The organism is Clostridium sediminicola (genome assembly GCF_050402865.1).
In the GTDB taxonomy this organism is placed as follows: domain Bacteria; phylum Bacillota; class Clostridia; order Clostridiales; family Clostridiaceae; genus Clostridium_AF; species Clostridium_AF sediminicola.
Window position 1 is genome coordinate 1 of sequence record NZ_BAABMF010000007.1, and the last position, 57,671, is coordinate 57,671.

Genomic DNA, 57,671 nt, shown 5'->3' on the forward strand with positions numbered 1-57,671 from the left:
TCAATTTTCTTTGTCATAAATTTTCCTCCTTAAATTTTTCATAGTATATTATTCCAAAACTACCAACTAATCATACAAAAAAAGATAGTAGGTAGATTTGTTTTTACACAAATCTACCTACTGTCCCGCATACTCCATAAAACATTATAGTTACTTAGTTAAGCGGACTATACTTTCCAAGTGAGGCGTCATGGGAAATAAATCCATTCCCTTTACACACTCTATCTTATAATCACCTTCCAATAGCACCTTCAAATCATTAACCAAAGTCTTTGGATTACAAGAAACATAAATTATTTCTTTAGCATCAAACTTCAACACATAATCCAAGGCTACTGGGTGAACTCCCGGTCTAGGTGGATCTAGAATAATAATATCAGGATTCTCTTTAAGATTTTGAATTACATTTTTCACGTCACCAGCAATAAATTCACAGTTATTTAACCCATTTAACTTAGCATTTTCTTTAGCCGCTTCTACTGCTTCTTCTATTAATTCAACACCAACAACCTTTTTAGCATTTTGCGCTACTATTTGACCAATAGTTCCAGTTCCACAATATAGATCAAAAACAGTTTTATTATCAGCATCTCCCATAAAATCACGCACAATACTATATAGTTTTTCCGCTCCTAATGAATTTGTTTGGAAGAACGAGAAAGGCGATATTTTGAATTTAAGACCTAATATTTCCTCGGTAATATAATCTTCACCATACAATACTCTCACTTCATCTGCTTGAACAGTATCTGATAGAGAATCATTTACTATATGTAAAAGACTCTTTAATTCACCTTTATAATCTAGTGATTTTAATATTTCAGTTATTTCACTCATATCAAAATCTACTTGGGAAGTAGTAACAATACCTATCATTAAGTCACCAGTATTCTTACCTTTTCTTATTAATAAATTTCTCAGATATCCTTCACGAGCCATAATTCTATAGTGTTTTAAATCTTTGCTTCTAAAATAATCTAATACAGTTTTTAATACTAATCTAAAGTCTCCATCAACTATTTTACATTGATCAGCTGTTACTATAGAAAAACTTCTTCCTTTCATATGCATTCCAAGGCAAAGTTCTCCACCCTTTTCCATATCTCCAAAAGAGAATTCCATTTTATTTCTATATTCAAAAACTTCAGGACTTCCATCTACACCTAAGAATTCAAATCCACTTATTTCAGCTTTCTCAAACAACTTCAAAAGTTGATCTTCCTTAAATTCTAATTGTTTTTCATAAGAAATAAATTGATGAGAACACCCGCCACATATTTCAAAAACAGGACATTCCGGTTCTATTTTATAATCTACGTCCTCTAAAATATCATTTAAATTTGCCATTGCATTTCCACTCTTGAATTTTCTAACAAAAGCAGTAACCTTTTGTCCAGGCAACGCACCTTTGATCAATACTTTTTTATTTTCTTTATATGCAACACCAAACCCTGGAAATTCAGTACTTTCTATATCAAGTTCATATACTTTTCGCTTTTTCAATTTTCTCACTCCCGCTTTTCTTAAGATTCACAATGTACTATGGATAGTACACAATTAAGGTAGATATTCGACTTTTCTCAGAAATATCTAAAACATTACAAAAAGAAATTGCATAATTTAGTCTGTCAATTATGCAACTCCCTTTAAATAATTATATCAGTTTTTTGTAGATAAACAAGTAGGTTTATTCAATGCACAATTATACATTGACTAAAATCCCTTTAGTAAGTCCTCTAATTTATCTGTTTTTCTAATCACTTCCACTGAACCATCTTGTCTAATCAATATTTCTGCTGGACGAAGTCTATTATTATAATTTGAACTCATTGCAAACCCATATGCACCTGCATCCAAAACCCCTATGATATCATCTTCAAATATTTCCGGTAATAATCTGTCCTTTGCAATAATGTCTCCACTCTCACAAATATTACCTACTATATTCACTTTTTCAGTTTTTTCTGATACTATTGACGTTCCCCTCATTATTTCAATATCGTGATGTGAATCATAAATTACCGGTCTCTTAAGTACATTGAACCCTAAATCAGTACCTATATATTTAGTATTATAATTATCCTTAATAGAATGAACAGTTCCTAGTAAAATTCCACATTCCGCAACTACAAATCTACCTGGTTCAGTTTTCAACGTAATTTCTTTACCATACTCTTTAACCCATTCCTCAATTACACTGTCTAACTCCTGCCCTAAATCTATTAAATCAAGAGATTCTTCCCCATTCTGTTTTTTATAGGGCACCCCATAACCTCCACCGATATCTACAAATTCTAAATCCTCAAAATTCTTTGCAATTGATAGAATTGATTTTACTCCTTGTATAAATGATGTTTTTTCCATAAACAATGAACCTAAATGTTGATTTATCCCTACCAACTTTAAATTGTAGTTTATTAATATCTCTTTTACTTTATTAATATAATTAGGATCTACACCAAACTTAGTTTTCTTTCCTCCTGTAACTACTTTATCACTATGTCCCACTCCAACACCTGGATTAAATCTAATAGCAACCTTTCCGCCTTTATTTATCTTTCCAAAGAGTTCTAGCTGAGACAAAGAATCTACACTTACGGTTACACCTTTTTCAATAGCATATAACATCTCATCTTTTGATACATTATTACAAACAAAAAAGATTTCCTCAGGCTTAAATCCCGCCTCCATTTGAACGAAAATTTCTCCTGGTGACATAGCATCAACTTTAAGGCCTTCTTCTTTAATTATCTTTAATAAATGTAGATTACTATTTGCCTTTGCAGAATAATTAACTACAAATTTAGGATACTTCACGAGATTTTTTATTTTTCTACATCTATCTCTTAATATCTTTTCATTATAAACATATAATGGACTACCATATTCCTTAACTAAATCCACTGGATTATTCTCTTCATAAAATTTATTCTTTGATGATTCTATAGTAAAAACATTATTCAACATCCCCATACCCCTTTACATCATTGTTATAATTATTATAATGAGATTTTGTCATTCTTAAAAGATACAATTTTTCTAATTTTAATAGGTACAGTTATTTCAGTGAACTATTAACTGAAAAAGGGGGTTTTTATGTTAAATATCACACCAATTATAAATACAAATTCATCTATTCCACTATACATGCAAATATATGAATATATTAAAAATGAAATTGTAAGAGGCAACATTCCATCAGGTAGCAAATTACCTTCTATAAGAGCTTTGTCTGGAGATATGAATGTAAGTAAAAATACTGTTAATAGTGCCTACCAGCAGCTATTAGCCGAAGGTTATATTGTAAGCAAGAACAAGTCAGGCTTTTTTATTCAAAATATAGATAAAGAACTATTAAAAAGGCTTGATGAGAACAATACTCGAATCGAAAAGAATACCCAGCAATTAAAAGAAATTATTAATTATGATTTTAGCAACGGCCAAGTAGATTTAAATTCCTTTCCATTTGCTACTTTCAGAAAAATAATGTCAAAGTCTATATTACCTGAAGAAAAAGATTTACTACTTTATGGAGACCATAAAGGCGATTTAGAACTAAGATCTCAAATTGCTAAATATATTTACCAATCAAGAGGAGTAATTTGTTCACCTCAACAAATTTTAATTGGAGCTGGAACTCAACAATCATTAAGTATACTTTCATTAATTCTATCTAAAATAAGCAAATCAATAGCTTTTGAAGATCCTGGTTACATAGGTGCTAGGTTAGTTTTTCAGCATAATGGATTCTATATTAATCCAATACCTGTCGCTGATGATGGAATTAACTTAGAAATACTAAAAAAATCCAAATCAAAAATTATGTATATTACACCTTCTCATCAATTTCCTCTTGGTACTGTTATGCCCATTTCTAAAAGGTTAGAATTACTAAAATGGGCATCAAATGAAAATGCATTTATTATAGAGGATGATTATGATGGAGAATTTAGATACAAAGGAAAACCCATTCCAGCACTTCAAAGCTTAGACTCTAAAGGCAAAGTTATCTATTTAGGTACATTTTCAAAGTCATTAATGCCTTCTATGCGTATAAGTTATTTAGTATTGCCAGAAAATATTCTTAATATTTATGAAGAGAACTTTAGAATTTATGAACAGCCTGTTCCACGTATTAATCAGAAAGCCCTACAAATTTTTATTCAGGAAGGTCATTGGCACAAACATTTAAAAAAGTGTAGATCAATTTATAAAAAGAAACAAGATACATTAATTAATTCAATAAATAAATATTTTGGAGATAAAGCTAAAATAATAGGTGCTGATTCAGGGCTTCATATTCTAATAAGAGTATCAAACGATATGGATGAATCAGAACTACTAAACTCAGCACGAAATAAAGGTATAAAAGTGAACCCTACATCAATTTATTATATGAATGAGTTCAAAAACAATCCTCCATTAATTTTTATTGGATTTGCAGGAATAAATGTTGAAGACATTCCAAAGGGTATAAATCTACTGAGTAAAACATGGCTCTAAACTTATAGACAAGACTTACTTTATCCTTTAAAATGATAAAGTATGAAAATACCAGTAAACGACTTACATTTTATAAAATGTTATCCTAGACTGTAAACTATCAGCTGATAACTGTAAACTGTCAACTAAAAAAGGGGGTTTTGACTAATATGACAAAAATAATAATATTATGTGTATTCGGCTTCTTAGCAGCTTTTGTTGACTCAATTGCTGGTGGTGGTGGAATTATTTCTTTGCCTGCATATCTTGCAGCAGGTGTTCCTGCTCATTTTGCTCTTGGTACAAATAAATTTGCCGCGAGCTTTGGCTCAATAACATCTTCATTCAATTTTGCTAAATCAGGAAAAGTAAATTTTAATCTTTTGAAATATTTAATACCTTTTACTTTAATCGGCTCAATAATTGGTGTTAAAACAGTACTATTAATAGAAGAAACTTATTTATCATCATTTATATTAATAATGATATTTATTATAGCCATTTATAGCTTATTCAATAAAAATCTAGGTGTAGAAAACAATTTCAAAGGAACTACAAAAATAACTATCTTTCTAGGAATACTAATGGCGTTTTCTTTAGGTTTTTACGATGGTTTCTTTGGACCAGGTACAGGATCATTTTTAATGTTTTTATTTATTAAAATTTTTAGATTTGACTTTACTAATGCTTCTGGAAATGCAAAAATACTTAACTTTGTAAGTAATATAACTTCTCTATTTATGTTCGCTTTGAATGGTCAAATATATTATGCACTTGGCTTACCAGTAGGTATTTCTATGATTCTTGGAGCAAAAGTAGGAAGTGGACTAGCTATTAAAGACGGAGCAAAACTAATAAAACCAATCTTTATAACTATGTCAATTGCAGTAGCGGGGAAATTAATAATTGGGCTAGTTTAAAAAAGGCGTATATAAATACTATAGAAATTGGAGGAAATAAAATGAATAAATTACAATACTATTTCTACTGTTTTATGGTAGGTATAGGATTTATGCTACTATCAGTAATACGAAAGGTAACTCATTATACCTTATTTTTATCAGAGTTTATTCCTCGTGAATTTATATTAAATATAGAGTATTTTTTCTATAATATAGGATATCTATTCATTATACTTTTTGGTATACTTATCTTCATTCAAATTTTAACTATAAAAAAATCTAAAGATAAATAATTATAATCTTCAGATGTTATCAACTGCCAGGGCTTACATTATGTAAGCTTTATTTATATTAAATATCAATAGAATTTCTTAGTGAAGTGACTTTGTAACTGTATATGCTTTTTTGTTTTCAAAAAAGAAAAAAAGTAAGTCAATTGCTGCTGGGTCAACTGCTTACTTTTATACAAAATTTCACACATTTTAATTAGGTCAATTGCCTTTAGGTCAACTGCTTCATGATAGTAGAAATTATGTATTGAGATTTTTACATTATTTACAAATCCCAATCACATAAATAATATACAACATTTTTTAAAGCTTGTCAATATTTTTTAAATAAATATTCCGCATATTAAAATAAAAAATATATTACATTTAGTATATTTACCTTATTTTAGACTAAAATTGGCGCTTTAAATATTTTTAATTTTCAAACAATTTACTCAATTTCGTATTATGTCATATAAATGAGTCATAAATATAGTATTTGTGATACATTATTTCAATTGTGTTTATTACACTTTTTATGGCAAAAGCCCTCTTTTTTCACACAAGTCACCTTATCTGATTCACATTTAGGACATTTGATTTGATTTTTCTCATAATTCATATCAAAAATTTCTCCACATTCAATACATCTCATTTTGCATACATTAAAAGTATATTTTCCCCCAGCAATTCTTATAGCTTTTCCTTCAATTAAAGCTCTTGCGACTTTTTCTCTTGCTTTATCAATTATATTCTGAAAAGTTTGACGTGATACCAACATTTTTTCTGCACATTGTTCTTGATTTAAATTTTCAATATCTTTTAATCTCATTGCTTCAACTTCTTCTACTTTTAAAACTATTTCTTCAATTTCACAGTTTCTTTTATCAGCAGGTACAAAATATGTACTTCCTGGTTGAAATTGAACTCTTCTCCATTTTGTTGGTCTAGGCATTCTCTTTCTCCTTGCATGATTTACATATACCTTGGAAAACTAAATTAGTATCTTTGATTTCTATTTCATATTTCTTCTCTAAACTAATATTTAACCTCAGATAATTATAAATTATTTCTTCATCGTCTATATCAACTATTCTACCACATTTTAAACATTTCATATGAATATGAAGAGATTTTTTACTAAACAATTTCATTTCATAATAATTTACATCATCAATACTCATTTCCTTTATTATATTTAAATCAGTAAGAATTTTCAAGGTTCTATAAACCGTCGCAAGCCCAATATTTTTACTTTTAACTCTATTAAACAGCTCTTCTGCTTTCATATGTTTATTTGAATAAAATAATTCTTTTAAAATTAATCTTCTTTGAAAAGTCATTTTAAAGCCGTTTTTAATTATCATTTGTTCGATTCTTTCTATATCTTTTATTATAATCACCTTCTTATTTAATCTTTGCACTTTATCAATAATAACAAAATTTTAGCTTTATTAAAAGTGTCATATAAATTTTTGATTCTATTTAAAGGTGTTATTTGAATAATAGCCATAAATTGCGAAGAAAATCGCTTCGCAATTTATAGTGACAAGTTACTTTTTACTATCATCATTATTTCGAACAAAATCAAATTTATTAGTGTTGACACACAGTGCCAGTTGATTTGATACTTCCATCAATAACGCCTTTAATAACTGTATCAGGATTTCCTGAAGCGCCAACAACAACTTTTATACCATTCTCTTTGAATAAGTCTTGTGCTGCACCACCCATTCCTCCTGCAACAATCATATCTGCTCCTTGATCATGTAAAAATACTGGTAAGAATCCTGGTCTATGTCCTGGATTATCAACATCTATACTATTTACAACCTTATCTTCATCCACTTCGTAAATCTTAAAAATCTCACAATGTCCAAAGTGTTGACTTACTAATCCATCAGTTACTGCTACTGCTATTTTCATATAAAAAACCTCCTAAGATTCAATCTGATACTTTGTGTCTATTTTTAAATTTTCCCACATACTGCGAATAGCCTTATTAGCACTACTATTTTCATATTCTGTTATCGGTTTTAATTCATTAATTGCTTTCATTACGCTATCGTCATATGGAATCTCGCCAATAATTTTAATATTTTTACTTTTGCAATACTCTTTTATTTCATTAGTTACTTCAGCATTTATGTCCCATTTATTTATACAAACAAATGATTGTACATTAAAATATTCACATACAGAAAGTACTCTCATCATATCTTCTAAACCAGATTTTGTTGGTTCAGTTACAACTAAGGAATAATCTGAATTAGTTATAGAAGATATAACAGCACATCCTATACCAGGAGAACCATCAATTATAGTAATAGTATCTTCATTTTCATATTTCTCAGCATTTCTTCTAACTTCAGTAATTAATTTACCTGAACCATCTGCCCCAATTTCCATTTCTGCTCTAGAAATTATTCCTTTAGATGAATTTGTAACTATTGTTTTAGCTCCAATATCTTCTTTTAGTTCTGCAGCACCTACAGGACAAACAATACTGCATGCACCACACCCTTCACATTTATAAGAATTTATAACAAAATCTTGTATAGCATTGAATCTACATACTTCTACACATTTTCCACATTCAATACATATATCCGAATTTATTTTAGCTGAGTTGCCTGTTACAAAATCTGCTTTACTAATATCTTCACCTTTGTACATGAGATATAAATTTGGTGCATCCACATCACAGTCAGCTTTTATAACATTATGAGCTAATTCTGATAAAGCTACAGCTATAGTAGTTTTTCCAGTTCCTCCTTTTCCACTGATGACAACTAACTCCATGGAATCACCACCTTTATTTCATTTGCTATGTTCTTAAAATACTTTCTATATTTAAAATTATCAGCTAACATTTCACCTTTTGAATAACATCTAGCAATATCTTTTGAATATGGAATAGCACCTAAAACTTTTATATCTTCTTTTTTACAATAATTTCTTATTATATTATTTTCATCAACTTCTTTATTAATAACTACTCCAAATGGAATATTCATTTTTCTACATAAAGAAACTGCTAAATTTAAATCATGTAAAGCAAATTCAGTAGTTTCTGTAACAAGTACAGCCATTTGAGATCTATATAAAATGTTAACTGCATTACATGAAGTTCCAGGTGAACTATCTAATATGTTAATACCTTTATTCACAGTCTCTAAAAGTTTTTCAATTACTGGAACAGCCATTGGCTCACCAATATCTAAAAGACCTCTTTTACATAAAGTTTCTCCTGAGAATCCACTTTCAATAATTCCAGTTTTTCTTTTTTCAAAATTAATAGCATCACTTGGGCAAACAACTTCACAAACACCACAACCATGACATAATTTATCAAATAAAATAACGTCTTTTTTAGTCATAGCCAAAGCATTAAATTTACATGCTTTAGCACATTCACCACATTTAATGCATTTTTCTTTATCAATATCAGGGTATATCACTTCTACATCTTCTCTATGGTTTACTTCAGGCTTTAAAAATATAAAACCATTTGGTTCCTCCACATCACAATCTACATATGTAGCTTCTAAAAGTTTTGCAAGATTTGTAGAAACTGTAGTTTTCCCTGTCCCCCCTTTTCCACTTAAAACAGCTATATTCAATTCGACACGCTCCCTTTCTATTTAGCCATACCTCTATGAGCAGGTCCTGGAGTACTTATCTCTTTTAAATCCCCATTTAAGTAAGCTTCGATAGCTTTTTCTACTGGTTGTTCATCGCATGAAAAGATTTTAACATCTGAACCATCTAATATTTTGTAAGCATTAGGACCAGCAAAACCAGTAATTACTATTTCAACTCCATGATCAACAGCTTGTTGTGCTGCACTAATTCCAGCTCCTTGAGTGGCAGTCACACCTGAATTTTCTTCTACTAAATATTCTCCTGTTTCAGAATTATAGATTTGAAAATATGAACATCTCCCAAATCTTGAGTCTACGTTTGAATTTTTTTCTTTTCCGAATGATGATACTAATATTTTCATAATTTAACACTCCTTATTATTGTTGTTGGCATATGCTATATTTATTATATACCATGTTTTTGTTTTTGGCAAATGCTAATTATCTTTTTTGTTAATTATTTTTTCTTGTTGTATATGAATTTATATATTTTTTCAGGAATTCCATACTTATCAAATGCAGTTATTTCAAGACATTACAGTATTATGTAAAATTTTTGAACTAATTTATAAATTCCATCCTTTAGTGAGTAGAAGAAGCATATATTTAAGAAAATGAATTAGAATTTCTTAGTGAAGTGGAGTGTCTTTGTAGCTATATATGCATTTGTACATTGAAATTTATCAATCATGATTGATAAAACTCATATGTTGTGTTAATATATGACATAAATTAGTACACTGTAAACTGAAACAAAGGGGATTATTCTATGGAAATGAAATTCGAAAAAATTAATGGATCCACTCATTTAATAAAAGGAAATACAAATATTGGGGTTTATATTTTCAAAAACAAATTTGCCTTATTAGTTGATTCTGGTATAGGTGTTACTCACGGAAAAAAAATAGATGGAGTTCTAAAGGAAAAAAATCTTCATCCTAAGTATATTATCAATACTCATAGTCATGAAGATCATTGCGGTGGTAATCCTTATTTTAGAAAGAACTACCCTGGTACTTTAGTTTATACTTCTGAAAAAGAGAAACTCTACATGGAAAATAAAGAGATAAGATCTTTTATAATATGTAATTCAGCACCACTAAAAAGATTTAATAAAGATAGAAAACCTCACAATGTTGATTTTGTATTAGATTATGGTATAAATAAAATCAATGACGAAAAATTTGAAATAATATCTTTAAAAGGGCACTCACATGAACAAATCGGTATAATTACACCAGATAAGGTTTGCTTTTTAGGTGATTGTATCTTTAGTGAAAAGATACTAGAGAAATACTCTTTTCCATATCTGTTTAATATTGAAGATAGCATAAATACCCTAAAATCTTTAGAAGAAATCGATGCAGATTTCTTTGTTATCGCCCATTCTGATATGGTTATTAATAAAGAAGAACTTAAATCTCTAGTAGAGAAAAATTTAGAAAACATTTATAATTATATTGATCAAATCTACGACTTATTAGACCAACCATTAACAAAAGAAGATGTACTTGAAAATATAATCGTTTTAAATGAACTGAAGCTTTCAAAGTTTGATTACTTTTTAAATCTCACATCAGCTTCAGCATTCTTATCATACTTATACAATAACGATAAAATTGACATTTCTTTGGAAGATGGTAAAATGTACTACTTTAAAAAATAGGTTACAGTTAACAGTTTACAGTGAAGGATATCATCCTCAACTGTGCACTATACATAATAAATAAAGGAGAATAACAAAAGAAATGAAATTAGAAAAAATAAACAAAGCCTCGCATATTATTAAATCAAAGACAAATACTGGTGTTTACGTATTTAAAGATAAATCTGCTCTATTAATTGACACCGGGTATGATGAAGCAAATGAAGAGCAAATTAATAATATTCTAAAAGAAAATAATTTGGCACTTAAGCATATAATATCTACACATGCTCATGCTGACCACGAAGCAGGAAACGAGTATTTTAGAAAGCGATATCCAGAGTTATTAATATATACTTCAAAGATAGAAAAAGCTTTTATAGAAAATAAAGATCTTCTTAGTTATGCATTATTTAATTCTGCACCACCTAGAGAGATTTTTAAAGATTATGAATCAGATGTTGTTGATAGTGTTTTAGACATAGGAATAAATGTAATAAACAACGAAGAGTTTAATATTATTTCACTAAAAGGTCATTCCCCTGGTCAAATAGGGGTAGTAACTCCAGATAGAGTTTGTTACCTTGCAGATGGTTTGTATAGCAAAAAAGTATTGGATACATATTTCTTTCCATATACTATTGATATAGCACAGAGTATTGAAACTCTTCACTCTATAAATAATATTGATGCTGATTATTTTGTTCTTTCACATTCAAAAAATATTATACCCAAAGATGAGATCCCATCAGTGGTTGAAAAGAATTTAGAACATATAGACAGATTTTTAGATATAATTTACAACTTTTTGGACCAGCCACTTACTAAAGAGCAAGTTACACAAAAAATAATAATTCCTAACCATCGTCCATTTGGTAGTAAGGATAATCCATTTAGTAATAGGCATTATTTTGTAATTTTCCTCACTGTTTCAGCCTACTTATCTTATTTGTATAACACTGATAAGATTGATATTTATTTAGAGAATGGAATGATGTACTACAAACAAAGATAATTCACAGTGCACAATTCACAATTATGCTGGATTGTGCATTATATATATCATCCAAGAAGTTCATCTATATATACGAAAGGAGATATAATATGAAACGAATAATCAGGCTATTTCTAGTACTTTTATTAACTTTTTCTTTTTCAGCCTGTAGTTCTTCTACGGTAATAGATAACCAGCAAAATTTAAAAGCAACAAGTAATTCAGTATCAGAAACACCAGAAGAAGAATCTTTTAAGTATAATCCATATTGTTTGCCAGAAAACGGAAAAGAATATCTTGGAGATCATTTAAAAGATTTTAATTCTGTTATTACCGCTCTTTTAAATGGTGATACTCAAGTTATACTTGAAACTATTGATTCAAAGAAAGAATTTGAAACTCTTCGTCGTGCTGTTACCATTTTTTATATTCCTAAAAATTCGTTATATGATTATAGGTATTATGACGGAAATGGACCTTTTTCCTTTGATGAAAAGACTAAAACTTTGACAATAGGCTATAGTTATTCAAAAGAAAATCACATAAAAGCAAATGAAGAATTTGCGCAGATTATAGAACAAATTTTCAATGATAATGTAACGGATATAAATAATAAATTCCAAACAGCAAAAGAACTTTATTTATATGTTGTAAATAACACTGAATATGTACTAGACCCAGCAAACTTAGATACCTATGAGGCATTTACATTACACAAAGCTTACTGCCAGACTTATTCTAAATGGAATAAATTATTTAAGACCATTCAATTCACTGATTAAACATAATAAAAGTTTCCTATGCACTAGCGATAAATATAATGACTATTGGAAACAATCAACAAAGTAAGACAACCCTTACAATTAAAGCTCGCCGAAAAATCAAAAGCTTTCGCATTAGCGAAAGCTTTCCTTTACTGTAAACTGAGCACTGTCAACTGTAAACTGTCATAATCTATTCTTCTTCCCAGACCATCCGAGCTAGTGGAAATGGTTTAAGTGCTCTATCAAGTATCCCATGTACATAAGCAATTAAAACACCATAATTAACAATAGGTACCCCAATTTCTTCTGCTTGGCCTATTCTATGCATCATTCCAGTTCTATTAAGCATGCATCCTGCACAGTGAACAATTAATGCATATTCATCTATATTTTCAGGGAAAGACATACCACTTGTGTATTCAAATTCTATTTGCTTACCTGTTATTTGTCTTATCCATCTAGGAATCTTAACACTACCAATATCATCTGACTGTCTATGGTGAGTACAACCTTCAGATACAAGAATTTTATCTCCATCCTTTAATTTTGCAATAGCTTTCGCACCTCTAACTAGTTCAGGTAAATCACCTTTGTTTCTCGCAAGCAAAATTGAGAATGAAGTCATCAAGATATCCTTTGGAGTATCAGCCGATACCTTTAAAAAGGCTTGTGAATCAGTAATTACCATTTTAGGTTTTTTACCTAGATTCTCTAAAGTTTCTCTAAGCTCAAATTCCTTAGTTACAACAGCCATTGCATCACTTTCTAATATATCTCTTATAGTCTGTTGTTGTGGAAGAATTAGTCTTCCCTTTGGAGCTGCTTTATCAATTGGAGTAACAAGCACTACAAAGTCTCCAGGAGAAATCAAATCTCCTACTATTTTAAATTTATCTTCTTCTTCTGGAACTGATTTAGCCAAAGCTTCTTTTAATTCATTTATCCCTTTTTTAGAATTTGCACTAGTTGCAATAACTTTGCATTTAAGTTTTTTCTGCAATTCTTTAATTTCATTCTTTGTGATTTCAGTTAGATCTATTTTGTTTAAAACCACAATAACTGGAACTTTCTTAGCTTTTATCTGCTCTAATATATCCACATCATAATCAGTTACCCCAATAGTTCCATCCATTATTAGTAAAGCTATATCGGTTTTATTAAGTACTTCTATTGTTTTCTTCTTTCTTAATTCTCCTAGCTCACTAATATCATCAAGTCCCGCTGTATCTATTAATACGACTGGCCCTAAAGGCAATAATTCCATTGATTTATATACAGGGTCTGTAGTAGTCCCTTTAACATCTGATACTAAGGCTAATTCTTGACCCGTTACAGCATTTATAATACTTGATTTACCTGCATTAGTTTTTCCGAATAAAGCAATATGCACTCTATTTGCACGAGGTGTTCCATTCAATCCACTCATTTAATTTCCTCCCTTTTTCCCTGGTGTTCCAGCACTAGTAACTCCATACGGATTTAAGATATTTTCTAGTTCTTCTTTTGAAAACAATTCCTCATCTTCTAAAGCTTTCTTAATAGTTTTTCCTTCTTTCATAGCTTTTTTAGCTATTTCCGCTGCTTTGTCATATCCAATATAATTAACAACTGCTGTGATTAATGAAGTAGAGTTTTGTAAATTTTCATTACACTTCTCCACATCTACAGAAATATTATTAATACATTTATCTTTAAATTTATTTACCACACTATCCATAAGTTCTAGTGATTCCAATAAACAGTGAGATATTAATGGTCCAAAAGCATTCAATTGTAGTTGCCCACTATAAGCAGCTGTTGTAATAGCACTATCATTAGCGATAATCTTCATGGAAACTTGAGCAACCATTTCAGGAATAACTGGATTAACTTTACCTGGCATTATAGATGAACCTGCTTGAACTGAAGGTAAAATTATTTCACCAATACCACCTTTAGGCCCTGAGTTCAATAATCTTAAATCATTTGAAATCTTCATAAAATTTACTGCCGCAGATTTCAATAATCCTGACACTTCCACAAATACGTCCATATTTTGAGTAGTATCTATAGGATAATCACTTCTAGCCATTCCAAGCCCTGTCAGCGACTGAATATAATCTGTTACAATATAAATATATTTTTGAGAAGCATTGATACCAGTACCAACTGCAGTCCCTCCAATATTCATCTCTCTAAGTCTTTCTTCAACTTTATATATTCTCCACCTATCTCTAGCTATTGCCTTTGCATATGCTCCAAATTCCTGTCCAACCATTATAGGAACTGCATCCATTAACTGAGTTCTACCTAGCTTAATAATATCCGCAAATTCATTTTCCTTTTCCTGAAGAGTTTCTTGCAACGCTGCAAAACTTTTACTCAACTTTCTTATTAATTTAATAGCTGCTATTCTAAGTGAAGTAGGATAAACATCGTTTGTAGACTGACTTAAATTAACATGCCCAATGGGATGAATAATATCATATCTACCCTTTTCTTCTCCTATTATTTCAAGAGCAATGTTAGCTACAACTTCATTAACATTCATATTAGTAGAAGTTCCTGCTCCCCCTTGATATGGATTAACCCTAAACTCATCATCAAAATGTCCATCCAAGATTTTATCACATGCCTCTACAATAGCGTCTGCAATCTTACTATCCATTTCCTTTAATCTTTTATGAGCCATAGCTGCTGCTTTTTTCACCGTAACCATTGCATATATTAAATTTAAATTTACTGTACTCTTATCTATACTAAAATTTTCTAGTGCCCTTGCAGTATGAATACCATAATATACACTAGAATGAATTCTAAGCTTCCCAAGGGAATCTTTTTCAATTCTATAATTTCCCGATAATTCTCCCATACTTCTTCCTCCGTGAAATCAGCTAAATTTTATACTTCTTTTGCTAATTATAATTTTAACAAATAAGTAGCCCTTCTTCAATCAGATAATTTAAGCATAAAAAAAAGAGCTGTAATTCGCTCTATTTTAATTAGTATTTCTGACCATAATAAGCATCAACGCCATGTTTTCTTAAAAAATGTTTATCTAACATATAGTTTTCTATTTCTGTTTGTTCTTTATTTAAAGTTAAAGTCCTATATGCCATTTTTGCAACTTCTTCCATAACTACAGCATTATGGACAGCTACCATCGGATTTTTCCCCCATGCAAATGGTCCATGGTTATAAACTATAACCCCCGGAACTGCAACAGCATCCATTCCACTAAATCTTTCAACTATTACATTTCCAGTCTCTAATTCATATTCATTTTCAACTTCTTCTTTTGTCATTTTTCGAGTACAAGGTATTGTTCCATAAAAATAGTCGGCATGTGTGGTACCAAAACAAGGTATTTCCTTTCCTGCTTGTGCCCAACTTGTAACCCAAGGAGAGTGAGTATGTACAACTCCACCCAGTTCTGGGAAAGCTTTGTATAAAACAAGATGAGTTGGCGTGTCCGATGAGGGGTTCAGTTCACCTTCCACAACATTTCCTTCTAAATCTATAACTACCATATCGCTAGCTATCATATTATCATAAGAAACTCCACTTGGTTTAATTACAACCAATCCCTCTTCTCTATCAATCCCACTCACATTACCCCAAGTGTAAGTAATTAAACCTCTCTTTGGTAGTTCAAGATTTGCCTTTAGTACCTTTTCTTTTAATCCCTCTAACATGAGTTCCCTCCCTTTTAGTCTTAATTTACTTTTAAATTACACTATAAGATGAAACCGTCTCACACGTAAAGTAGCACATCCTACAGACCTTTAGGCCCCAACATAAATTTATCCCCTCCATTATAAAAAATTTGTGAGTGCAAATTGAATTTATAATGTTATGGAAAATATTTAGTCAAATTTTGATCTTAAAAAATTACATGCAAATTCTAATTCTTTTTTCCAATCAGAGTTTTCTTTATACCAAAACTCTCCTGTAAACATATTAACACCTGATTTTCTTAACTCTTTTATAACCCTTTCAAATTCAACATGACCAGTGCCAAATGGAACTTCTCTAAATATACCTGGGATAGTTTCTTTCAAATGTACAGCTACAACTTTTCCTATTCCTTTAGATATATCATCTATAACATTAGTGTTATACATCTTTGATGCGTTTGTGATATTACCTATATCTGGATAAACATTCAAATACGGTGAATTAATCTTTTCCACATATCTCATAGCTTTTTCAACAGTATTCATGAATTCCGTTTCCATTGTTTCAAAACCTAGAAGAACTCCTTTTTTTGCTGCATATTCTACACTTTCTTTTAAATTCATACCGAAACGTTCTATTGTTTCAGGTGAAGATTCTTCATAATAGACATCATACCCTGCTATTTGAATTATTCTAATCCCTATATCACTTGCAAAATCAATAGCTTTTCTCATTATTTCCATACCCTTATTGACTGTTGATTCAAAATTACTCCCTAATGGATATTTTCTATGTCCACTTAAGCACATTGTTTTTATAGGCATTTCCATTTTATACATTGCATCTACTAATTCTTTTTTATCATCATAACTCCAATAAAGTCTTTCTAGTTTCTCATCAGTTTCATCAATACTAATTTCCATAAAATCAAAACCCGCAGATTTTCCTGCTTTTAATTTTTCTTCTAACGAAAGATAATTTGGCATTGATTTCTCATATACACCCAATAGATATGTCATAAAAACCTCCATTAAATTAACAAGTCTTTAGAATTTTTTCCATAAACTATCCAAAACTTGAGAAGTTTCTTTATATAATTCAAATTTAGATTGATAGATTTTAACATTTTCCCTAATAGGTTCTACTCGCTGTTTAATTTTAACTAATTTATTAGCTGCATCTTTTAAGTTTTCAAATACTCCTGCTGCTACTCCTGCGGCCATGGCAGCTCCTAATGCCCCTAATTCCTTTGTTTCAATAATTTCAATAGGTAAATTGAGTACATCTGCAAATATTTGAACCCAAACTTTAGAATTTGCAGCTCCTCCAGCCAGTCTTACTGATTTAGGTTTTGAACGATTCATAAAGAGTTTTTCAATATGGATCTTATGACAAAAAACTACTCCCTCAAAAACTGAACGAGCTATTTGTTCTTTTGTATGGGAACTATCCATTCCAATAAAAGATGCTTTAGCCTGAGGATTGTAATTTGAACCAAAAATATAAGGTAAAAATATAATGTTCTGTTCATCAGGTTTAACAGATTCCACCATTCCATTAATTATTTCGTAAACACTTATTCCTCTTTTTTCAGCTAATGCTTTTTCTTCTTGCATAAATTTATTTAAGAACCATTCATTATTAGCAGCAGACGTAGGACTACATTCTTCTACCAGGTAGTAACCAGGAATACAATATAGTGAATTCATCATCACGGTTTTATTAAGAACTGGCTCCGTTGCAATATATTCATTGATACTCCATGTGCCTGCAATTACGCAAAGATTTTCTTCATCAGTTATATCCATAGCAATAGCACATGCATCAATATCAAACATTCCAGCGGCAACTGGTGTACCTATAGCAAGACCAGTTTTTTTACTAGTTTGAGGTGTAATATAACCTGATACCTCTGTTGAATATTTTAATGGAGGCAATTTGTCATATATATCTTCTAATCCAAAATCACACAATAGCTCTTTGTCATATTTTGCTTCTCTAATATTTACAAAGTTAGATCCTGAAATGTCAGTAATTTCAGCATTAGCCTCTCCTGTAAGTTTGAATCTGATATAATCCTTAACACCAAATATCCATTGCGTATTTTGAATAACTTCAGGTTCATTATCCTTTAACCAACTGACTAGAGATACTGGTTGGCACGCTAAAACTTTTTGACAAGTTTTTTCAAAAATTTTCTCAGCAGTACCATCCTTTTGCCATTTTTCCGGATACATATATGCCCTTGTATCAGTTGAAACAATACCTTTATATGCAGGTTTCTTATCTTTTCCCCATAAATAAAGGCCTTTTCCATGCCCTGAAAGTGATAATCCTAAAATCTCCCTTGGTTCTATTTTTGCATTTTCTATTGCTCTTTTTATGACTGAACAATTAACCTCCCATAAAACATCCATGTCTCGCTCTGTACGCCCTTCTCCAGGGGTAATTAACTCAACTTGTTCATATGCTGTAGCTACTGTATTTCCATCAATATCAAAAATAACTGCCTTTGTATTTGTCCCACCATTATCTAGACCTAATAAATATTTTCCCATTATAACCTCCCAATAAAGCTAGCTAAAGAAGTATCTATAATTTTTTATCCACCGCTTCAATTTCACAAAGTAATAATTTGCATATTACCTCATTGCCAGCAATAATAGATACATTTCTATCATCTCTAAAGTGAATTATATCTCCACCGGCTTCATGAACTAAAAGTATTCCTGCTGCAACATCCCAAGTCTTTACATCTACTTCCCAATATCCATCAAAATATCCTGCTGCAACATATGAAAGGTCAATAGCCGCTGCACCACATCTCCTGAAGCCTCTTATTTTAGGAATAATTTTCGATGCATAAGAAACATTATTCACTTCATTAATTGACCTATCGTAAGGAAACCCACTGGCTACAATTGATTCATTTAATTTATTTTTACATCCTACTTCTAATTTTCTTTCATTTAAAAATGCGCCTTCACCTTTTATTGCGGAGAATATTTCATCCATAACAGGTACATAAACAACTCCTAATACTGTTTCATTTTTATATTGGAGTGCTATAGAGATTCCAAACCAAGGTATCCCATTAGCATAGTTATTCGTACCATCAAGAGGATCAATAATCCAAAGGTAATCTGATTCATTTTCAAAAATCCCACTTTCTTCTGAAAGTATAGCATGTTCAGGATAAGTATTCTTAATATGATTTAGTATTATATCTTCTGAAAGCTTATCTACTTCTGTTACTAAGTCTATACAAGTGGACTTTGAATCAATTAAAAGAAATTTCTTTCTAAAGTTAGTAAGTTGAACACTGCCTACTTCTTTAGCAAGGGCTTTTATGTCAGACATCACTTTATATAAATTTTCCATGATTCGCCTCCTAACTTACAACTAATGATTTTTTAATTTCTTATACTATTTAACGCTGACATATTATCTTTTAAATTAACGTAAACTTTCTTATATTCTTCGAAAATTTCATCATATAGTTTTATATTTTCTGGATTAGGTTCTATTGTACTATCAAATTCTAACCATTCAGATATTATACTTGAATCTTCAAAAACTCCAGTGCCTAAGCCTGCTAATAAAGCATCTGCTAATGGTGCTTCAACGTCATTTTTTATGATTTTCACTGGTTTTCCTGTAACATCAGCAAAAATTTGTGGCCATTGCTTTGATTTGGATACTCCACCTACAAGAATAATTTCTTTGTCTAACTTCACACCCGTTCCATCTACCATTTCCATGTTATGACGTAATGAATAAGCTACGCCTTCCATAAATGCTTTATATAAGTGGCCCTTGTGATGAACTAAACTTAGGCCTAATATTGTTCCTCTTGCTTTACTATCCCATATTGGACTTCTTTCACCCATGAAGTAAGGAAGTAAAAGTAAACCTTCTGAACCTGCTGGTACATCTTTTGATTTTTCTTCTAACAATGCATAGGCATTAACTCCAGTTTCTTTCTCTTGAGCTAATTCTTCTCCTCCTAAAGCATCTCTAAACCATCTAACTACAGCTCCAGCAGTTGCTGCTCCACCAAATGTATAGATTTTATTTTTTGAATCTATTGTATGAGGCATACTTACTAGATTTTCAGAAAGATTGGGCTCTTCAGTTACAAAACCCCAACACATTGAAGTTCCTGTCATTGCAACATGATTTCCTTCATTAAAAGCTCCTGCACCTACTGTAGCTACTGGTGCATCAACACCTCCACAGATAATTGGAGTACCAACTTTTAATCCTGTTCTTTTAGCTGTTTCTTCAGTAATTCCTGCCACAATTTCAGTACACTCAACTAATCTTTCAGGGAAAAATTCAACTGGTACTCCTAATTTATCAAGCATATTAGCAGACCATTTTCTTTCCTTTAAATCATATACTCCACCAATATTTCCTGCTGAAGAATGATCTACTGCAACTTCTCCAGTTAGTTTATAAACTATGTATGATGCTGGCGGCAATAAGTATTTTATTTTGTCCCAAATATCAAGATTGTTTTTCATCCAAAGAATTTTTGTAAATCCAAAATATGAATTAACTGAATTACCTGTAACTTGGAATAATTCATCTAAATCAATATTTTCTTTAACCCATTTAACTTCTTCTTCTGCTCTACGATCCATCCATATTAAACATGGTGCTAAAGGATTCATTTCTTTATCAACTGGTATCCCAGAACCACCATACAAACTACTAATAGCTACACCTTTTATATCTTCTATGTTAACTTTTGATTGGTCAACTACTCCCTTTATTGTTGCAAAGGTTGCATCCACCCAAGGTTCAGGCCATTGTTGAGCCCATGAAGGTTTAGGTGTTTCAACATCATAACCTTTATAATTGTGTGCTAACACATCACCAGTATCATTTATTAGTACTGCTTTTGTTCCTTGTGTTCCAATATCTACACCAATTACATATTTCATATTCCCAGCTCCTTTTTTTAATACTATTTCTAATCTTTTTTGTACTTGTTATTATACCTACTAACTTATATTGACAGGTCATTTAAACTTTATGACCTGTCAATATAATCCTTATGGCTTTAATAATATCTTTTTATTTTTAGGATTTTCAGCTTTTTCAAATGCTTCTTTAAAATCTTTAAGATCGTACACAGCTGACACAATTCCTTCTGCACTAACTAATCCTCTTTCAAATAGGTCAATAGCAACAGGATATGTATATGGTGATAAATGAGAACCTCTTACATCTAATTCTTTTCTGTCCCCAATAACACTCCAGTCAGTAGTAGTTTCTTGTCCAAATACACTAAACTCTATAAATCTACCTAGTTTTCTAATCATTTGTAATCCTTGTTTAACTCCAACAGGTGATCCAGTAGCTTCAATATATACATCACAACCGTAACCTCCTGTAAGTTCTTTGACAATTTTCATTACATCTTCTTCTTTTGGATTTAATACTAAATCTGCTCCAAACTTTTTAGCAGTTGCTAATCTTTCATTATCTAAATCCAATACAATTAATTTCTTAGGAGTTTTTAATTTAATCAACTGAACCATACAAAGACCTAAAGTCCCTGCACCTGCCAATACTACTACATCTTCAAATTCTATATTTGCTCTTTGTATTGTATGAATCGCACATGCCATAGGCTCTAATATACTAGCTTCTTCAAAAGTTAATCTATCTGGAATTTTATAAATTTCAGAATTAGATCCAAATTTCATATATTCTGCCATTGATCCTTCAGCAACATCCTTTTGAAAACCATAAATGTTATGAACTTCACACATCCAATACTTACCACTTTTACAGAATCTACATTCTCCACATGGGTTAATTTGATCTGTTGTTACTCTATCTCCTATTTTTATATTATGTTTTTCAGCTGCACCTTCTCCTAATTCCACAACAATACCATAAAACTCATGACCAGGTATAACCGGTGCTTTTAGCCAAGGATTGTCTCCACCCCAGAACATATCAGATCCATGTGATGCTTTTAAATCACTTCCACAGATTCCTGCGTGACCAATTTTTACAACAACATCCCCAGCACCTGCTTTTGGTCTTTGAACCTCTTCTAATCTATAATCTCCAGGCGCATGAACTACTACCGCCTTCATCATTTCAGGTAATTTTTTCATAGTAAACCCTCCTCATATATTTTCAATTATTGTTTTTATATATTTTTAATAAACATTTATATCATTATTTATTTGAAACTTATTTTTTCTTTTTAGAACTAAAGTAGATTGCCAAAAGGATTATTAGCCCTTTAATAACTCTTTGGAAGTAAGGTGATACTCCCATAAGATTCAACCCATTACTTAAAACTCCTATTATTAGTGCACCTATTAAAGTTCCAACAATATGGCCACGTCCTCCTGCTATATCTGTTCCACCTAATACAACTGCTGCTATTGCATCTAATTCAAATCCTACACCAGCCATTGGTTGACCAGACATTAATCTTGAAGTCAATACCATTCCACTAATAGCTGCTGTAACAGAACTTATAACGTATGCCATGATTTTGTATTTTTTAACTTTAACACCTGATAAACGAACAGCTTCTTCATTGCCTCCAATAGCATATATATATCTTCCTATTGGTAGATGATTTAAAATCACATAAGCAATTGCGTAAATAATTAACATAATAATAACTGGCATTGGTATTACATTAAACAGATATCCGCGACCAATGAAAGAAAAAGATTTTGGTAAACCTGCTAAAGGATATCCTCCTGTGTATAAAAGAGCTAATCCTCTAGGAATTTCCATCATAGCAAGAGTAACAATTATTGGAGGCATCTTTGCATATGCTATCAATGTTCCATTTATCAAACCAATGATAGCACCTATTAAGATACCAACTAGTACTGCTACCGCAGGATGTAACCCTAGATTAACCATTGCACCTGCCATAATAGTTCCAGTAAATGCCATAACAGCTCCAACTGAAAGGTCTATACCTGATGTTAAAATTACAAAAGTCATACCTACTGCTAAAACTCCATTAATTGATACTTGTCTAACAATATTCATTAAATTATCAGGAGATAAAAATCTTCTAGATGATATTGCCATTAGTATACATAAAACAATAAAGCCAATAAAGGTAATTAATTCCTTTCTTAAACCAATTGTTGATTCTCTTTTTATAATACTCTTTTTCAATTGTTTATTATTTTTAGTTGATTCACTCATTAATTCCACCCCCGGTTGCATAATACATAATTCTTTCTTGACTTGCTTCCTCTCTAGAAAGTTCTCCTGCAATATTACCCTTATGCATAACTAATATCCTGTCACTCATGCCTAAAATTTCTGGAAGCTCAGATGATATCATAATTATAGAAATACCATTGTCAACCAGTTCTTTCATCAACTTGTATATTTCTGCTTTTGCTCCTACGTCAATCCCTCTAGTGGGTTCATCAAAAATTAGAATACCACTTTCAGTATTTAAACATTTTGCTATAACTACTTTTTGTTGATTACCACCACTTAAGTTTTTAACCCATTGCAAAGAACTTGGTGTCTTTATCTTTAAGCTTGATATATATTCATCAACTATATTTTTCTCTTTTATTTTATTTAGTAAACTATATTTATTTACAATCTTATTTATAGAACCTAAACTAATATTATTCCTAACAGATGCTTCTAAAACCAGTCCCTGGTTTTTTCTATCCTCTGGTATCAAAGCAATGCCATGATTTAGCGCTTCATAAGGAGATTTTATTCTAATATTTTTACCTTTAATTTCAATTACTTTTTCCTCTGCTTTATCTGCTCCAATTAATGCTCTAACGGTTTCAGTTCTTCCTGAACCTACCAAACCTGAAAGACCAAGAATTTCCCCTTTATGCAACTTAAACGATACTCCATTAACTTTTTTGTTTTTAAGGTTTTTGACTTCTAGAACAACTTCTTTATCAAATTTAGAACCCAAGCTTTTAGGGAATGTATCCTTCAATTCTCTACCTACCAGCATTCGAATAATATCTTGTTCAGTAACGTTTTCCATAGAATCTGTTCCAATCCATTTACCATCTCGTAAAACAGTCATTCTGTCAACAATCTGGAAAAGTTCGTCCATATGATGAGAAATAAATACCATAGTTACACCATTTTTTTGAAGATTCTTCATTAAATTAAAAAGATGCTTAACTTCTCCTTCTGTTAACGTAGCAGTTGGTTCATCTAATATCAATAGTTCCGCATTAACAGATATAGCTTTTGCTATTTCAATGAATTGTTGCTCCGCTACACTTAATTCTGATACTGTTTTATCCAAGTCAACTTCAACGTCAATTTTATTTAATAATTCTTTAGCCTTTTCTCTCATTAAATTCCTATTTAATAAACCATTCTTTTTTCTTAGCTCTCTTCCTAAAAATATATTATCTACGGAATTTAAGTATGGAATCAAACTAAACTCCTGATGTATTATTGCAATTCCTAATTCCTGAGCTTGTTTTGTGTTATCTAAATGGATTTCTTTGCCTTTAAAAAATATTTTCCCACTGGTAGGTTTATAAATTCCAGATAAAATCTTCATTAATGTGGATTTTCCAGCTCCGTTTTCACCTACAAGAGCATGAATTTCTCCACTAGTTAAATCTAAATTCACTTCATCTAATGCTTTTACTCCCGGAAACTCCTTAACTATATCCTGTAACTGTAGAATTTTATCCATCTTAACCTCCCTCTTCTTTTATATTATTTATTTAAGAGTGGCACTCTGTATATCCAGAGTGCCATTTTTTAATTATTATTCTTACCAACTAAATCCTTTAGCATTTTCACTTGTTAATAATTCAACATCTACTGGTACTTCAGCTGGAACATGAGCACCTAGGTATTTAGCTAATGCTATACCAAAACCAATTCTAACTTGATCACGAGGATATTGAGCTACTGTAGCTTTGAATATTTTCCCATCCAACACTGCTTCAACTGCTTCTGGATGACCATCTACACTATAAAGAGCAACGTCTTTTCCCGCACCCTCAATAGCTGCTAAAGATCCTAAAGCACCAGTATCATTAACACTAAATATAGCATCTAAATCTTGATTAGCTTGTAACATGTTTTCTGTTACAGCCATAGCTGCACTACGTTCTTGTTTACCATTTTGGTTGTCAACGATTTCAATATCAGCATATTCTTTCATAGCAGCTTCAAAACCTCTTACTCTTTCAAGTATAGGAACTACTGGAATACCATTTAGAATCGCAACTTTACCCTTTCCACTTAAATCTTTTGCCATTTGTTGTCCTGCTAAGTAACCTGCATCATAGTTTTTAGAACCTACAAAAGAATCAATAGGACCATTTGCTTGTGCATCAATAGCAACAACAATAACTCCTGATTTTTGAGCTTCAACAACAGCCGCTTCAACACCAACACTATCAGTTGGGTTTAATAATAAAATCTTAACACCCTTTTGAATCATATCTTCTATATCGCTAATTTGTTTACTTACATCATGACGAGCATCTGTTATAATAAGTTCAGCTCCTATTAAATCTGTTGCTTCTTCTATTGCTTCTTTCATTGTAATGAAATAAGGATTATCCATTTCCTGGAAAGACATGCCAACGATTATTCCTTCAGTTTTTTCAGCATTAGCGTCAGTTACATTTCCTGCATTTGAATTATTTTTAGTTGCGCACCCTGTAAATGCTAAAGTTAACACCATTAATAAAGCTAATATTTTTTTCATAAAAACCCTCCTAAAATTAAATTATTTACAAAACTAATATTTATAGACTTTTGAATTGATTAATCCTTAATTCATTACACCTCCTCATATTAAGCCATCATTTAAGCACATTTTATTTTAGAAATAATTATCACAAAAAATAAGTGCCTCGTAAATACACGCAAAGGCATAAAAACCTTAAACATGTTCTTACGAGGCACCATAACCTCAAGAACCCTGAATCTATCATAAACTCAGAATTCTAAATATTAAATTATCACAATCTCATCCACAACCAATATAGTCACTTTGTACCAATCATAAGCACAACACTAACTATTTAATAATCAGTTTAAATCACTGTTAAGAAATTTTGCGACCAACTTTTAGGTTATTCTCTATTCTAAATATGTAATACAACAAAAATAGAAATAGATTTTTATAATATTATTTTCAAATTTAACCGTATACATCCGACAAATTACAAAACATCTTGTACACATTTAAAGTATATTACTATCATAATTAAATGTCAAGTACAAATTAATTTAATTACTTAAAATTTCACTAGCCTTTATTATTTCCTTAGCTATGTCAATCATTTTTTTATTCTTATCTCTACTCATTTTTTGCAATCGCTTCATTGCATCATCTTCTCTTAAACTAAATCTATCCATTAAAATTCCTTTAGCTTTCTCTATATATTTACGCCGTTTAAGTGCATTTTGAGTATCGTTAAGCTCACTCTTTATTTTTTCAAATTCCTCATATTTTGACATAGTAATTTCAATAGCAACTTTTAAATCTTGGATATCTATAGGCTTGATTAAATAATTAAACACTCCTTGTTTTGATGCTTTTTCAATTAGTTCTCTATCATGATATCCACTTACAATTATACTTGGAATAATCAATTGTTCATTAAGCTTTTTAATTGCTTCAATTCCATCTAAAAGTGGCATATTAATATCAGTTATTATTAAATCTGGTTTGTTTTTTCTTGCAATTTCTACAAGTTCATTACCATCGATAGCCTCACCGATAACTTCATGACCAAGTTGTTTTAAATTAGCAGATAAACCCATTAGACATAAATATTCATCTTCAGCTATCAAAATTCTTAATGGTTTTTCCACAAACGTCCCCCCCTAAATATTAATTATATTTCTTATATGTCACAAAAACCTTATCATTCATCAACTTTATTTCTACTTTCGTACCTTTTTCTAATGGAATAAACTCTATACTCCCTTTAAATTCGTATTTTGCAATTGATGAGACAATAGATACACCTAAACTATCCATATTATTTTTTTCAAAATCTTTTGGTAATCCAACCCCATTATCTTCCACTGATAATAAAACAACATCTTTTAGACGTTTACATCTCACAGCAATAATTCCCTTGCTCTCACCAATAAAAGCATGTTTCAAACAATTACTAATTAATTCGTTTATTATTAAAGCAATTGAAGTAGCTTTATTATAAGGTATAAATATATCATCTAACTCTAAACATATATCTAACTCTACATTCATAGATTTAAAAAAACTTGAAATTCTTACTACTATATCCTTTATATTTATAATACTTCTCCCTAATTTATCTGTAGCCAAAAGATCATGAACCGCAGCAATACTCTTTATGCGTGAAATAATATTATCAAGAATATTATCTAACTCATAACTTTTTTCTTTCTCTCCTACTTTCTTCTGCAAAGCTATAAGATTAACAATCGATTGAAGATTGTTTTTAATTCTATGATGACTCTCTTGAAGCAAAGCTGACCTACCCATCAACCTTGTATCTTCAATTGCAATTGCAGCATGCCGTACAAAAGCAGATAAGTATTTCGCTTCATCTCTGGAATGAGCATATAGTCTTTCGTAGTATATTTGAATAATTCCAGTTACACGAGATCTTATCAAAACAGGAACACAAATGATTGTCTTGACTTTATTGTTTAATTCAAAAATTGAGAGATAATCTTTTTCACGTTTATTTGAATAATATAAATCATTTTTATGAACTACATTCAGAATAAATTCTTCTTTTAACTTGGCTTGTAATTCCTCTTTAATTTTAAATTCCAAAGTATCTATAATAGTATTAGTACTCTCATCTATTAAATGAATAGTACAGCCATCCGCATTCATAAATTTAATAACTTGTTTAGATAATAATAGCAATACATCTTTTAACTCATATTCGGAAGTCAAAAATTCAGCAGCTCTAAATACTGCATCTAAAACTTCTTCACTCTCATAATCTATTTTTGTTTCACTTTTTTTATAATTAAATTTTCCTAAAAGATTTAATACTTCCTGAGGATTCTTTTTTGCTTCATCTGCTATAAAAGTTTTTTTCACTACACCTTCTGATAAAATAGAAATTCTGTCCCCAACTTTTAAAGCTTCTTCCCATTGTTTTGTGACATATAAAATACTTTTGCCTTCATTTTTACATTTATCAATAAGTTGGTATAACTTTTGAACATACTCTGAACTCAGATCTTCAGTAGGGTTGTACATAATTATAAGTTCTGGATTATTGTAAAATATTTTTGCTATGTAAACTATTTTTTTTTGCTCACTTGATAATTTTGAGACTTTTTGCTTATAATTGACACTAAAATTTAAGTCTTCTAATATTCTCATTGCATTTTCTTTAGATCTTTTCCAATTAATAAAAGGAAAAGGTCTTTTTTTAGGAAAATAATTCAACACTATATTTTCGTAAACTGATAGTGTATCTACTAATGTAGACTCCTGAAATAAAAATGAGATATCTTTATTGGTATTAATTTGATTCATATCTAAATTTTCTTCTTTAAATATTACTTTACCTAATACATCCTTTTCTTCTCCCGAGATAGATTTAATAAATGTTCTTGTAATAGAATCATTGCTCCCTACCAACGCGTGTACTTCACTAGATTTTATGTTTAGATTTAAACCTTTTAGATTATCTCCTACCAAATTAACACTTTTTAGATTTTCAATTTTGAAAATAAAGTCTCCCAAAGCAAACACCTTCACTCTTATAATTTACAATTTTTAATAACAATACTAAACATATACACCATATTTATATGTCCTTTACTTTATTTGAAGTATAATATACTTTTAATTCCAAGTCAATATCTCCCTTACTACGATATTCCATAAAACTACATTATAATAAAAATAATTATCCAATTATACTTTACACTTATAATAATAAATTTATAAATTCTTTTAACATAAAAAATCTAAAATAGATAATACCAAATATCTTTAATACTAAAGCTTTTAATACTTTATTAATATTAGCATTATCTATTTTATTCAGAGAAAATTAACTTTTTATTCCATATCTTTATTTTAAATCTATAATATTGGCGATAACAACCGAGCAATAGACTCTTTAAACTGTATTCTTTTACTCCTTTTATCATATAAATTTTTTGTGATTTCTTCTGATTCCTTTATATCTTCATTGAATATTTTTTCAATTTCTCCTGCAACATTATGATCATAAATAAAAGCATTAACTTCAAAGTTCAATTTGTAGCTTCTTATGTCCATATTTGCTGTTCCTACAGATGCAATTTCCCCATCAACCACTATAGTTTTAGCATGTAGAAATCCTTTATTATATTTATAACTTCGAACCCCTGATTTTATTAAATCACCTACATAAGAATATGTTGCCCAATATACAAAAGGATGATCAGGCATATTAGGAATCATTATTTTTACATCAACGCCTGACAAAGCTGCTATTCTTAAAGATTCTAAAATACTATCATCAGGAACAAAGTATGGTGATTGAATATATATTCTCTTTTTAGCCGACTGAATCATTTTCAAATAACCATTTTTAATTTCTTGTTCTTCAGCATCAGGTCCACTAGTTACTATCTGAATACCTGTAGTTCCACAATCTGCTTTGATAGGAAAATACTTTTTGTGAAAATGAATCTCTTCTTCTGATGCATATCTCCAATCAAGTAAGAATCTCTTTTGTAGACTATCAACTGCGTCACCACAAATTCTTAAATGAGTATCTCTCCAATATCCAAATATTTTACTACGTCCTAAATACTCATCACCAATATTAAGACCACCTACATAGCCGATTTTACCATCAATCACAGCAATCTTCCTATGATTTCTATAGTTTACACGAATGTTAAAGTGCGGTATTTTGGAAGGGAAAAAAATTGCAACCTTCCCTCCAGCTTTTTTTAATTCATCAAAAAAATGCTTTGGAATTGTTCTACCACCCATAGCATCATAAAGAAGTCGTACCTTAATCCCCTTCTTAGCCTTTATAATCAGCTCCTCTAAAATTTCATTTCCAATCTTATCAGGCTTATATATATAGTAACCTATATGAATATGATGCTTAGCTCCTCTAATATCTTCAATAAGTTGGGTAAATTTATCATTTCCATTAGTATATATTTTAACACCGTTATTTTGTGTATACAAAGAATTACTATATCTATAATTCATTCTAACCATATCAATATATCTATCAACTTTTGAGTCATTTATCGTAAGCTTTGCTTGAATCAACTCTTCATTCTGCAATAGAAGTTTTTTGTGCAAAGCATCTTCTTCACTTTTTAAATCAAACATTTTTTTCCTATGAAAGTTTTGCCCTAATAATAAGTACAAAAAGAAACCAATTCCTGGCAAAATAAACAATACTACTAACCAAGCCCATGTTGATGTTGGATTTCTTCTTTCAATAAAAATTAACAATATTGCAAGTAACATATTTACAATAAATAGAGTCACAAGAGCAAAATTAAATAAATTCATATAATAACTCCTCTCTATATTGATAAACTATTTAAATTATTCCCCATTAACAAAACTTTTTATAACTGCTTCATGAACATTCAACTTTTTCAATTCTTCTATTAACGGCGTATTATCATGTTTCAACTCAACAATTTCTGCTGAAACTTTATCATCTATATTTATTAACGCATATGTAATATTATGACTTCCAATTTTAGGTTTACCTACGCTTCCATCATTAATCAAAAGTTTTGTACCAAACTCTTTTATAAAAGGTAAATGCGTATGTGCACAAACTAAAACATCACCATCAAAACTCTCCATTATTTCTTTTGTATCCTCTCCATCCTCGAACAAGTATTGATTCACTTTAGTTGGACTCCCATGCACAATCTTAATTACTTTGTTATTTACAGTTAAAGTTAAACTCTCCGGAAGTCTTTTTAATAATTTTTTATTCTTCTCAGTAACTTTTTCAACACTCCAAGGTAATGCGAAATTTCTATTGAAATCAGAATCTTTTATATACTTTACATCATTTGAAGCAACTGCTCTATCATAATTACCACCTATTAACAAAACATTTTTTGAACTTATATATTCAATCACTTCATTTTGGTAAGGACCATAGCCTACTAAATCACCAGCACATATAATATTCTCAACATCTCTTTTCTCAATATCTTCTAAAACCTTTTTTAATGCTTCTAAATTCCCGTGAATATCTGAAATTACTGCTATTTTCATTTAATTACTCCTCCTAATCGAACATAAACACTTAAATAATAAAATCTCTTTTATAATAATACCATTTACATAAAAATGTATCAATTAATAAATTCCTATACATAAATAAAGACACCAGCTCTAAACTAGTGTCTGTAAAAATCTATTCACTTATAACTTTAGGAATATCTCCTGCATTTCTTTCCTCAATATATATCTTCATTTCAGAACCGAAGTTATTCTTAATTTCTTCAATTTTTTCATTTGCTTCTTCAATCCTTTCAAATGTTCCTGCTTCAACAAGGAATGTTCCATCTTTATCTTTTATTATTCTTGATGATTCTACTCCAAACATTTCTTCCATAATACCAATCTGCTCTCCATTTGGATATGATGCACTTCTTACTGAGTATATAATTTTTTCAGTAATTTGGTCAGCTTCAGTTAAATTCACAATGATTTGCGCTGGGTCCTTATACTCTTGAACCTCAACTTTTACAGGTCCATTAAGTGTAACATTAAATCGTACCATAGAATCATCCATAGTTATTATTTTATAAACATCAGATACAAATTTATTTTCTTTTAAAGAATCAAAATACTTTTCTGCAGATAAACCTCTAGCTCCACTAATTGTAAATGTCAATGAATATGGATACTCATTATATTCTACATCAAAGTGAGGCGCAATATCTGCAATAATATTATCATTTGAAATTCCAATAACAATTGATTCTCCTTTACCATTTTCCTTTATATCTATAGAATCTACATCTGCTCCATCTGTAATTTTTCCCCCTGTAACACTTTCCTTATCAATCTGTACAATTTTAACCAACTCACCAATAACAGGAATATCAATTATTGAATTTGCGAAAGCCGGTATTGTATTTACACTTAAAGTAAAAGCAACGAATACTGCTGCAGTTGACGCTGCCCCTTTAAACCATTTACTCTTAGAATTTTTCTTTTTCATTTCATTTCTTCCCTTCATAATACCTTTATTTATAAAATCATCTAATTCATTTGGAATTTCTATATTATCATAATCATTTTTTAAATCTTTCATATTTTTACTCAAAATTTTCAGCCTCCTTAAGATTTAATTTCAACTTATTCAGTGCCCGATATAAACGACTTTTAACAGTACTCAGCGGCAGATTCAATATCTGAGAAATATCCTCTAAGGTTCTATCTTCAAAGAATTTCAATAATACAATAGTTTTATACTTATCATCCAAACTATTAATAGCTGTATGTAAATCCATCGAATCTTCAATTTCTTTTAAATCATCACTTCCAGCATCATTAGTATATTCATCAATATATACAATTTTTTTAGATTTTTTTATACTGTTTAATGCAGAATTTATTACAATTCTAGTTAACCACGTGGTAAAAAATTCAGGATTCTTTAATTTTTTTATAGAAATATAGGCTTTGTATACTGCATCTTGAACTACATCTAATGCCTCATCTTTGTCATTTACATAACTATATGCCATTCTATAAATTTTTTCTTTATTATCTTCTATGAGCTCACAAAAACTTTTTTCATCACCATTAATGGCTTTAATTACTTTTTTATTCAGAATTACCCCTCCTTACAAGTGGACTAAGCCTTACTCCACCCTGATATCAATTTAATGGATCCATCATTATTTGTTTTTATCATTTACACTTATTAGACAAATTATATACTATAAATAGTTTCAATGTTTTTTATTTATTTTAATAATTTTGAAATAATAAAATATCAACTAAAATTTCTAGATAAAACACACTTTTAAATGGTATTATATAATAGATAAACATTACGAAAACTTAATTTATACATGTCCAAAATCTCAGGCATTAATGAATTTTGGACTTGTATAAATTTATAGTTGAAGTTGTTTATCTCTATAGATATAGAGAATCCTATGTTAAACTTAATTTATACTTGTATCAAAATCTCGACGTATCAACGAGTTTTGGACACGTATAAATTAATAGTTTAACTGGAATCTCTACAATAAATAGACATTATGCAACATGAAAGGAATGTATATGAATTTATTAACTATTGAAAATATAAGCAAAAGCTATAGCGAAAAAGTTTTATTGAATAACATCTCCCTAGGAATTGAAGATGGTGACAAAATTGGTTTAATTGGAATTAACGGCACAGGTAAATCTACTTTTCTAAAAATAGTAGCTGGTTTAGAATATGAAGATAGCGGCAAAATCACTAAGGGTAACAATATTAGAATTGAATATCTTTCACAAAATCCATTTATGGATAATAACGCAACTGTCTTAGAACAGGTTTTCAAAGGTGATTCTTCTTTGATGGTTTTACTAAGAGAATATGAAACTGTATTAGAAAAATTAAATTTAGATCCTCTGAATGCCAAATTTCAAAATCAATTAACAAATTTAAACCTAAAAATGGATGCTGCAAATGCATGGAAAGTAGAAAATGAAGCAAAAACTATCCTTACAAAATTAGGCGTTTCAAATTTTGAAGCTAAAATTGGCACTCTATCAGGTGGTCAGAAAAAGCGTATTGCGCTAGCTTCTACATTAATATCACCTGCAGATCTTTTAATACTTGACGAGCCTACAAACCATTTAGATAATGATACTATTGAATGGCTTGAAAAATTGTTGAATAATCGTAAAGGCGCGCTATTAATGATAACACATGATAGATATTTTCTAGATAGAATAACAAACAAGATTATTGAATTAGATAAAGGTAATCTATACAGTTACAAAGGTAATTATTCAGTATTTCTTCAAAAAAAAGCTGAAAGATTAGAGCTTGAAGCTGCAAATGAAAGTAAAAGACAAAATCTATATAGAAGAGAATTAGCTTGGATAAAAAGAGGTGCAAAAGCAAGAACAACTAAACAAAAGGCTAGAATAGATAGATTCGAAAAAATAAAAGACTCCAAAGTTGATATTAACGAAGAAAAAGTACAAATTTCTTCAGCTAGCAGCAGATTGGGTAAAAAAATTATTGAAATCGAGAATTTAAGTAAAAGTTATGATGATCTCAAACTGATTGATGATTTTAGTTATATTTTACTTAGAGATGACAGAATAGGTATCGTCGGTGCTAATGGTATAGGTAAGTCTACATTGATGAATTTAATTTATGGAAAAACCTCTCCTGATACTGGCATGATAGACATAGGTGAAACTGTAAAAATCGGTTATTATTCTCAAGAAACTTCACATATGGATGAAACCTTACGTGTAATTGAATATATTAAAGAAATTGCAGAATTCATAACAACTGCTGATGGAAGCAAAATAAGTGCTTCTCAAATGCTTGAAAGATTTTTATTTCCACCTTCAGCTCAATGGACATATATCGGTAAACTTTCTGGTGGTGAAAAACGAAGACTTTATTTATTAAAAGTTCTAATGGATGCTCCTAATGTTTTATTTTTAGATGAACCTACAAATGACTTGGATATCGAAACTCTAACTATCTTAGAAGATTACCTTGATAATTTTCACGGACCTATAATAGCAGTTTCACATGATAGATATTTTCTTGATAGAATCGCTAACAAAATATTTTCTTTTGAGGGAAATGGGAAAATCACGAAGTATATAGGTGATTACTCAAATTATTGTGAAATTTCTAAAGAAAATAATGAAGCTAAACTCAAAACTGAGTCTTCTGAAAAAACTAGTATAAGAAAAAATAATGAAAATAAAAAAGAAAAGCCTTTAAAATTTTCTTATAATGAAAGAAGAGAATTTGAAGAAATAGATTCTATAATCGAAACCATCGAAAACTCTTTGGTTGAAGTAGAAGAGAAGATAAATGGTGCTGGAAGTAACTACGGACTTTTACAAGAACTCTTGTCTGAAAAAGAAAAACACGAGAAAGAATTAGAAGAAAAAATGGATAGATGGGCTTATTTAAATGAATTGAATGAGAAAATAAATGAAGCAAAAAATTAGTTAACAGCTCACAGTTGACAGTAAAGGATACCTTTCACTTTGTGGAAGCTTTAAATCATCCTTTACTGTCAACTGTCACCTGAGCACTGTCAACTAACTAATTATTTATAGTTTTTTACTGTTTCTAAGTATTCATCATAAGTCATTCTCTTATCAATATATCCATCATTAGTTAATTCTATAACTCTATTAGCTATAGTTTGTATAAACTGATGGTCATGAGAAGCAAATAGAAGGTTACTTTTATAATCAACTAAACCATTATTAACAGCTGTAATTGATTCTAAATCTAAATGGTTAGTTGGTTGATCTAATATCAATACATTAGCAGTACTTAGCATCATTCTAGATAACATACATCTTACCTTTTCTCCACCTGAAAGTACATTTACTTTTTTAAGAGCTTCTTCCCCAGAGAAAAGCATTCTTCCTAAGAAACCTCTTAAATAGCTTTCAGTTTTCTCATCAGAGTACTGACGTAACCACTCAACTAAAGTCAAATCTACATTTTCAAAATATTCATTATTATCTTTCGGGAAATAAGCTTTTGTAATAGTTGTTCCCCATTTGAATTCACCACTATCTGCTTCTAATTCACCTGTTATAATTTTAAACAAAGTTGTCACAGCATTTGGGTTTTCCGCAGTAAAAACAATTTTATCATCCTTTGAAACTATAAAACTTACATTATTTAAGATTTTTTCTCCATCTATTGTTTTAGTTAATCCTTCAACTTCTAAAATTATATTACCAACTTCTCTTTCTGGTTTGAAACCAACAAAAGGATATTTTCTTGTTGAAGGTTGAATATCATCTAAAGATATTTTATCTAATGATTTTTTACGTGATGTAGCCTGTTTTGATTTAGAAGCATTAGCACTAAATCTAGCTATAAAGTTTTGCAATTCTTTTATTTTTTCTTCTTTTTTCTTATTTTGGTCTTTCATCATTTTCAGCATTAGTTGGCTAGATTCATACCAGAAGTCGTAGTTACCAACATAAAGTTTTATTTTACCAAAGTCCACATCTGCCATATGAGTACAAACCTTATTCAAGAAATGTCTATCATGGGATACAACAATCACTGTTCCTTCAAAATTTATTAAAAACTCTTCAAGCCAGTTAATAGATTGAATATCTAAATGGTTAGTAGGCTCGTCCAGAATTAATACTCCTGGATCACCAAATAAAGCTTGCGCTAATAATACTTTGATTTTTTCAGCATCTGTAATATCAGACATTTGCTTCTCGTGCAAATCTTTAGATATACCAAGGCCCTGTAACAATGATGCTGCTTCAGATTCAGCTTCCCAACCGTTTAATTCTGCAAATTCGCCTTCTAATTCAGAAGCTTTTATTCCATCTTCATCAGAAAAATCTGGTTTTGCATAAAGTTCATCTTTTTCTTTCATGATTTGGTACAACCTGGCATTTCCCATAATTACAGTTTCTATAACTCTAAACTCATCATATTCAAAGTGGTTCTGTTTCAAAACTGACATTCGAATTCCATTAGCAATTGAAACTTCACCAGTATTAGGTTCTATTTCTCCAGATAGAATCTTTAAAAAAGTACTTTTTCCCGCTCCATTAGCACCTATTACACCATAACAATTTCCCGGAGTGAATTTTAAATTTACATCTTCAAATAGTTTTCGTGCCCCATATCTGAGACTTATATTTGTTACATTAATCACTGAACTACCATCCTCTACTAGTTTTATATATTCAATGCACAATTATTAATTCATAATGCACAATTGATGACACCTTTCTATTATATAGAAAGCTTTTAATTTAAGTAAAAGCTAAAATAATTATTTTTGCGTCAACAAAAGTACTTTATTATTGCAATCTGCAAAGCAGATAATAGCTTAGTTTAAAGATTCTCTGCAAGAAAATCACCATTAACTGTGCATTGTGCACTGTGCAATTATAACATACTTTATAACACTGAACAAACCTTATTTACTAATCAAACTAGCTAAATTAAGAAGTTCTTCATCAAAAGATTGCTTTTGCGATAATGCCACATCAATATCTTCATCAAATATCTTTCCAGCACTTATTCCTACAACTCTTGATGATTTACCTTGGATTAATACTCTAACTGCTTTAGCTCCAAGTTTTGATGCTAGTATAACATCATTAACAGTAGGACTACCCCCTCTTTGAATATGTCCTAAGATTGTAATTCTTGTTCCTATACCAGTAACTTCTTGGACTGTTCTAGACAATTTTTCAGCTCCGCCAACCCCTTCGGCTAAAATCACCAAGTTATGTCTCTTTCCTAACATTTTCCCTTCTAACAACGTTTTGCATAGTTGATCTACATCAAACTCTTTTTCAGGGACTATTATACTTAATGCTCCTCCTGCAACTCCTGCATAAAGAGCTAAATCTCCACAATTTCTTCCCATAACTTCAACAATACTAACTTGTCCATGAGAAGAAGATGTATCTCTCAGTTTCTTAATAGCATCTAAAGCAGTGTTTGCTGCTGTATCAAAACCTATAGTAGCATCTGTATAAGCTAAATCATTATCTATAGTTCCTGGAACTCCTACTGTTTTTATACCTAATTTTGATAATTCTCTAGCCCCTTGAAATGATCCATCTCCACCTATAACAACGAGCCCATCAATTCCATATACTTTTAGTATATTAAATGCTTTTTTTCTACCTTCCTCTGTCATGAATTCTTTACACCTTGCAGTTCTTAAAATTGTTCCACCTCTTTGGATAATATCGCAAACACTATTTGAATTTAGTTCTGTTATTTCACCATTTATTAAACCTCTATATCCTCTTTGAATACCCATAACTTTCAGTCCATTACCTACACCATACCTAACCACTGCCCTTATAGCTGCATTCATGCCAGGCGCATCTCCACCAGAAGTTAATACCGCAATTGTCTTCATCTTATCTCCTCCAAAGCCTATACGTAAATTTTTCCTATTAATTATAACTATTTTACAATAATGATCAAATATTTACAACATCTGTAGTTATAAAGCTATAAAAAAAGAATGCATTACGCATCCTTTTAACTCTTTGATAAATCAAATTCTTCTATATATTCTATTTGCTCATTTTTAAAATTTTTAAGCGTTTCAATGTCTTCTTTTTCTCTAGGACTTTTGGTTTCTATGCCTAATACTTTCCATTCAGCATTCTCTTTACTAAAAGTATATTTTGTAAAAACTGTAATTTCTTTATTCACCTTTTCTAAAGTTTTATTTGTCTTTAAAAAAATATATTTAAAGCTCACGTCAGGCTCTTCATAAACTCCTGATATTGCAATAGGTTCATAAGTTATCTTCCCAACAGTTTTATTAACAGACTCATTCAAATTGTCAATTAATTTTTCTACTTCTTCATCAGTTATGTTCTCTAGATCGCTTTCTGTATACTCTCTACCCTCAAATCCAAAAATAGCTCTTTGGTTTTCAGAAAATTTACTAGAAAAAATACTTTGAACATTATTCCTATAATCAGTAAGAGAAATCTCATTATTTAAAAGGTCATATTTGTTCTGTTCACTGTATATAACCATATCCAAAAGAAGTCTCTCCTCTTCACTTAGTTTTTTGTATTCATCGGTACTACACCCCACTATTGTATATATAATTACCAAACTTAGTAAAATCATTATTAATCGTTTCACTAAAATCCCTCCATTTTAATATATCACTATTAAAAGTAACTTTACCTCATTGATTACTCATAGTATAATTACTATTATTTTACATTAAATATAACACAATCCTTTTATATAGTCAAACTTACTATATAATGATTTTATTTTTACCACAAAGAAAGAGAGCTATTATATCAGCTCTCTTTCTTTAGATTAATTTATTCTTCTATAAATTTTCTATACTTCTTCAGCGTCTACTGCCTCTTCAACAGTTTCTTCAAGTTTTACTTCTGGTTTTTTACCTTGTAAAATTTCTGGAAGTTCAAGGCCAGCATTTTTAAATACATCTTCAAATGGTGGAATTGCTTTTAACATTCCTGAAAGGAAATTTGCAGTAGCTGGTGTACCGTCTCCATTTCCGCCTCCCATTGTATCCCAAACAGTAACTTTATCAATTTTAATATTCTTTATTGCCTCTACTTGTAATTTAACTAGTTCAGGCAATTTATCAGTAATCATAAGCATAGCAGCACTTTCAGGATTATTTCCTGCAGCTTCAACAATTTCTTTGAAACCTTCAGCTTGTTTTCTAAGAATTTCCATTGTACCTTCTGCTTCTGCCTTCATTTTGAATAATATCGCATCTGCTTCACCTTTTGCTTGTCGTCTAATTCTTTCTGCTTCTGCTTCCGCATCTAATTGAACTTTTTCTTTATCAATTTCAGCTTTTACGATAATGTCTGCAATATTTGTTGCTCTATCTCTCTCTGCACGAGCTTTTTCAGAATCTTGTTCAGCTGCATATGCCTCTTGTAAGGCTTTTGCTGTTTGAACTTTTTCTGCAGCAATTGCAATTTTCTCAGCTTCTGCTTCTTTTTCTCTTCTATCAGCATCAGACATTGCAACTGTAATTTTAGCTTCGTTCTCCCCTTTAATAGCTTGAGAATTAGCCTCAGAAACTCTAATTCTTTCTTCTCTCTTAGCTTGTGCCTCACCAATAGCACCATCTCTGTTTTTCTCAGCAACACTTTTCTTAGCATCATTTATAGCTTTTGCTGCTGCTTCTTTACCTAATGCTGAAATATATCCTGACTCATCTTTGATATCAGTAACATTTACGTTGATAAGTTTTAAACCAATTTTCTTTAATTCCTGCTCAACGTTTGCAGATACATTAGCTAGGAACTTATCTCTATCAGAGTTGATTTCCTCAATATCCATTGTAGCTATTACTAATCTAAGTTGACCAAAAATAATATCTTTAGCTAAATCTTGAATATTTTGTCTTGTTAAACCTAGTAATCTTTCTGCAGCATTTGTCATAACTTCAGTGTCAGTAGATATACCAACTGTAAATGTTGATGGAACATCAACTCTGATATTCTGCTTACTTAAGGCTTTAGTTAAATTAACATCAATTGAAATAGGTGTTAATTGCATGTATTCATAACTTTGAATAACTGGCCATACAAAAGCTGCTCCACCATGAATACATCTTGCTGAACGGTCAGACCCCTCAGTATTTTTCCCTGTTTTACCATAGATAACTAAAATCTTGTCTGAAGGACATCTCTTGTATCTTGAAAATAATGCTATTATTACAACAAATAATGCTACAACAATAACGGCTGTTAAAATAATTGCTGGTAAGTTTAAATCTGGCATATAAATTTCCCCTTTTCCATTATGATTTTTTATTTTAAAATTAGGCTTTCTAGTTCAACTATTAATTTATACGTGTCCAAAAAGTATTAAAGCTTCACTATTTTGAGACAAGTGTAAATTTAGTTTCACTAAAGAAATCCTATACAATCCCCTGATTAAACATCTTTATTTAGCTTCTACAACAAAATCGCCATTTTTTATTCCAACTACTTTTACTAATGAACCCGTTTTTAAAGACTGTCCTCTTGTAACTGAATCTACCACTTGATACTTGCCCTGAAAAGTTATTTCAATTTTTCCAACTCCACTTTCCTTCTCTGGTATAGTCAGATAAACTTTTCCCTCTTTTCCAATGGCGTTTTTAGGGTTGATATTGCCACTTTCTTGAAGCTTTAATAAAGCTCTAAAAACAGCAGTCAAAATTCCAACCACAGCAGAAGCAACAATAATTGAAACGACTACAGTAGTAAATTTACCTAAATTATTATCTATTGCAGTTATACCAGTCCATGAAAATACTGTAAGAAATATTACAACATTTCTAAAGGTTATTAATTTTAAAGGTATATTTGAACTGTTCACATCAGTCTCTGGATCGAATTCTATATCATCCATATCCCCATCAAAATCTATTCCTCCAATACTATCTGTATCAAGAGAATCAGGAACATCCCCACCTGAATCAATTCCCATAATCAATAAAATCATTTGAACAACGAACAAACAAGTTGAAGGAATAGCTATCGTCCAAAAGATTTTTTCAAAATTCATTAAAGTATCCCACCAAATAGTCATTTAATCCCCCTTTCAACTAGTAATGATTTGTAATTAATCTTTATTATACCATAAACATTGAATTAAACTATATTTATGAATAAATCTTTACACTTATTCATTCACATATTAAGAGAGCTAACTTGTATAAAATGTTACAGAATTTTATAAAAAAGATAAAAAAAATCTAGAAACACTATATCAATTATCCGCTATAGTGTTTCTAGATTTTTTAAGTTCTCTTTTTAAATTCATATTTACACATCTTACATGTAACAACTAAGTTCCCTTTTCCTCTTGGTAATCTCAATTTTTGCTTACATTCTGGACATTTTACAACAACAAAGTTTTTTCTCTGTTCAACTTTTCTAATAGCTTTATAATATTGATTTTTTACTTTCAATAATATTCCTTTATTAAAATATTTAGATAGTTTATAATTTAAGCCACCTAATCTATATTTTATAGTACCCACAAAAGTTCTATATGCCATCTCTTCCTTTTGTCTCTTTGGAAAGTCTTTAGAAAAAATTCTAAAAATACTATACCCAATAAAAACTGGTGCAACAAAATATGATTTTGTAAGAATTAAAAGCACACCAACTATTAATAAAAACTTAGAAAAACTATCTAAGCCGTATTTACCGTTAATATAATTATTCTTCATGTCTTCACCCCTGTTTTGCTATATTATATTTTGAAATGATATCTCTATCCAATCTGTAGATCACAATTGAAATAGATTGCGAAGCGCTTTTCTTCGCAATTTATAATCATTCCTTCTTCTTAAATTAATTCTAATACCCAAGAATACTAATTACAATAGCTTTTCACCTTTATTAATACTTTTTTTATAATTGAAAGAAAAAACCACACCATTTATGCTGCATACTATATATATTCAACTGTGAAATTTAATTTATACATGTACCAAAATCTCCGGTACTAACGAGTTATGGTACATGTATAAATCTATTATTGAGCTTAGATATCTATTTCTAAAATAAATTTTATTTTTCCCTTGACAATTAGCAAAATTATTAATACTATTATTAGTGTACTAATAAACACAGTACACTTAATACACTTAATACAGTTTCATGATTATTCAAAAATATAATTAAAGCTTTTGCTTGCAAAAGGTATCCATTACTGACAACTGTCAACTGAAATAATGTATTGAAAGGAGGTCTTTATTTGATAAAAATAAATAGTAGAAGTAGTCGTCCTATCTATGAACAGATTATAAATGGAATTAAAGAAAACATACTTAAAGGAATTCTTGAACCTGGAGAAAAACTCCCTTCAGTAAGGGAAATGTCTTCATTAATTACCGCTAATCCGAATACGGTAAGTAAAGCCTATAAGGAACTTGAAAGGCAGAAGGTAATAGAAACTATACGAGGAAGAGGAACTTATGTATCTTCAGATTATAAACCAAGACTAGAGGAGGATAGAATGAAGGTATTGAAGGAAGAAATAAAAAAAATCATAATTGAAGCTCATTATATGGGAATAAAAAAAGAAGACCTTATAAACCTTATGAATAATTTTTATGAAGAAGTAGACAAAAATTCAGTAACAGAAGGAAGTGAAAAATAGTGATTAAAATATCCAATATAAATAAAAGTATTGAAAACAAAAAAATACTTAATAATATAAATCTAACTGTATCAAAAGGAAGTATATTTGGATTGATTGGTCCTAATGGTGCTGGCAAAACTACTTTAATAAAATGTCTCACAGGTATTTACGATGTTGAAGATGGCCAAATAGAAATAATGGAACAACCGGTTTTTAATAATTGCTCTATAAAAGAAAAATTTGCTTATGTTCCAGATACAAATTCTTTTTTTGAATTTCATAAGATAAAAGATGTGATTAAATTCTATACACTTACTTACAAAGATTTTGACATAGAAAAATTTCATAGTATCAATAGAGTTTTTAATATACCTTTGAATTCTTCATTAAAAAAATTATCTAAAGGAATTAACATGAGACTTTCACTACTATTAGCACTTTGTATAAAACCAGAAGTACTAATTTTAGATGAGCCATTGTCCGGAATAGATCCTATAGTAAAAAGCCAAATTTTAAAACTTTTAATAGAAGAAACTGCTGAAAGAGAAACAACAATATTTATATCTTCACATAATCTAAGCGACCTTGAGAAAATATGTGATACTATTGCAGTTATGAATAATGGTGAAATAAAACACTTCAGTTCCTTAGATAATATGAAAGAGAATTTCAAAAAAATCCAAATAGTTTTTAAAGATTCACCTCCTAATATTCAGGACTTACCTGGAGTTATTTCCTCAAATACTATTGGAAGAGTTTATACTATTGTTACTTCTCAATATGAATCATTCAAAAAAGAACTTGAAGAATGCGACCTAATTCTTTTTGAAGAAATAGATTTAAGTTTAGAAGATATTTTTATTCATTCTCTAGGAGGTGATGGCCTTGAAGAAATTTTATAATAAAGCTTTATTTTATAAAGAATTCAAATCATCTTTAAGTTTTATTGGTATATTATGGCTTTCATTATTTATGGAATTCACCAATCACTTTATACGTGAAACACAAAATTTAAAAACTTTGTCAAAAGATTTAATTTCCATGGGAACATATAATTCTATAGAGTTTACAGAAAATATCTCTAACACTTTATCTAGTCTTTCAAATAATAGTGGAATGTTTTATTCAATTTGTTCATTAATAATAATTAGTTTTTGGATTGTAGGAAAGGAAAGACAAAACAATAGAAATGAAATGCTCAGTACTATGCCCTTTTCAAGAGAAGAAATCATAGGCACGAAATGGATATTAGTTTTTATTTCAATAATCATTGCTATGTTTCTAAATTTAGCAATCATTTTATGGAATTGTTCTGTAAATTCCAATATTTATTCTATTATTCCAAATATATATAATTTATTACTCTATTGGATAATTTCAAAAACTTTGCTTTACATTTTTATTTTCACTTTTATAATGTTTGTTTCCTCAATTTGCGGAAGATTTTTTACCGGAGGATTATTAGGCTCTATATTCTTGATTGTACCTTTTTATCTAACTGTTACTATCCCTCCTTTTATTGGATATTTTGCAGTTATTAATGGAACCAGATTAATATCAGAAGCAACGATTGCTAATTTAGAAAATTTTGTTCTTCGAATATATGCTTTATTTAATTTTTATACTTATGATAATAATTTGGTCAAATACTTCAATACTTTATCTTTACTTTCAATCATAGGTATTATCATCTTCTTAAGCTTATTATTTATATCATTCAAAAATAATAGCTTTGAAAAAATCAATGAACTTTGTATGTTCAAATCTTTTGAATATATATTGAAAATTGGTGTATCTGTCTGTTTCACATTGTTGATAACCACTATAGCCGTTGACACAAATGCTCATACAATTGAAGATGCATACATTGCTGCACCTACTGCTTTTATAACTTTGATAGTAACATATATCTTAACAAATAAAATCATTAAATACTTTAAATAAATTGAGAAGTAAGCTTAGCAATTTATTTCCATTTTGCAACAACTTATAAATTTGAAAATTTTTTAAATAATCATCAAAATATTGGAGGAAATATAATGAATGTTTTAGAAGTTAAAAACCTAAAAAAACGTTTAGGTAAACGAGAAATCATTAAAGATGTAAGCTTTTCAGTAAAAAAAGGGGAGATTTTTGGATTTTTAGGGCCAAATGGTGCTGGTAAAACTACAACAATAAGAATGCTTGTAGGTCTAATCGCTCCAAATTCAGGTTCTATATCCATTATGGGTCATGATATAAAAAGCGAAAGAGAGCTAGCTCTTGACAAAGTGGGCGCTGTTGTTGAGAACCCTGAATTATATACTTATTTATCTGGAAGAGAAAACTTAATGCAGGTTGCTAGAATCAGAAAAATTTCTAAGAAAAGAGTAGATGAAGTTGTTGAATTAGTTCAATTAACAGACCGTATAAATGATAAAGTCAGAAAATATTCTTTAGGAATGAAGCAAAGATTAGGATTAGCCTTAGCCTTATTATCAAAACCTGCGTTATTAATATTAGATGAGCCAACAAACGGTTTAGACCCTTCTGGAATACTTGATTTTAGAGAAATAGTACAAAAGGCTGCAAAAGAAACTGGCACAGCTGTTTTTGTTTCCTCTCATATACTAGCAGAAATCCAACAATTATGTGATACAGTTGCTTTTATTAATAACGGCGTTATTCAATCAGTAGAAAGCTTAAATAAAAAAGAAAAGGAAAAATTAGTTTCAGTTACTCTAATTACTAAAGAAATTGAAAAAGCTACAGCTATTCTAAGTTCCCTTTCATTTATAAAAGATTTTTCATCAAAAGAAAATACTTTTTCAATAAAAGTCTCTGAAGAATTGATACCCGAAATTGTATTTGCTCTTGCAGAACATCGAATCCCTATTGATGAAATTTTCAAGAGCCATAGAGAGCTTGAAGAAAGATATATGCAGCTTGTTGAAGGAGGAATCAGATAATGTTTACTTTAATTAAAAATGAAACAATTAAACTTTTAAAAAGGACCAAAACTTTAGTTACTTTTATTGCTTTTCTTTTGCTTACTGTGTTAATCACATTCTCTACTTATAAAATGATAGAGAATAATAAAAAATGGCAAGATCCTGATTACAAGATTCAAATGGCCCAAGAAAATATTAACCGTTACAAAGCTGATAAAACAAGTTCAGATGTGGACAAAGATTATCAAAACCAAATAGATGAGTTAATAAAAAATGAAGAAGCAAATATTGAACAATATAAATTAGAAAAAGAACAAGGTAAAGTAGATTGGAAAGTAACTGTTAACAAAACAATCGAAGATTCAAAAAATCTACTAAAGGATGAAACTCTTACAAAAGAATCTAAAGAGAGTATTCAGCAACAGTTAGACTTAAATGAATATTATATTGCTAATAACATAGAACCTAACGATAATGTGTTTAATGCTTATAATGCTTTAGGGACTATAATAATGATTTTGGGTTCTATATTCCTAGCAATAGGATTAGCAATCTTTGCATCAGATATGGTATCTGGAGAATATACTCCTCCAACAATGAAGGTGCTATTAATTCAACCTGTTTCTAGGGGCAAAGTTCTATTTTCCAAATTTATATCTATAGCTTTGACCTGTGTAACTCTAATAGTATCTGTTGAAATATTAACATTCTTGTTTGTAGGTGTTTTCTTTGGCTTTGGCAGCAGTAATTATCCTGTAGTAGTGGGTAAGAAATTTTATTTTGACAAAATAGTATCAAGTAATGCAGCTCCACAAATAAAAGAAATACTTGGAAGTTCTCATATTGCTCCTATTTGGAAAGTTACACTACAAGGAGTTTTGCTTCAAATACTCTTTATAATAGCAGTTGTTGCCTTTGTTTTCCTTATCTCTACTGTTATGAAAAGTAGTATGTTATCAATGAGTTTAAGTAACGTAACTATAGTTGCCTTATTTATAATTCCTAATTTATCACACAGTATAAAGAAAGTAATGCCTTATTGTTTCATAACATATGGTAATAGCTATGCTTTACTTGATGGTTCTTTAAATATGGGTTATAATACACCTTTCATAACTCCATTATCTGCTTCACTGGTAATGAGTATTTGGATAGTTGTTTGCTACTTAATATCACACTTTGTATTTGTAAAGAAAGACGTTTTAATATAGCTTCATAATAAAATCCTCAGAAGTAATGATTTCTGAGGATTTTGTTATCTGGATTTCAAAAATTTATATGCTCCTGTTTCTATCATAAGCTTTTTTACTTCACTAGTTTTTTTGCATCCAAATTTATGAATAATATTCCCAACATGATACTTAATTGTTACTAATTCAACTCCTCTTATGGCCGCAATCTCTTTTTGCTTTTTACCATCCATAAGAAGATTCATAATACCAATTTCTGTATTTGTTAAACTAGATATCATATTAACCACATTTAATAGATTATTTCTCAAATTTTCAAACTCAACTAGTTTCTTTCTTATAGTAGTGGCAGCATATGACCTTATTGGAGACGAATCGTTATATGCTTGTCTTATAGCTTCTAAAATTTCAGAAGAAGATGCTGTTTTTAAAACATAATCAACTGCTCCTGCCTCATAAGCTTCAATAATTGCTTCTTCATCTTCATGGCAAGTAAGCATGATAATTTTTATGTTAGGATTCATATTCAAAATTTCTTTGGTGGCCTTTATACCTGTATCTTTTGAATCCATTTCAATATCCATTAAAATAATATCCGCTTCATGTTTTTGTGCTAATTTTACTACCTCACTCCCATTATATGCTCTACCAATAACCTCCAAGTCTTTCTCATAATTAATTAAATTATAATATATATTATTTAGTGTTTCAAAATCTTCAGCAATAATACATTTGATCATAACTGCCCCCTATTATTTGGTATATACAATTTAAAACTAGTACCTTTATCAAGAATACTTTCTACATCAATAACTCCTCCAAAAGCTTCAATAACCTTTTGACAATAGGCTAGTCCTATTCCCCAATTTGAAACAGTAGCTTTTGTTGAGTAAAATGGTTGGAATATTTTATCTATATCTTTTTTATCCATACCGCAACCGTTATCATGAATTTCAATCACTCCATATTCTACCTTCTCATCTATCACAACAGTAATTTCAGGGCTATCCATAAAACTACAAGCTTCTATAGAATTTCTTATAATATTTTCCATAACCTTTTTGAACTCTTTCTTATCAATATTTAAATAAATAGTTCTTTTCTCTATAACATCAAAGGTTATACTAGGATTCATCTTTTTAAAAGTTTCTATCATTTTAAGAACAATCTTATTTACATCAACAAAACTGTACTTTAGCTTTATCTTACTCATGTTTTTCGATAATTGACTAATTTGTTCTATAGTCTCATTACATATTCTAATTATTTCATTTTGTAATAACTCGTCATCTTTCTTTTTAGATTCCTCAGCTAAGTATCTTATTGCAATTAGTTGATTTTTAACTGAATGAGAAAATATCCTTCCTCCAATATTTGCTGTATGTAATTGTTTTTCAAAATCTATATTATTTTTTCGTACATTTATTTCAAATATATTGTATTTCAATATTGCATAGATTAATAAAATTACAGATACTACTGATATTATTGTTATTCCATTATAAAGAATCTCATTATAAGGAATGCTTATATTTGATAACTGTCCAAATCTGCTAAAAATTATCTTTTGATTAGGATACCAATAAAATAAAACAAGAAATAGAAAATGTATAGGAATAATTCCAATAAACATATACTTGAATTTTTTTCTAAGTTTCGGTATGATTCTACTTTCAATATATAACAGAACAATAATGCTGGTTACGAGGTAAATTTTCATTAGTGAATTGGAAACTAAAGCTAATGACTTTATTATAGAATTCACCTTGATATAATAATCTGAATTTACATATCCATTAAAAATCACTCTATTATTTATCTTATATATAACCTTTAGTACATCTGGATCAAACAATATTATTAATACTAAAGGAAAAACTGCTAATACCAAATAAGCTACTTTCTTAGAGTGTTTGCTCACAATAAATGAAACTGAAAAACAAATAGCTCCGTATATATATATGGCAGTACCTATGTTCATTATTCTATATTGGTCATTTATATCAAGCTTCAAAAAATAATTTATTTTCCATATATAATTTGAAATGTTAGAATAAAGTCCGTTTACAGTGTAGTGAGAACTACTTAAATACTCTGTATAAAAAGCTAATCCAAACATAGCTAATGAAAATCCAATAAGCATAGTGCTAAGCCAAACTATATTTTTTGTTCTATAATTTTTTACTATTAGAAAAATATTAAAAATAATATATGTGAAAAATAACCATATCATAATTAACTCCTCGTAAATCTTTTATTCTGTAGATAAAACATAAGTAAACTTAATCTATACATGTACAAAATCTCAGGTAACAATAAGTTTTAGACTTGTATAGATTTATTGTTCAAGTGCTTTATCTCTATTATAGCATGGTTACCCAAAAAAAGTAAAAGAGCAGATTCCTCTGCTCCTTTGCATTCAGTCTATTTATTTTTCCAATATTCTATTGATTTTTCTTTCATTTGTTTAACGAATTGTTCAGGAGTGATTGTGCCAAATACTAAGTCATTATCTACTGGGTAGAATACATTTGCAAACCATTCTGAATAAGCAGCCATAGCTCCATCATATGATAAATGGAAAGTTGTTGCACTTTCTACTACAGGCTTAACATCTCCTAATATCTCTGGGTAAGCAGCATCTGCTCTAGCTGACATATTCATTGTTTTCTCAACATACATTTGTGCATTTTCTTTGCTAACCATAAATTTCAAGAAAGCTTTAGCTGCACTTGCATTTGGAGCATCTTTAGGTATTGCGCATCCGATTAAGTATGCTTCAACATCAGTTGTATCCCCTGTTCCACCTTCTACTTGTGGGAAAGGATAAAAACCAAATTCAAATTCTTCACCAGCTATATCTTTTGTCTCAACAGGAATCCATGTTCCACAAAGAATACTTCCTGCTTTACCTAAAGCCCAATCTCCTTGTGCTGCTGGGTAGTTACTTCCTGCATATCCATCTTCAAATAAGTTCTTTCCACCTTTACTTAACTCGTAAACAAGTTCAGCAGCTTTTAAATATCCTTCATCATCCCAAGCTTCACCAGTTTTATCTGATGCTGCTTTTGATAAAGCACCTTTTCCTAAAACTCTTTCTAATGCCCAATAGTAATAATAAGCATTGTAGAATGAAATATTACCATCTAATGCTAATGGTGCAATTCCCATTTCTTTAATTTTTGTATTTACAGTTATAAATTCATCCCAAGTCTTAGGAGCTTCCAATCCTTTTTCTGCAAAGAATTTTTTATTATAGAAAAACCCTGAAGTAATATAAGAATATGGAAGATAGTATAAATTTCCACCTTTCTCATAAAGTTTAACAATATCTTCGTTGAAAACTTTCATTAAAGTTTCTTGATCTTCTGGTCCTTTACTTTCAAATAAATCATTGATAGGCATAACCATTTCTTCACCATCTTTTAAAAGCGCTCCGTTTAATTCACTTAAATCTTGATCTACTAAATCTGGTGCATCATTCATAAGAAGTCTACTTCTGATTTTTGTCAATACATCTCTTCCTGCAAATTCAAATTCTACTTTCACACCTGTTTCTTTTTCAAAAGCAACTGCCATTTCTTTTAAAGCTTCAGCTTGAGGTTCTCCCTCATTCCACATAGAAGAATAATTGATAGTTCCACTAATTTCTGCATCTTCTGTAGTAGCCTTCTCATCATTTGATGCTGGCTTTTCATTTTCAGTTTTACCACATCCAGCTAATAACGAGATACTTAAAGTAGTTACTAATGCAAATGCCAATAATTTTGAAACCTTTCTCAAATTCATAATTTTACCCCCCAAAAAAATTTTTATATTTAAGTATTGAGTCTCCATTTGAAAAATGGATTCTCTATATTATGTTGACTTATTCTTTTAATGCTCCCATTGTTAATCCTTCCATTATTGTCTTTGAAAGAACAACGTACACCAAGAAAGTTGGTATAACAACCATGGTAAAGGCTGCGAATAGACTTACCCAGTCTCCTGTATATTGAAGTGACCCTTCTATAGCATATAACCCTATTGATAAGGTAAATTTACTTGACTTTGATATAAATGTAAGTGCTAGTAAAAATTCATTCCATAATCCGATAAAATTAAATATTCCTGCTGTAACTAAAGCCGGTCTTCCAAGTGGAAGCATAATTTTGAAAAAAGTATAAATAGGTCCACATCCATCTATATATGCTGCTTCTTCTAGTTGATGTGGAAGTGTCTTGAAAAACCCCATCATTAGAAAAACTGTAAAAGGTATAGATAATGCAACATAAACCAAAACTAATCCAACTAATGAATTTATCAACTTCAAACTAAAAAGTATGAAGAACAAAGGCACTAGTAGTAATTGATAGGGTATCCCCATACCAAAAGTAAATAATTTAGTTAATGATTTTCTAAAAGGGAACTCTATTCTAGATAAAACATATGCAACTGGAGCCGAAATAATTAATAAGATTAAAACTGAAGAAATAACAACAATTAAACTATTAAAGAAATATACTCCAAGTTTATTATTAGTCCAAACTTTTATATAATTCGAAAACTGTATTGAATTAGGAAATCCCCATATATTTGAAAAGAATTCCTTATTATTTTTAAATGAACTCATAACTATCCATAGGAAAGCAAATAGTGAAAATCCACTCCATAGATATAAAAATGCTTTTGCTAATATACTCCCAATAATATTGGAAAGATTTCTTTTACTTTTCACCTATTATCACCTCCTAATATTCTATGGTTTCTTTTTTAGTTATTCTAGTTATCAAAGTAACAATAACAGCTATTAATACAAACATAATAACACCCATAGCTGTACTATAACCCATTCTATATATTGTCACTCTTCTACCAAATGCTGTTATATACATATAAGTAGCCAAGTTTTGAGTTCCTGCTGGTGGAATATCAACGCCTCCACCCCATGCATATAGCAATGAGAACTCTTTAACAGCATTTATTCCCCAAAGAACCATTGAAGTAACAAGAACATCCCAAATCATAGGTATCTTTATTTTAAAGAATATTTTTGTCTCAGATGCACCCTCAAGTTTAGCAGCTTCTATAAGGCCTACTGGAACTCTATCCAATGCTGCTAAAAGTATAACACAATAAAAGCCTGTATACATCCATACAATTGCAGCTAAAACAGCCCATATTAATGTTTCTGGAGCCATCCAAGTTTGTTGGAAATTCGAAAGTCCTATAGCACCCAAAATATTGTTTAGCATTCCCCATTGTTTGTTATAAATAAAAGACCATAAAATTGCTATTGCTACAGGATTTATTATTGAAGGGAAAAACAACAATGCTCTATAGAATTTTTTACCTTTAATATCTGTAGTTAAAATTCCACTTAACAAAAATGCAATACCAAAAACAAATATACCACCAACTATTATTATAATTCCTGTATTCTTCATAACAACTCCCCAAAAATGGGAATCTCTAAATAATTCTTTGAAATTACCTAGGCCAACAAACTTCATACTAGTAGTAAAACCATTCCAATTAAATAAACTTACATAAAAAGCTCTTATTGCAGGATAAATAAAAAGTAAAAGATATAGTATCAAGGCCGGCAATAAAAATAATATTACCATTAATTTATTTTCTTTTTTAAAAATTTTAACCAGTCCCTTCAAAAGATTTATTTAAACATCTTTAATTCTCTTTAACTGCTTTCACAAAAGCTTCTATATTTTCATAAGGAACATCCGGTTCTAATAAGTGAGTAGGTGCAATAATGAGTCCACCATTATATCCTACATTTTCAATCATGTCTTTAACTGCTAGTTCAACATCTTCAGTTGAGCCAAAAGGCATTGTTGTTTGTGTGCCAATTGTCCCCCAAAAAGAAATTCTGTCTCCATAAAGTTTTTTTATTTCTTTAGGATCTAAACATTCAGGTTGAATAGGATTTAATATGTCAACTCCGATTTCAATTAAATCTTCAATAATATCTGCAATATTTCCATCAGAATGATAATAACATAAGACCTCTGGATTAATGCTTTTTGCAGCCTCTATTGATTTCTTTAATCTAGGTTTTAACCATTTCCTCCAAGTTTCAACACTCATCATCATTGCTTCTTGAGTTCCCACATCATCGCCATATATAATAACATCTACACCTGTTTCAGCAAATTTTTCTGCAACCTTACATTTAATATCCGTCATTCTATCTAAGCAAGCAGTTGCAATATCCTCATTTATATAGAAATCCATCAGCAAATTTTCCATACCTCTTAAATACCATGTAGGTTCAAATATATCTATATATATACCACTACTTAAAGCAATAAGATCATTTTCCTTTATTTTTTTTACTTTTTCTTTTAAACCATCCCATCTATATTCTGATAGAACATCCGGTAATGGAAAACTTAATACCTCTTCAGGTGTTGTGAAATTTTGCATTGGAGATACCATTTTTGTAAAATGAAAACTTTCTTCTGTTTTCCCTTTTACATGACCTACTCCCCACTCATTGATATAGTCAATATGACCTAAATTTTCGAAATATTCACGGTAATCGTTTTCAAATTTTGTGCTATTCGGCATTACCGGTCTTATAGGCATATCAAAATATGTAAAATAGTCTTCTTGTCCAGTTTTTTTCTTAAATTCTTCAATTTTACTTTCACACATTGTAAAGTAATACAGAGTTTTTTCTGGTTTTATATGATTTATAGTTTTAAAAAAATCGTCTCTTCTTCCCATTTCTACCTCCACAATAATGTAGTTTTTAACTATGATTATTTATTTCATCCTACAAATTAATTATATAAAATTTGTAGGATTTAACAAGACAAGTTTTTTTTCATCCTTTTTTTTATAATATTTATAATTATACTTAAATAGTATAGTAAAACCTTATACTTTTTTTAGGCTATATTTTAAGCTACTGTTGATTTAAATGATTGGAGGCACTATTTATAAAGTTGCATTATTTATAGTTTACAGTTCACAATGTACAGTCCACAGTAATGGGCAATTATCTGCGAAAACCTTTGAATCGAGTAAAAGATAAAAGTAATCACTCTTTATTACCTTAGATAACAAAGAGTGATTACTTTTTATTTAAATCAAAAACTAAATTTTGTTGCATTTAGCTACATGTTCTATATGATAAATTTATTAATATTCCCCTCTTCCCATATCGTCCACCTTAACTTTTACATTGACTATTATATCTGAATTAGAAACTACTTTATCCCAATCAACTCCAGTTTCACGTCCATATTTAGCTGCAGCTACTCTACCTAATTCAAGACAATCAACTCTATATACATTTTGCATTTTCTTTATAAAATCATAACTCATTTTTTCTACTTTTTCTATCATTTGACTCTCAAATTTTCTCATAGTTTCAGCACTTTCATGAATATCAGGAAATAACTCATTTTCAACTATCTGTCCATTTAAAGATAAGTCTATAAAAAAAGTATACTTATTTTCTTTTTTTTCACAGCGAACCTTTCGTGTTGTTTGTGCATAATAATTTATATTTTCTCTAATGTTTTCTTGTAATGTAAGCATACCTTTGACCTTATTTTCTCTTAGTAAATTCATAACTTTTGTTTCGTCTATATCTATTTTTCTAACCATTTTATCTTTTTTAAATAATGCCATTCCAGTAATTTTTAGTTTTTTATCTATAACTTCAATATAGGGTAATACAACATTCCTTCCCTCCACATGCATTCTCACAAAAACATCCATCATTTTGTAATTATCCGAAAAAAAATTAAACGCAGTAGAATGCTCCAACATTCCTTCTAAATAGTCAGAAGCACTGGGATATGTAGGCACCTTATATCTTAAAATATCTTCAACTTTCCCCTTACATACAGACAATAAAGCTGTATCATTTATATTGTGATTTTTGAATTCTATATCTATCAAATTTTTAATACCAAATTTTGAATATTCTTCACTAAAAATATATACTCTTTCAAGCCCTAATATCATTTTTTTATTTGTCAGCAGTTGTCTTGACCTTCTAGTTCCAGATAAAGAACTCCCTACTCCTGTACTTATTATGCTAGAAATTTCTCCATTTCCACCATAATTATAAAAAGAAATAGGTACACTATATTCTTTATTATCTGATATGAAATCCACACCGACTCCCGAAGGAATATTAACATTTTCAACTGGTAAATGAGTTACCCCACTACGAAAATATATGTAAATTAATATAGAAAGAATGAGAATAATTATATGGTTTTCTTTAATCAGCAAATTAATCAACCTACTATTTTTAATATGTTTTTTATACATATAAATCCTCCAAGCTTATCTATAGATCATTTATCCTTAATCCGTATTAATAAAGCTGTTAATGTAAAAAATATTAAATTAAAGATAATAGAAGTAGGAGTTACAAAATCTATTATTTCTGCTCTTAATATTCTATCCGAAAGTTTTAAAGATAGATAAAGAATAAGAGGATAAATAAATAAGCATAATTTTTGTATATCTATTTTTGTGAAATAATTCAAATTGAAAGCTACAGCAAAATAATAATTAGCTGAAATTCTTAATGATAATAAAATCCATATAAACATGAATATATATCTAAAGTTATTAATTACAGGTACATGAATACTTTCAAAAACCAATATCAAAGACCAGTAGCTTTCAGGTATTATTTCTATGCCTACATAAAATATAGTCACAAAAACAACCCACACATATATTATTCCACATATTGCTACAGCTTTTAGGGCTGATTTTTTTATAGCCTTTGTATTTTCTACATACGGATAAAACAAAAGTAGTGCTTCCCAACCATAGTAAGAATAAGCAGTTGTTTTGCTGGTTTTTAAAATATTCAATAAACCTGACCCTAAAACAGGCTGTAGATTCAATATACTACCTTCTTTTAAAGCTGACATTGAGAATAACATTACTACTATAAAAATATAAAAAATTAATTCACTTGTTTTTCCTAACACCTTTAATCCTTTATAAGCTCCATAAGCTGCTAAAGAGACTCCAATAATACCAACTTTTAATGGTGTTAAGAAATCCACTATAAAAGTTCTCATTAAGATAATAAAGTCTGATATAATTGAAACAGTAAAAAGCAAAAATTGGACTATAAAAATAAAATTCAATATACTCCCTAAGAAACATCCAAAGTATTTTTTACTTAAAGAAAGTATATTCTCCTTTGGATGTTTATTTATAATATAGATGGCTATTAGAATAACATATATTGGATATACAAGTGCGATGATAACAGAAATCCATGCATCCTGTCTTGCTGTTTCCACAAGAACATTAGGTAATTTTAAAATTCCAGACCCACCAATTACAAAACTTAGTAAAAAGCAAGTCAGTTCATCGGAAGTCAAAAGATTATTTTTTTGTTTATTCATAATCTCCTCTCCCCATATTATCCACTTTAACTTCTACATTAACAATTATATCTGAATTAGAAACTACTTCGTCCCAATCAACTCCTGTATGTCTTCCATATTTCGCTGCAGCTACTTTTCCTAATGCAAGACAATCAACTTTACAGTCTTTTTGCATTTTCTTTATAAAATCATAACTCATTTTTTCTACTTTTTCTATCATTTGACTCTCAAATTTTCTCATAGTTGCAGCACTTTCATGAATATCAGGAAATAACTCATTTTCAACTATCTCTCCATTTAAAGATAAGTCTATAAAAAAAGTATACTTATCTTCTTTTTTTTCACAGCGAACCTTCCTTTTAGTTTGTGTATAATAGCTTATATATTCTTTTAGATTATCTTGCAATACAAGCATACCTTTAACCTTATTTTCTCTTAATAAATTCATAACTCTTGCTTCATCTATATCTATTTTTTTAACCATTTTATCTTTTTTAAATAATGCCATCCCAGTAATTTTTAGTTCTTTATCTTTAACTTGAATATACGGTAATACAACACTTCTTCCTTCTGCATCCATTCTTACATAAATATCCATCATTTTATAATTATTTGAGAAAAAATTAAACGCAGTAGAATGCTCCAATATTCCTTCTAAATAATCAGCAGTACTGGGATATGTAGGTATCTTATAACTAAAAATATCTTCAACTTTTCCCTTACATACAGCTAATAAGGCCGTATCATTTATAGTACGATTTTTAAATTCTATATCTATCAGATTTTTTATACCAAAACTTGCATATTCTTCACCAAATACATATACTCTTTGAAGCCCTAACAGCATCTTTTTATTTGTCAGCAGTTGCCTTTCCTCTCTAGTTTTAGCTAAAGAACTACCTGTTCCAGTTCCTATTATGCTATAAATTTCGCCATTTCCACCATAATTGTAAAAAGAAATAAGT

General features: G+C 29.8%; 52 protein-coding genes (1 of these 52 running past the window's edge). 12 read left to right on the forward strand and 40 right to left on the reverse strand.

Annotation, left to right across the window (positions count from 1 at the left end; translation table 11 throughout):
• Nucleotides 1-150 precede the first annotated feature (150 nt).
• Nucleotides 151-1,503 carry a 23S rRNA (uracil(1939)-C(5))-methyltransferase RlmD gene (rlmD, locus tag ACQ3F0_RS12830; protein WP_428865678.1) on the reverse strand — a complete coding sequence of 451 codons (1,353 nt, stop codon included), beginning with the start codon at nucleotides 1,501-1,503 and terminating at the stop codon, nucleotides 151-153.
• Nucleotides 1,504-1,713: 210 nt separating this feature from the next.
• Nucleotides 1,714-2,967: a diaminopimelate decarboxylase gene (gene lysA / locus ACQ3F0_RS12835; RefSeq protein WP_428865679.1), complete on the reverse strand. Its 1,254-nt coding sequence runs from the start codon at nucleotides 2,965-2,967 to the stop codon at nucleotides 1,714-1,716.
• A gap of 129 nt (nucleotides 2,968-3,096) precedes the next feature.
• Between lysA and pdxR the strand changes: the two genes are divergently transcribed.
• The 3 genes from pdxR to ACQ3F0_RS12850 all read left to right on the forward strand — a co-directional run bounded on the left by pdxR (nucleotide 3,097) and on the right by ACQ3F0_RS12850 (nucleotide 5,677).
• On the forward strand, nucleotides 3,097-4,503 hold the full coding sequence (gene pdxR / locus ACQ3F0_RS12840) for a MocR-like pyridoxine biosynthesis transcription factor PdxR (RefSeq protein ID WP_428865680.1): 1,407 nt from the start codon (nucleotides 3,097-3,099) through the stop codon (nucleotides 4,501-4,503).
• Nucleotides 4,504-4,652: 149 nt separating this feature from the next.
• Nucleotides 4,653-5,402 (forward strand): TSUP family transporter, encoded by a 750-nt coding sequence (locus ACQ3F0_RS12845; RefSeq protein ID WP_428865682.1) that lies wholly within the window; start codon nucleotides 4,653-4,655, stop codon nucleotides 5,400-5,402.
• Nucleotides 5,403-5,443: 41 nt separating this feature from the next.
• Nucleotides 5,444-5,677: a hypothetical protein gene (locus ACQ3F0_RS12850; RefSeq protein WP_428865683.1), complete on the forward strand. Its 234-nt coding sequence runs from the start codon at nucleotides 5,444-5,446 to the stop codon at nucleotides 5,675-5,677.
• A gap of 490 nt (nucleotides 5,678-6,167) precedes the next feature.
• Here the strand turns inward: ACQ3F0_RS12850 and ACQ3F0_RS12855 are convergent, their stop codons facing one another.
• The 6 genes from ACQ3F0_RS12855 to ACQ3F0_RS12880 all read right to left on the reverse strand — a co-directional run bounded on the left by ACQ3F0_RS12855 (nucleotide 6,168) and on the right by ACQ3F0_RS12880 (nucleotide 9,659).
• A complete protein-coding gene (locus ACQ3F0_RS12855; protein ID WP_428865684.1) occupies nucleotides 6,168-6,608 on the reverse strand; it encodes a DUF134 domain-containing protein in 441 nt (146 codons plus the stop codon).
• A complete protein-coding gene (locus ACQ3F0_RS12860; RefSeq protein WP_428865685.1) occupies nucleotides 6,601-7,020 on the reverse strand; it encodes a Fur family transcriptional regulator in 420 nt (139 codons plus the stop codon). Before ACQ3F0_RS12860 ends, ACQ3F0_RS12855 begins: the two co-directional genes overlap by 8 nt.
• A 229-nt stretch (nucleotides 7,021-7,249) precedes the next feature.
• Nucleotides 7,250-7,579, reverse strand: a complete 330-nt coding sequence (locus ACQ3F0_RS12865) for a NifB/NifX family molybdenum-iron cluster-binding protein (RefSeq protein WP_428865686.1) — start codon at nucleotides 7,577-7,579, stop codon at nucleotides 7,250-7,252.
• A 12-nt stretch (nucleotides 7,580-7,591) separates the two neighbouring features.
• A complete protein-coding gene (locus ACQ3F0_RS12870) occupies nucleotides 7,592-8,455 on the reverse strand; it encodes an ATP-binding protein (RefSeq protein ID WP_428865687.1) in 864 nt (287 codons plus the stop codon).
• Nucleotides 8,446-9,276, reverse strand: a complete 831-nt coding sequence (locus tag ACQ3F0_RS12875) for a P-loop NTPase (protein WP_428865689.1) — start codon at nucleotides 9,274-9,276, stop codon at nucleotides 8,446-8,448. The genes ACQ3F0_RS12870 and ACQ3F0_RS12875 overlap by 10 nt, the downstream gene beginning before the upstream one ends.
• 17 nt (nucleotides 9,277-9,293) lie before the next feature.
• Nucleotides 9,294-9,659, reverse strand: a complete 366-nt coding sequence (locus ACQ3F0_RS12880; protein ID WP_428865690.1) for a NifB/NifX family molybdenum-iron cluster-binding protein — start codon at nucleotides 9,657-9,659, stop codon at nucleotides 9,294-9,296.
• A gap of 413 nt (nucleotides 9,660-10,072) precedes the next feature.
• Between ACQ3F0_RS12880 and ACQ3F0_RS12885 the strand changes: the two genes are divergently transcribed.
• The 3 genes from ACQ3F0_RS12885 (at nucleotide 10,073) to ACQ3F0_RS12895 (ending at nucleotide 12,718) form a co-directional block, all read left to right on the forward strand.
• The gene (locus ACQ3F0_RS12885) at nucleotides 10,073-10,963 is read left to right on the forward strand and encodes an MBL fold metallo-hydrolase (RefSeq protein ID WP_428865889.1); all 891 of its coding nucleotides are present in this window, start codon (nucleotides 10,073-10,075) and stop codon (nucleotides 10,961-10,963) included.
• A gap of 82 nt (nucleotides 10,964-11,045) precedes the next feature.
• A complete protein-coding gene (locus ACQ3F0_RS12890) occupies nucleotides 11,046-11,957 on the forward strand; it encodes an MBL fold metallo-hydrolase (protein ID WP_428865691.1) in 912 nt (303 codons plus the stop codon).
• A gap of 89 nt (nucleotides 11,958-12,046) precedes the next feature.
• Nucleotides 12,047-12,718 (forward strand): hypothetical protein, encoded by a 672-nt coding sequence (locus tag ACQ3F0_RS12895; protein ID WP_428865692.1) that lies wholly within the window; start codon nucleotides 12,047-12,049, stop codon nucleotides 12,716-12,718.
• 172 nt (nucleotides 12,719-12,890) lie between these two features.
• Here ACQ3F0_RS12895 and hydF read toward each other — a convergent pair whose 3' ends face one another.
• The 17 genes from hydF to ACQ3F0_RS12980 all read right to left on the reverse strand — a co-directional run bounded on the left by hydF (nucleotide 12,891) and on the right by ACQ3F0_RS12980 (nucleotide 33,178).
• Nucleotides 12,891-14,126: a [FeFe] hydrogenase H-cluster maturation GTPase HydF gene (hydF, locus tag ACQ3F0_RS12900; protein ID WP_428865693.1), complete on the reverse strand. Its 1,236-nt coding sequence runs from the start codon at nucleotides 14,124-14,126 to the stop codon at nucleotides 12,891-12,893.
• Complete coding sequence (locus tag ACQ3F0_RS12905) at nucleotides 14,127-15,551, reverse strand: aspartate ammonia-lyase (RefSeq protein WP_428865694.1); 1,425 nt, start codon at nucleotides 15,549-15,551, stop codon at nucleotides 14,127-14,129.
• A gap of 130 nt (nucleotides 15,552-15,681) precedes the next feature.
• Complete coding sequence (gene araD / locus ACQ3F0_RS12910; protein ID WP_428865696.1) at nucleotides 15,682-16,374, reverse strand: L-ribulose-5-phosphate 4-epimerase; 693 nt, start codon at nucleotides 16,372-16,374, stop codon at nucleotides 15,682-15,684.
• A gap of 171 nt (nucleotides 16,375-16,545) precedes the next feature.
• The gene (locus ACQ3F0_RS12915; RefSeq protein WP_428865697.1) at nucleotides 16,546-17,376 is read right to left on the reverse strand and encodes an L-ribulose-5-phosphate 3-epimerase; all 831 of its coding nucleotides are present in this window, start codon (nucleotides 17,374-17,376) and stop codon (nucleotides 16,546-16,548) included.
• A 27-nt stretch (nucleotides 17,377-17,403) separates the two neighbouring features.
• Nucleotides 17,404-18,915: an FGGY-family carbohydrate kinase gene (locus ACQ3F0_RS12920; protein WP_428865698.1), complete on the reverse strand. Its 1,512-nt coding sequence runs from the start codon at nucleotides 18,913-18,915 to the stop codon at nucleotides 17,404-17,406.
• Nucleotides 18,916-18,949: 34 nt separating this feature from the next.
• A complete protein-coding gene (locus ACQ3F0_RS12925; protein ID WP_428865699.1) occupies nucleotides 18,950-19,738 on the reverse strand; it encodes an inositol monophosphatase family protein in 789 nt (262 codons plus the stop codon).
• Nucleotides 19,739-19,770: 32 nt separating this feature from the next.
• The gene (locus tag ACQ3F0_RS12930; RefSeq protein WP_428865700.1) at nucleotides 19,771-21,306 is read right to left on the reverse strand and encodes an FGGY-family carbohydrate kinase; all 1,536 of its coding nucleotides are present in this window, start codon (nucleotides 21,304-21,306) and stop codon (nucleotides 19,771-19,773) included.
• A 111-nt stretch (nucleotides 21,307-21,417) separates the two neighbouring features.
• Nucleotides 21,418-22,494 (reverse strand): alcohol dehydrogenase catalytic domain-containing protein, encoded by a 1,077-nt coding sequence (locus ACQ3F0_RS12935; RefSeq protein WP_428865701.1) that lies wholly within the window; start codon nucleotides 22,492-22,494, stop codon nucleotides 21,418-21,420.
• Between the two features lie 79 nt (nucleotides 22,495-22,573).
• Nucleotides 22,574-23,560, reverse strand: coding sequence for an ABC transporter permease (locus ACQ3F0_RS12940; protein WP_428865702.1), 987 nt, complete (start codon nucleotides 23,558-23,560; stop codon nucleotides 22,574-22,576).
• Nucleotides 23,553-25,055, reverse strand: coding sequence for a sugar ABC transporter ATP-binding protein (locus ACQ3F0_RS12945; protein WP_428865703.1), 1,503 nt, complete (start codon nucleotides 25,053-25,055; stop codon nucleotides 23,553-23,555). Before ACQ3F0_RS12945 ends, ACQ3F0_RS12940 begins: the two co-directional genes overlap by 8 nt.
• A gap of 81 nt (nucleotides 25,056-25,136) precedes the next feature.
• Nucleotides 25,137-26,084, reverse strand: coding sequence for an ABC transporter substrate-binding protein (locus ACQ3F0_RS12950; RefSeq protein WP_428865704.1), 948 nt, complete (start codon nucleotides 26,082-26,084; stop codon nucleotides 25,137-25,139).
• A gap of 527 nt (nucleotides 26,085-26,611) precedes the next feature.
• Nucleotides 26,612-27,199, reverse strand: a complete 588-nt coding sequence (locus tag ACQ3F0_RS12955; protein ID WP_428865705.1) for an ANTAR domain-containing response regulator — start codon at nucleotides 27,197-27,199, stop codon at nucleotides 26,612-26,614.
• A gap of 19 nt (nucleotides 27,200-27,218) precedes the next feature.
• Nucleotides 27,219-29,087 carry an ATP-binding cassette domain-containing protein gene (locus ACQ3F0_RS12960; RefSeq protein ID WP_428865706.1) on the reverse strand — a complete coding sequence of 623 codons (1,869 nt, stop codon included), beginning with the start codon at nucleotides 29,085-29,087 and terminating at the stop codon, nucleotides 27,219-27,221.
• A gap of 345 nt (nucleotides 29,088-29,432) precedes the next feature.
• Nucleotides 29,433-30,875 carry a cardiolipin synthase gene (gene cls, locus ACQ3F0_RS12965; protein WP_428865707.1) on the reverse strand — a complete coding sequence of 481 codons (1,443 nt, stop codon included), beginning with the start codon at nucleotides 30,873-30,875 and terminating at the stop codon, nucleotides 29,433-29,435.
• 36 nt (nucleotides 30,876-30,911) lie between these two features.
• Nucleotides 30,912-31,604 (reverse strand): metallophosphoesterase family protein, encoded by a 693-nt coding sequence (locus ACQ3F0_RS12970; protein ID WP_428865708.1) that lies wholly within the window; start codon nucleotides 31,602-31,604, stop codon nucleotides 30,912-30,914.
• Between the two features lie 142 nt (nucleotides 31,605-31,746).
• The gene (locus ACQ3F0_RS12975) at nucleotides 31,747-32,664 is read right to left on the reverse strand and encodes a DUF4179 domain-containing protein (protein WP_428865709.1); all 918 of its coding nucleotides are present in this window, start codon (nucleotides 32,662-32,664) and stop codon (nucleotides 31,747-31,749) included.
• The gene (locus tag ACQ3F0_RS12980) at nucleotides 32,657-33,178 is read right to left on the reverse strand and encodes a sigma-70 family RNA polymerase sigma factor (protein ID WP_428865890.1); all 522 of its coding nucleotides are present in this window, start codon (nucleotides 33,176-33,178) and stop codon (nucleotides 32,657-32,659) included. Before ACQ3F0_RS12980 ends, ACQ3F0_RS12975 begins: the two co-directional genes overlap by 8 nt.
• A gap of 454 nt (nucleotides 33,179-33,632) precedes the next feature.
• Between ACQ3F0_RS12980 and ACQ3F0_RS12985 the strand changes: the two genes are divergently transcribed.
• Nucleotides 33,633-35,546, forward strand: a complete 1,914-nt coding sequence (locus tag ACQ3F0_RS12985; RefSeq protein ID WP_428865710.1) for an ABC-F family ATP-binding cassette domain-containing protein — start codon at nucleotides 33,633-33,635, stop codon at nucleotides 35,544-35,546.
• 101 nt (nucleotides 35,547-35,647) lie between these two features.
• On the opposite strand, the gene ACQ3F0_RS12990 is transcribed toward ACQ3F0_RS12985, so the two are convergent.
• From ACQ3F0_RS12990 to ACQ3F0_RS13015, 6 genes are all read right to left on the reverse strand, one after another.
• Nucleotides 35,648-37,243 (reverse strand): ABC-F family ATP-binding cassette domain-containing protein, encoded by a 1,596-nt coding sequence (locus ACQ3F0_RS12990; RefSeq protein ID WP_428865711.1) that lies wholly within the window; start codon nucleotides 37,241-37,243, stop codon nucleotides 35,648-35,650.
• Nucleotides 37,244-37,510: 267 nt separating this feature from the next.
• The gene (gene pfkA / locus ACQ3F0_RS12995) at nucleotides 37,511-38,470 is read right to left on the reverse strand and encodes a 6-phosphofructokinase (protein ID WP_428865712.1); all 960 of its coding nucleotides are present in this window, start codon (nucleotides 38,468-38,470) and stop codon (nucleotides 37,511-37,513) included.
• Nucleotides 38,471-38,595: 125 nt separating this feature from the next.
• Nucleotides 38,596-39,216: a hypothetical protein gene (locus ACQ3F0_RS13000; protein WP_428865713.1), complete on the reverse strand. Its 621-nt coding sequence runs from the start codon at nucleotides 39,214-39,216 to the stop codon at nucleotides 38,596-38,598.
• A 210-nt stretch (nucleotides 39,217-39,426) separates the two neighbouring features.
• Nucleotides 39,427-40,854 carry a flotillin family protein gene (locus tag ACQ3F0_RS13005; RefSeq protein WP_428865714.1) on the reverse strand — a complete coding sequence of 476 codons (1,428 nt, stop codon included), beginning with the start codon at nucleotides 40,852-40,854 and terminating at the stop codon, nucleotides 39,427-39,429.
• Nucleotides 40,855-41,019: 165 nt separating this feature from the next.
• Nucleotides 41,020-41,649: an NfeD family protein gene (locus ACQ3F0_RS13010; RefSeq protein ID WP_428865715.1), complete on the reverse strand. Its 630-nt coding sequence runs from the start codon at nucleotides 41,647-41,649 to the stop codon at nucleotides 41,020-41,022.
• A gap of 211 nt (nucleotides 41,650-41,860) precedes the next feature.
• Nucleotides 41,861-42,295 carry a hypothetical protein gene (locus ACQ3F0_RS13015; RefSeq protein ID WP_428865717.1) on the reverse strand — a complete coding sequence of 145 codons (435 nt, stop codon included), beginning with the start codon at nucleotides 42,293-42,295 and terminating at the stop codon, nucleotides 41,861-41,863.
• A 530-nt stretch (nucleotides 42,296-42,825) separates the two neighbouring features.
• Here ACQ3F0_RS13015 and ACQ3F0_RS13020 point away from each other — a divergent pair.
• The 5 genes from ACQ3F0_RS13020 (at nucleotide 42,826) to ACQ3F0_RS13040 (ending at nucleotide 47,353) form a co-directional block, all read left to right on the forward strand.
• The gene (locus ACQ3F0_RS13020; RefSeq protein WP_428865718.1) at nucleotides 42,826-43,230 is read left to right on the forward strand and encodes a GntR family transcriptional regulator; all 405 of its coding nucleotides are present in this window, start codon (nucleotides 42,826-42,828) and stop codon (nucleotides 43,228-43,230) included.
• On the forward strand, nucleotides 43,230-44,114 hold the full coding sequence (locus ACQ3F0_RS13025; RefSeq protein ID WP_428865719.1) for an ABC transporter ATP-binding protein: 885 nt from the start codon (nucleotides 43,230-43,232) through the stop codon (nucleotides 44,112-44,114). Before ACQ3F0_RS13020 ends, ACQ3F0_RS13025 begins: the two co-directional genes overlap by 1 nt.
• Complete coding sequence (locus ACQ3F0_RS13030) at nucleotides 44,098-45,156, forward strand: hypothetical protein (protein WP_428865720.1); 1,059 nt, start codon at nucleotides 44,098-44,100, stop codon at nucleotides 45,154-45,156. Before ACQ3F0_RS13025 ends, ACQ3F0_RS13030 begins: the two co-directional genes overlap by 17 nt.
• A gap of 95 nt (nucleotides 45,157-45,251) precedes the next feature.
• Nucleotides 45,252-46,160: an ABC transporter ATP-binding protein gene (locus tag ACQ3F0_RS13035; protein WP_428865721.1), complete on the forward strand. Its 909-nt coding sequence runs from the start codon at nucleotides 45,252-45,254 to the stop codon at nucleotides 46,158-46,160.
• The gene (locus ACQ3F0_RS13040; protein WP_428865722.1) at nucleotides 46,160-47,353 is read left to right on the forward strand and encodes a DUF2705 family protein; all 1,194 of its coding nucleotides are present in this window, start codon (nucleotides 46,160-46,162) and stop codon (nucleotides 47,351-47,353) included. Before ACQ3F0_RS13035 ends, ACQ3F0_RS13040 begins: the two co-directional genes overlap by 1 nt.
• A 44-nt stretch (nucleotides 47,354-47,397) precedes the next feature.
• Here the strand turns inward: ACQ3F0_RS13040 and ACQ3F0_RS13045 are convergent, their stop codons facing one another.
• The 9 genes from ACQ3F0_RS13045 to ACQ3F0_RS13085 form a co-directional block, all read right to left on the reverse strand.
• Nucleotides 47,398-48,072, reverse strand: a complete 675-nt coding sequence (locus ACQ3F0_RS13045; RefSeq protein WP_428865724.1) for a response regulator — start codon at nucleotides 48,070-48,072, stop codon at nucleotides 47,398-47,400.
• Nucleotides 48,069-49,565: a sensor histidine kinase gene (locus ACQ3F0_RS13050; RefSeq protein ID WP_428865726.1), complete on the reverse strand. Its 1,497-nt coding sequence runs from the start codon at nucleotides 49,563-49,565 to the stop codon at nucleotides 48,069-48,071. The genes ACQ3F0_RS13045 and ACQ3F0_RS13050 overlap by 4 nt, the downstream gene beginning before the upstream one ends.
• Nucleotides 49,566-49,756: 191 nt before the next feature.
• Nucleotides 49,757-51,121, reverse strand: a complete 1,365-nt coding sequence (locus ACQ3F0_RS13055) for an ABC transporter substrate-binding protein (RefSeq protein ID WP_428865727.1) — start codon at nucleotides 51,119-51,121, stop codon at nucleotides 49,757-49,759.
• Nucleotides 51,122-51,200: 79 nt separating this feature from the next.
• Complete coding sequence (locus tag ACQ3F0_RS13060; protein WP_428865728.1) at nucleotides 51,201-52,049, reverse strand: carbohydrate ABC transporter permease; 849 nt, start codon at nucleotides 52,047-52,049, stop codon at nucleotides 51,201-51,203.
• Nucleotides 52,050-52,062: 13 nt separating this feature from the next.
• Nucleotides 52,063-52,758, reverse strand: a complete 696-nt coding sequence (locus ACQ3F0_RS13065) for a carbohydrate ABC transporter permease (RefSeq protein ID WP_428865729.1) — start codon at nucleotides 52,756-52,758, stop codon at nucleotides 52,063-52,065.
• A gap of 241 nt (nucleotides 52,759-52,999) precedes the next feature.
• Nucleotides 53,000-54,058, reverse strand: coding sequence for a uroporphyrinogen decarboxylase family protein (locus tag ACQ3F0_RS13070; RefSeq protein ID WP_428865730.1), 1,059 nt, complete (start codon nucleotides 54,056-54,058; stop codon nucleotides 53,000-53,002).
• Nucleotides 54,059-54,475: 417 nt separating this feature from the next.
• A complete protein-coding gene (locus tag ACQ3F0_RS13075; protein ID WP_428865731.1) occupies nucleotides 54,476-55,621 on the reverse strand; it encodes a Ger(x)C family spore germination protein in 1,146 nt (381 codons plus the stop codon).
• Nucleotides 55,622-55,647: 26 nt separating this feature from the next.
• Nucleotides 55,648-56,724 (reverse strand): GerAB/ArcD/ProY family transporter, encoded by a 1,077-nt coding sequence (locus ACQ3F0_RS13080; RefSeq protein WP_428865732.1) that lies wholly within the window; start codon nucleotides 56,722-56,724, stop codon nucleotides 55,648-55,650.
• On the reverse strand, nucleotides 56,717-57,671 hold the 3' portion of the coding sequence (locus ACQ3F0_RS13085) for a Ger(x)C family spore germination protein (RefSeq protein WP_428865734.1). It continues 194 nt past the right edge of the window; the window shows 955 of its 1,149 coding nt (coding positions 195-1,149); its start codon lies beyond the right edge, outside the window; it ends in the stop codon at nucleotides 56,717-56,719. Before ACQ3F0_RS13085 ends, ACQ3F0_RS13080 begins: the two co-directional genes overlap by 8 nt.

Coding starts and splice junctions, on each gene's coding strand:
- lysA (WP_428865679.1), bottom strand. CDS start 2,967: ATGTTGAATAATGTTTTTACTATAGAATCATCAAAGAATAAATTTTAT.
- pdxR (WP_428865680.1), top strand. CDS start 3,097: ATGTTAAATATCACACCAATTATAAATACAAATTCATCTATTCCACTA.
- ACQ3F0_RS12845 (WP_428865682.1), top strand. CDS start 4,653: ATGACAAAAATAATAATATTATGTGTATTCGGCTTCTTAGCAGCTTTT.
- ACQ3F0_RS12850 (WP_428865683.1), top strand. CDS start 5,444: ATGAATAAATTACAATACTATTTCTACTGTTTTATGGTAGGTATAGGA.
- ACQ3F0_RS12855 (WP_428865684.1), bottom strand. CDS start 6,608: ATGCCTAGACCAACAAAATGGAGAAGAGTTCAATTTCAACCAGGAAGT.
- ACQ3F0_RS12860 (WP_428865685.1), bottom strand. CDS start 7,020: ATGATAATTAAAAACGGCTTTAAAATGACTTTTCAAAGAAGATTAATT.
- ACQ3F0_RS12865 (WP_428865686.1), bottom strand. CDS start 7,579: ATGAAAATAGCAGTAGCAGTAACTGATGGATTAGTAAGTCAACACTTT.
- ACQ3F0_RS12870 (WP_428865687.1), bottom strand. CDS start 8,455: ATGGAGTTAGTTGTCATCAGTGGAAAAGGAGGAACTGGAAAAACTACT.
- ACQ3F0_RS12880 (WP_428865690.1), bottom strand. CDS start 9,659: ATGAAAATATTAGTATCATCATTCGGAAAAGAAAAAAATTCAAACGTA.
- ACQ3F0_RS12885 (WP_428865889.1), top strand. CDS start 10,073: ATGAAATTCGAAAAAATTAATGGATCCACTCATTTAATAAAAGGAAAT.
- ACQ3F0_RS12890 (WP_428865691.1), top strand. CDS start 11,046: ATGAAATTAGAAAAAATAAACAAAGCCTCGCATATTATTAAATCAAAG.
- ACQ3F0_RS12895 (WP_428865692.1), top strand. CDS start 12,047: ATGAAACGAATAATCAGGCTATTTCTAGTACTTTTATTAACTTTTTCT.
- hydF (WP_428865693.1), bottom strand. CDS start 14,126: ATGAGTGGATTGAATGGAACACCTCGTGCAAATAGAGTGCATATTGCT.
- ACQ3F0_RS12905 (WP_428865694.1), bottom strand. CDS start 15,551: ATGGGAGAATTATCGGGAAATTATAGAATTGAAAAAGATTCCCTTGGG.
- araD (WP_428865696.1), bottom strand. CDS start 16,374: ATGTTAGAGGGATTAAAAGAAAAGGTACTAAAGGCAAATCTTGAACTA.
- ACQ3F0_RS12915 (WP_428865697.1), bottom strand. CDS start 17,376: ATGACATATCTATTGGGTGTATATGAGAAATCAATGCCAAATTATCTT.
- ACQ3F0_RS12920 (WP_428865698.1), bottom strand. CDS start 18,915: ATGGGAAAATATTTATTAGGTCTAGATAATGGTGGGACAAATACAAAG.
- ACQ3F0_RS12925 (WP_428865699.1), bottom strand. CDS start 19,738: ATGGAAAATTTATATAAAGTGATGTCTGACATAAAAGCCCTTGCTAAA.
- ACQ3F0_RS12930 (WP_428865700.1), bottom strand. CDS start 21,306: ATGAAATATGTAATTGGTGTAGATATTGGAACACAAGGAACAAAAGCA.
- ACQ3F0_RS12935 (WP_428865701.1), bottom strand. CDS start 22,494: ATGAAAAAATTACCTGAAATGATGAAGGCGGTAGTAGTTCATGCGCCT.
- ACQ3F0_RS12940 (WP_428865702.1), bottom strand. CDS start 23,560: ATGAGTGAATCAACTAAAAATAATAAACAATTGAAAAAGAGTATTATA.
- ACQ3F0_RS12945 (WP_428865703.1), bottom strand. CDS start 25,055: ATGGATAAAATTCTACAGTTACAGGATATAGTTAAGGAGTTTCCGGGA.
- ACQ3F0_RS12950 (WP_428865704.1), bottom strand. CDS start 26,084: ATGAAAAAAATATTAGCTTTATTAATGGTGTTAACTTTAGCATTTACA.
- cls (WP_428865707.1), bottom strand. CDS start 30,875: ATGAATTTATTTAATTTTGCTCTTGTGACTCTATTTATTGTAAATATG.
- ACQ3F0_RS12970 (WP_428865708.1), bottom strand. CDS start 31,604: ATGAAAATAGCAGTAATTTCAGATATTCACGGGAATTTAGAAGCATTA.
- ACQ3F0_RS12985 (WP_428865710.1), top strand. CDS start 33,633: ATGAATTTATTAACTATTGAAAATATAAGCAAAAGCTATAGCGAAAAA.
- pfkA (WP_428865712.1), bottom strand. CDS start 38,470: ATGAAGACAATTGCGGTATTAACTTCTGGTGGAGATGCGCCTGGCATG.
- ACQ3F0_RS13005 (WP_428865714.1), bottom strand. CDS start 40,854: ATGCCAGATTTAAACTTACCAGCAATTATTTTAACAGCCGTTATTGTT.
- ACQ3F0_RS13010 (WP_428865715.1), bottom strand. CDS start 41,649: ATGACTATTTGGTGGGATACTTTAATGAATTTTGAAAAAATCTTTTGG.
- ACQ3F0_RS13015 (WP_428865717.1), bottom strand. CDS start 42,295: ATGAAGAATAATTATATTAACGGTAAATACGGCTTAGATAGTTTTTCT.
- ACQ3F0_RS13035 (WP_428865721.1), top strand. CDS start 45,252: ATGAATGTTTTAGAAGTTAAAAACCTAAAAAAACGTTTAGGTAAACGA.
- ACQ3F0_RS13040 (WP_428865722.1), top strand. CDS start 46,160: ATGTTTACTTTAATTAAAAATGAAACAATTAAACTTTTAAAAAGGACC.
- ACQ3F0_RS13045 (WP_428865724.1), bottom strand. CDS start 48,072: ATGATCAAATGTATTATTGCTGAAGATTTTGAAACACTAAATAATATA.
- ACQ3F0_RS13050 (WP_428865726.1), bottom strand. CDS start 49,565: ATGATATGGTTATTTTTCACATATATTATTTTTAATATTTTTCTAATA.
- ACQ3F0_RS13055 (WP_428865727.1), bottom strand. CDS start 51,121: ATGAATTTGAGAAAGGTTTCAAAATTATTGGCATTTGCATTAGTAACT.
- ACQ3F0_RS13065 (WP_428865729.1), bottom strand. CDS start 52,758: ATGAAGAATACAGGAATTATAATAATAGTTGGTGGTATATTTGTTTTT.
- ACQ3F0_RS13070 (WP_428865730.1), bottom strand. CDS start 54,058: ATGGGAAGAAGAGACGATTTTTTTAAAACTATAAATCATATAAAACCA.
- ACQ3F0_RS13075 (WP_428865731.1), bottom strand. CDS start 55,621: ATGTATAAAAAACATATTAAAAATAGTAGGTTGATTAATTTGCTGATT.
- ACQ3F0_RS13080 (WP_428865732.1), bottom strand. CDS start 56,724: ATGAATAAACAAAAAAATAATCTTTTGACTTCCGATGAACTGACTTGC.